The 55,821-nt window shown below is 63.6% G+C and carries 58 protein-coding genes, 1 tRNA gene and 1 pseudogene (1 of these 60 running past the window's edge); 29 read left to right on the top strand and 31 right to left on the bottom strand.

The features are described 5' to 3' along the window. The first annotated feature begins 58 nt into the window (after positions 1-58). The 4 genes from DVK03_RS01730 (at position 59) to DVK03_RS01710 (ending at position 6,440) form a co-directional block, all read left to right on the top strand. The gene (locus DVK03_RS01730) at positions 59-2,113 is read left to right on the top strand and encodes a DEAD/DEAH box helicase (RefSeq protein WP_115802090.1); all 2,055 of its coding nucleotides are present in this window, start codon (positions 59-61) and stop codon (positions 2,111-2,113) included. A gap of 71 nt (positions 2,114-2,184) precedes the next feature. After that, positions 2,185-4,041 (top strand): SLC13 family permease, encoded by a 1,857-nt coding sequence (locus DVK03_RS01725; protein WP_115802089.1) that lies wholly within the window; start codon positions 2,185-2,187, stop codon positions 4,039-4,041. 49 nt (positions 4,042-4,090) lie between these two features. Further along, positions 4,091-4,163: transfer RNA gene (locus DVK03_RS01720), tRNA-Pro, on the top strand. A 906-nt stretch (positions 4,164-5,069) separates the two neighbouring features. Next, a complete protein-coding gene (locus DVK03_RS01710; RefSeq protein WP_233521743.1) occupies positions 5,070-6,440 on the top strand; it encodes a winged helix-turn-helix domain-containing protein in 1,371 nt (456 codons plus the stop codon). Positions 6,441-6,739: 299 nt separating this feature from the next. On the opposite strand, the gene DVK03_RS01705 is transcribed toward DVK03_RS01710, so the two are convergent. From DVK03_RS01705 to DVK03_RS01665, 9 genes are all read right to left on the bottom strand, one after another. Further along, positions 6,740-8,650, bottom strand: coding sequence for an AAA family ATPase (locus DVK03_RS01705; RefSeq protein ID WP_158543180.1), 1,911 nt, complete (start codon positions 8,648-8,650; stop codon positions 6,740-6,742). Positions 8,651-8,715: 65 nt separating this feature from the next. After that, the gene (locus DVK03_RS01700; protein ID WP_115802085.1) at positions 8,716-9,096 is read right to left on the bottom strand and encodes a hypothetical protein; all 381 of its coding nucleotides are present in this window, start codon (positions 9,094-9,096) and stop codon (positions 8,716-8,718) included. A 172-nt stretch (positions 9,097-9,268) separates the two neighbouring features. Continuing rightward, entirely contained in the window at positions 9,269-10,411 is a 1,143-nt protein-coding gene (locus DVK03_RS01695) for an ATP-binding protein (RefSeq protein ID WP_115802084.1), read from the bottom strand. Then, positions 10,408-11,202: a hypothetical protein gene (locus tag DVK03_RS01690; RefSeq protein WP_115802083.1), complete on the bottom strand. Its 795-nt coding sequence runs from the start codon at positions 11,200-11,202 to the stop codon at positions 10,408-10,410. The genes DVK03_RS01695 and DVK03_RS01690 overlap by 4 nt, the downstream gene beginning before the upstream one ends. Then, entirely contained in the window at positions 11,196-11,741 is a 546-nt protein-coding gene (locus tag DVK03_RS01685) for a hypothetical protein (protein ID WP_229722526.1), read from the bottom strand. The genes DVK03_RS01690 and DVK03_RS01685 overlap by 7 nt, the downstream gene beginning before the upstream one ends. A 62-nt stretch (positions 11,742-11,803) precedes the next feature. After that, positions 11,804-13,462, bottom strand: a complete 1,659-nt coding sequence (locus DVK03_RS01680; protein ID WP_115802081.1) for a hypothetical protein — start codon at positions 13,460-13,462, stop codon at positions 11,804-11,806. Positions 13,463-13,468: 6 nt separating this feature from the next. Continuing rightward, complete coding sequence (locus DVK03_RS01675) at positions 13,469-13,999, bottom strand: hypothetical protein (RefSeq protein ID WP_115802080.1); 531 nt, start codon at positions 13,997-13,999, stop codon at positions 13,469-13,471. Beyond that, the gene (locus DVK03_RS01670; RefSeq protein WP_115802079.1) at positions 13,996-14,211 is read right to left on the bottom strand and encodes a hypothetical protein; all 216 of its coding nucleotides are present in this window, start codon (positions 14,209-14,211) and stop codon (positions 13,996-13,998) included. Before DVK03_RS01670 ends, DVK03_RS01675 begins: the two co-directional genes overlap by 4 nt. Then, positions 14,208-14,606, bottom strand: coding sequence for a hypothetical protein (locus DVK03_RS01665; protein WP_008576937.1), 399 nt, complete (start codon positions 14,604-14,606; stop codon positions 14,208-14,210). Before DVK03_RS01665 ends, DVK03_RS01670 begins: the two co-directional genes overlap by 4 nt. A gap of 117 nt (positions 14,607-14,723) precedes the next feature. On the opposite strand from DVK03_RS01665, the gene DVK03_RS01660 reads away from it, so the two are divergent. The 3 genes from DVK03_RS01660 to DVK03_RS20500 all read left to right on the top strand — a co-directional run bounded on the left by DVK03_RS01660 (position 14,724) and on the right by DVK03_RS20500 (position 15,788). Further along, complete coding sequence (locus DVK03_RS01660; RefSeq protein ID WP_042664053.1) at positions 14,724-14,927, top strand: hypothetical protein; 204 nt, start codon at positions 14,724-14,726, stop codon at positions 14,925-14,927. Between the two features lie 23 nt (positions 14,928-14,950). Next, the gene (locus DVK03_RS01655) at positions 14,951-15,265 is read left to right on the top strand and encodes a hypothetical protein (protein ID WP_115802078.1); all 315 of its coding nucleotides are present in this window, start codon (positions 14,951-14,953) and stop codon (positions 15,263-15,265) included. 262 nt (positions 15,266-15,527) lie between these two features. Next, positions 15,528-15,788, top strand: a complete 261-nt coding sequence (locus tag DVK03_RS20500) for a hypothetical protein (RefSeq protein ID WP_115802077.1) — start codon at positions 15,528-15,530, stop codon at positions 15,786-15,788. 25 nt (positions 15,789-15,813) lie between these two features. On the opposite strand, the gene DVK03_RS19645 is transcribed toward DVK03_RS20500, so the two are convergent. From DVK03_RS19645 to DVK03_RS01635, 5 genes are all read right to left on the bottom strand, one after another. Continuing rightward, a complete protein-coding gene (locus DVK03_RS19645) occupies positions 15,814-17,001 on the bottom strand; it encodes a hypothetical protein (protein WP_147301737.1) in 1,188 nt (395 codons plus the stop codon). Continuing rightward, the gene (locus tag DVK03_RS19640) at positions 16,976-17,770 is read right to left on the bottom strand and encodes a hypothetical protein (RefSeq protein ID WP_147301736.1); all 795 of its coding nucleotides are present in this window, start codon (positions 17,768-17,770) and stop codon (positions 16,976-16,978) included. Before DVK03_RS19640 ends, DVK03_RS19645 begins: the two co-directional genes overlap by 26 nt. Then, positions 17,763-18,449: a hypothetical protein gene (locus DVK03_RS19635; protein ID WP_147301735.1), complete on the bottom strand. Its 687-nt coding sequence runs from the start codon at positions 18,447-18,449 to the stop codon at positions 17,763-17,765. Before DVK03_RS19635 ends, DVK03_RS19640 begins: the two co-directional genes overlap by 8 nt. Then, the gene (locus DVK03_RS19630) at positions 18,439-18,780 is read right to left on the bottom strand and encodes a hypothetical protein (protein ID WP_147301734.1); all 342 of its coding nucleotides are present in this window, start codon (positions 18,778-18,780) and stop codon (positions 18,439-18,441) included. Before DVK03_RS19630 ends, DVK03_RS19635 begins: the two co-directional genes overlap by 11 nt. 508 nt (positions 18,781-19,288) lie before the next feature. Further along, on the bottom strand, positions 19,289-19,555 hold the full coding sequence (locus DVK03_RS01635) for a hypothetical protein (protein ID WP_004045377.1): 267 nt from the start codon (positions 19,553-19,555) through the stop codon (positions 19,289-19,291). Between the two features lie 699 nt (positions 19,556-20,254). Here DVK03_RS01635 and DVK03_RS19925 point away from each other — a divergent pair. The 3 genes from DVK03_RS19925 to DVK03_RS01620 all read left to right on the top strand — a co-directional run bounded on the left by DVK03_RS19925 (position 20,255) and on the right by DVK03_RS01620 (position 21,851). Beyond that, a complete protein-coding gene (locus DVK03_RS19925; protein ID WP_162471309.1) occupies positions 20,255-20,425 on the top strand; it encodes a hypothetical protein in 171 nt (56 codons plus the stop codon). After that, on the top strand, positions 20,422-21,453 hold the full coding sequence (locus DVK03_RS01625; RefSeq protein WP_115802075.1) for a tyrosine-type recombinase/integrase: 1,032 nt from the start codon (positions 20,422-20,424) through the stop codon (positions 21,451-21,453). Before DVK03_RS19925 ends, DVK03_RS01625 begins: the two co-directional genes overlap by 4 nt. Before the next feature lie 206 nt (positions 21,454-21,659). After that, a complete protein-coding gene (locus DVK03_RS01620) occupies positions 21,660-21,851 on the top strand; it encodes a hypothetical protein (RefSeq protein WP_115802074.1) in 192 nt (63 codons plus the stop codon). Positions 21,852-21,912: 61 nt separating this feature from the next. Here the strand turns inward: DVK03_RS01620 and DVK03_RS01615 are convergent. Further along, positions 21,913-22,197 (bottom strand): annotated as a pseudogene (locus DVK03_RS01615) (hypothetical protein). A 3-nt stretch (positions 22,198-22,200) separates the two neighbouring features. Continuing rightward, positions 22,201-23,814, bottom strand: a complete 1,614-nt coding sequence (locus tag DVK03_RS01610) for a spermidine synthase (protein WP_115802073.1) — start codon at positions 23,812-23,814, stop codon at positions 22,201-22,203. 137 nt (positions 23,815-23,951) lie between these two features. Here DVK03_RS01610 and DVK03_RS01605 point away from each other — a divergent pair, with 137 nt between their 5' ends. Further along, entirely contained in the window at positions 23,952-24,641 is a 690-nt protein-coding gene (locus DVK03_RS01605; protein WP_006600762.1) for a hypothetical protein, read from the top strand. Positions 24,642-24,707: 66 nt separating this feature from the next. Here the strand turns inward: DVK03_RS01605 and DVK03_RS01600 are convergent, their stop codons facing one another. The 3 genes from DVK03_RS01600 to DVK03_RS01590 form a co-directional block, all read right to left on the bottom strand. Beyond that, positions 24,708-25,304, bottom strand: a complete 597-nt coding sequence (locus tag DVK03_RS01600) for an L-threonylcarbamoyladenylate synthase (RefSeq protein ID WP_049921818.1) — start codon at positions 25,302-25,304, stop codon at positions 24,708-24,710. A gap of 93 nt (positions 25,305-25,397) precedes the next feature. After that, positions 25,398-25,904, bottom strand: coding sequence for a redoxin domain-containing protein (locus DVK03_RS01595; protein WP_115802072.1), 507 nt, complete (start codon positions 25,902-25,904; stop codon positions 25,398-25,400). After that, positions 25,904-26,167: a glutathione S-transferase N-terminal domain-containing protein gene (locus tag DVK03_RS01590; RefSeq protein WP_004045367.1), complete on the bottom strand. Its 264-nt coding sequence runs from the start codon at positions 26,165-26,167 to the stop codon at positions 25,904-25,906. The genes DVK03_RS01595 and DVK03_RS01590 overlap by 1 nt, the downstream gene beginning before the upstream one ends. A 260-nt stretch (positions 26,168-26,427) precedes the next feature. On the opposite strand from DVK03_RS01590, the gene DVK03_RS01585 reads away from it, so the two are divergent. After that, the gene (locus DVK03_RS01585) at positions 26,428-27,741 is read left to right on the top strand and encodes a hemolysin family protein (protein WP_006600764.1); all 1,314 of its coding nucleotides are present in this window, start codon (positions 26,428-26,430) and stop codon (positions 27,739-27,741) included. Between the two features lie 67 nt (positions 27,742-27,808). On the opposite strand, the gene DVK03_RS01580 is transcribed toward DVK03_RS01585, so the two are convergent. Genes DVK03_RS01580 through DVK03_RS19920 form a run of 3 tightly spaced genes read right to left on the bottom strand, consistent with a single transcriptional unit; the run spans position 27,809 to position 29,490 of the window. Then, a complete protein-coding gene (locus DVK03_RS01580; RefSeq protein WP_115802071.1) occupies positions 27,809-28,084 on the bottom strand; it encodes a hypothetical protein in 276 nt (91 codons plus the stop codon). Next, positions 28,081-29,280 carry an inorganic phosphate transporter gene (locus tag DVK03_RS01575; RefSeq protein ID WP_115802070.1) on the bottom strand — a complete coding sequence of 400 codons (1,200 nt, stop codon included), beginning with the start codon at positions 29,278-29,280 and terminating at the stop codon, positions 28,081-28,083. The genes DVK03_RS01580 and DVK03_RS01575 overlap by 4 nt, the downstream gene beginning before the upstream one ends. Positions 29,281-29,322: 42 nt before the next feature. Then, positions 29,323-29,490: a hypothetical protein gene (locus tag DVK03_RS19920; protein ID WP_006600765.1), complete on the bottom strand. Its 168-nt coding sequence runs from the start codon at positions 29,488-29,490 to the stop codon at positions 29,323-29,325. Positions 29,491-29,586: 96 nt separating this feature from the next. Between DVK03_RS19920 and DVK03_RS01565 the strand changes: the two genes are divergently transcribed. Then, positions 29,587-30,561, top strand: a complete 975-nt coding sequence (locus DVK03_RS01565; protein ID WP_115802069.1) for a winged helix-turn-helix domain-containing protein — start codon at positions 29,587-29,589, stop codon at positions 30,559-30,561. Between the two features lie 207 nt (positions 30,562-30,768). Here DVK03_RS01565 and DVK03_RS01560 read toward each other — a convergent pair whose 3' ends face one another. Then, a complete protein-coding gene (locus DVK03_RS01560) occupies positions 30,769-31,287 on the bottom strand; it encodes a metallophosphoesterase (RefSeq protein ID WP_004065460.1) in 519 nt (172 codons plus the stop codon). Between the two features lie 133 nt (positions 31,288-31,420). Between DVK03_RS01560 and DVK03_RS01555 the strand changes: the two genes are divergently transcribed. Further along, a complete protein-coding gene (locus DVK03_RS01555; protein ID WP_115802068.1) occupies positions 31,421-32,365 on the top strand; it encodes a cation diffusion facilitator family transporter in 945 nt (314 codons plus the stop codon). Positions 32,366-32,425: 60 nt separating this feature from the next. Here DVK03_RS01555 and DVK03_RS01550 read toward each other — a convergent pair whose 3' ends face one another. After that, complete coding sequence (locus DVK03_RS01550; RefSeq protein WP_115802067.1) at positions 32,426-33,451, bottom strand: low specificity L-threonine aldolase; 1,026 nt, start codon at positions 33,449-33,451, stop codon at positions 32,426-32,428. 116 nt (positions 33,452-33,567) lie between these two features. Between DVK03_RS01550 and DVK03_RS01545 the strand changes: the two genes are divergently transcribed. Both DVK03_RS01545 and DVK03_RS19915 read left to right on the top strand, forming a co-directional pair. Further along, positions 33,568-34,650 (top strand): aminopeptidase, encoded by a 1,083-nt coding sequence (locus DVK03_RS01545; RefSeq protein ID WP_004065470.1) that lies wholly within the window; start codon positions 33,568-33,570, stop codon positions 34,648-34,650. A 279-nt stretch (positions 34,651-34,929) separates the two neighbouring features. Then, the gene (locus DVK03_RS19915) at positions 34,930-35,082 is read left to right on the top strand and encodes a hypothetical protein (protein ID WP_004045356.1); all 153 of its coding nucleotides are present in this window, start codon (positions 34,930-34,932) and stop codon (positions 35,080-35,082) included. A gap of 5 nt (positions 35,083-35,087) precedes the next feature. Here DVK03_RS19915 and lrp read toward each other — a convergent pair whose 3' ends face one another. Next, positions 35,088-35,546: an HTH-type transcriptional regulator Lrp gene (gene lrp / locus DVK03_RS01540; protein ID WP_004045355.1), complete on the bottom strand. Its 459-nt coding sequence runs from the start codon at positions 35,544-35,546 to the stop codon at positions 35,088-35,090. 126 nt (positions 35,547-35,672) lie between these two features. Between lrp and glnA the strand changes: the two genes are divergently transcribed. Then, positions 35,673-37,043 carry a type I glutamate--ammonia ligase gene (gene glnA / locus DVK03_RS01535; protein ID WP_004045354.1) on the top strand — a complete coding sequence of 457 codons (1,371 nt, stop codon included), beginning with the start codon at positions 35,673-35,675 and terminating at the stop codon, positions 37,041-37,043. Between the two features lie 132 nt (positions 37,044-37,175). Here glnA and DVK03_RS01530 read toward each other — a convergent pair whose 3' ends face one another. From DVK03_RS01530 to DVK03_RS01520, 3 genes are all read right to left on the bottom strand, one after another. Continuing rightward, positions 37,176-38,141: a phosphatase PAP2 family protein gene (locus DVK03_RS01530; protein WP_004065476.1), complete on the bottom strand. Its 966-nt coding sequence runs from the start codon at positions 38,139-38,141 to the stop codon at positions 37,176-37,178. A 1-nt stretch (position 38,142) separates the two neighbouring features. Continuing rightward, positions 38,143-39,480: a YihY/virulence factor BrkB family protein gene (locus DVK03_RS01525; RefSeq protein ID WP_115802066.1), complete on the bottom strand. Its 1,338-nt coding sequence runs from the start codon at positions 39,478-39,480 to the stop codon at positions 38,143-38,145. Positions 39,481-39,568: 88 nt separating this feature from the next. Then, complete coding sequence (locus DVK03_RS01520; protein ID WP_115802065.1) at positions 39,569-40,699, bottom strand: tRNA (guanine(26)-N(2))-dimethyltransferase; 1,131 nt, start codon at positions 40,697-40,699, stop codon at positions 39,569-39,571. A 144-nt stretch (positions 40,700-40,843) separates the two neighbouring features. Here DVK03_RS01520 and DVK03_RS01515 point away from each other — a divergent pair, with 144 nt between their 5' ends. From DVK03_RS01515 to DVK03_RS01480, 8 genes are all read left to right on the top strand, one after another. Then, the gene (locus tag DVK03_RS01515) at positions 40,844-41,188 is read left to right on the top strand and encodes an SWIM zinc finger family protein (protein WP_004065483.1); all 345 of its coding nucleotides are present in this window, start codon (positions 40,844-40,846) and stop codon (positions 41,186-41,188) included. A 96-nt stretch (positions 41,189-41,284) separates the two neighbouring features. Continuing rightward, positions 41,285-42,112, top strand: coding sequence for a hypothetical protein (locus DVK03_RS01510; protein ID WP_004045348.1), 828 nt, complete (start codon positions 41,285-41,287; stop codon positions 42,110-42,112). Between the two features lie 60 nt (positions 42,113-42,172). After that, positions 42,173-43,024: a ribose-phosphate diphosphokinase gene (gene prs, locus DVK03_RS01505; RefSeq protein WP_004065487.1), complete on the top strand. Its 852-nt coding sequence runs from the start codon at positions 42,173-42,175 to the stop codon at positions 43,022-43,024. Between the two features lie 54 nt (positions 43,025-43,078). Continuing rightward, positions 43,079-43,309: a hypothetical protein gene (locus DVK03_RS01500; protein ID WP_004045346.1), complete on the top strand. Its 231-nt coding sequence runs from the start codon at positions 43,079-43,081 to the stop codon at positions 43,307-43,309. After that, the gene (locus tag DVK03_RS01495; RefSeq protein WP_006600772.1) at positions 43,310-43,945 is read left to right on the top strand and encodes a uracil-DNA glycosylase family protein; all 636 of its coding nucleotides are present in this window, start codon (positions 43,310-43,312) and stop codon (positions 43,943-43,945) included. It begins immediately after the preceding gene. 288 nt (positions 43,946-44,233) lie between these two features. After that, a complete protein-coding gene (locus tag DVK03_RS01490) occupies positions 44,234-44,650 on the top strand; it encodes an HIT family protein (protein WP_008610406.1) in 417 nt (138 codons plus the stop codon). Positions 44,651-44,738: 88 nt separating this feature from the next. Continuing rightward, a complete protein-coding gene (locus DVK03_RS01485) occupies positions 44,739-45,554 on the top strand; it encodes a hypothetical protein (RefSeq protein ID WP_004065504.1) in 816 nt (271 codons plus the stop codon). 68 nt (positions 45,555-45,622) lie between these two features. Next, a complete protein-coding gene (locus DVK03_RS01480) occupies positions 45,623-46,366 on the top strand; it encodes a ParA family protein (protein WP_115802064.1) in 744 nt (247 codons plus the stop codon). Positions 46,367-46,453: 87 nt separating this feature from the next. Here the strand turns inward: DVK03_RS01480 and DVK03_RS01475 are convergent, their stop codons facing one another. The 3 genes from DVK03_RS01475 to DVK03_RS01465 form a co-directional block, all read right to left on the bottom strand. Next, entirely contained in the window at positions 46,454-47,587 is a 1,134-nt protein-coding gene (locus DVK03_RS01475) for a site-specific integrase (protein ID WP_006600775.1), read from the bottom strand. A gap of 1,269 nt (positions 47,588-48,856) precedes the next feature. Then, positions 48,857-50,965 (bottom strand): minichromosome maintenance protein MCM, encoded by a 2,109-nt coding sequence (locus tag DVK03_RS01470; protein ID WP_115802063.1) that lies wholly within the window; start codon positions 50,963-50,965, stop codon positions 48,857-48,859. A gap of 53 nt (positions 50,966-51,018) precedes the next feature. Beyond that, positions 51,019-51,624 (bottom strand): hypothetical protein, encoded by a 606-nt coding sequence (locus DVK03_RS01465; protein WP_004065519.1) that lies wholly within the window; start codon positions 51,622-51,624, stop codon positions 51,019-51,021. 169 nt (positions 51,625-51,793) lie between these two features. Here DVK03_RS01465 and DVK03_RS01460 point away from each other — a divergent pair, with 169 nt between their 5' ends. From DVK03_RS01460 to DVK03_RS01445, 4 genes are all read left to right on the top strand, one after another. Further along, on the top strand, positions 51,794-52,372 hold the full coding sequence (locus tag DVK03_RS01460) for a biotin transporter BioY (protein WP_004065529.1): 579 nt from the start codon (positions 51,794-51,796) through the stop codon (positions 52,370-52,372). Beyond that, positions 52,373-53,074, top strand: a complete 702-nt coding sequence (locus DVK03_RS01455) for an energy-coupling factor ABC transporter ATP-binding protein (protein ID WP_115802062.1) — start codon at positions 52,373-52,375, stop codon at positions 53,072-53,074. Continuing rightward, on the top strand, positions 53,068-53,772 hold the full coding sequence (locus DVK03_RS01450) for an energy-coupling factor transporter transmembrane protein EcfT (RefSeq protein WP_115802061.1): 705 nt from the start codon (positions 53,068-53,070) through the stop codon (positions 53,770-53,772). Before DVK03_RS01455 ends, DVK03_RS01450 begins: the two co-directional genes overlap by 7 nt. An 80-nt stretch (positions 53,773-53,852) precedes the next feature. Next, positions 53,853-55,821, top strand: the 5' portion of a protein-coding gene (locus tag DVK03_RS01445; RefSeq protein ID WP_115802060.1) for a (Fe-S)-binding protein. Its footprint extends 146 nt past the window's final position; the window shows 1,969 of its 2,115 coding nt (coding positions 1-1,969); its start codon is at positions 53,853-53,855; its stop codon lies off the right edge, out of view.

Here is a 55,821-nt window from a genome sequence, read left to right as displayed (position 1 = left end):
TCGAATCTGAGCGGTCGCAGGCGAATCGCTGAAATACCACGTCGCCGTAGCAGGGACCGTGTCTAAACAGGTCACCCGCGTCGACACGCTGTTTCTCCACCAGACGGGCGACGACTACCTCGTCGTCGCCCGCCGGGACGGAAAGCGGGTGCTCCGCGGCAAGCTCGAACTCAAAGAGACGAACGCGGGGCCCCGCCCCCTGCGCTTTCTGGTGACGCGGAAGGGAGAGGATTCGCCGCGCGACCCGAGCCAGTTCGTCGAACTCGCCCGGTCGGCCGCCCGCATCCGCATCTCGCAGCAGACGCCGAAGGACGGCCGCGACGAGCTAAAGGAGATGCTCGACGGCTACCAGCTCGAGGCGCTGACGGTGCGGACCTGCCGCCGCTGTGCCGTCAACGGGCGCTACTCGCCTATCACCGACGACACGGCCATCAAGGCCGAACACGAGCACATCTGCCGCGACTGCGCCGTCCAAGAACTGGAGGGCGAACTCTCATTCGCGGGCGGGCTCACGCAGGCTGCCCAAGAGCGCCTGGAGGAACTGCTGTACGAGACGGGCGACCTGACCCGTATCACGAACCTACTGCAAGGCGAGTTGGACCCCGACCTGACGAAGTTCGACACCATCAGCGCGACGACGGAGGACGTGGAGTTGGTCGAGACGAGCACGCTCGACCTCCACCCGAACCTGAAATCGATGCTGACGGAGCGCTTCGACACCCTGCTCCCCGTCCAGAGCCTCGCCATCGACAACGGCCTGCTCGACGGCGACGACCAACTCGTGGTGAGCGCGACGGCGACCGGGAAGACGCTCGTCGGCGAACTCGCCGGTATCAACCGGATGCTGAACGACGACGGGAAGATGCTGTTTCTCGTCCCGCTCGTCGCGCTCGCCAACCAGAAACACGAGGACTTCAAGGAGCGCTACGGCCACCTCGGGAAGGTGACCATCCGCGTCGGCGCGAGCCGAATCAACGACGACGGCAACCGCTTCGACCCGAACGCCGACGTCATCGTCGGCACCTACGAGGGTATCGACCACGCGCTCCGGACGGGCAAAGACCTCGGCGACATCGGCACGGTCGTCATCGACGAGGTCCACACCCTGAAAGAAGAGGAACGCGGCCACCGCCTCGACGGGATGATAGCCCGCCTGAAACACTACTGCGAGTCCCGCGCGGACCGCCGCGAGGGTTACGGCGGCGCGCAGTGGATTTACCTCTCTGCGACCGTCGGCAACCCGAAGTGGCTCGCACAGAACCTCCGGGCGAACCTCGTCGAGTACGAAGACCGCCCCGTGCCCATCGAGCGCCACGTCACCTTCGCCGACGGCCAAGAGAAGCCGCGAATCGAGAACCGCCTCGTGCGGCAGGCGTTCGACTCGAAGTCCTCTAAGGGCTACCGCGGTCAGACCATCATCTTCACCAACTCCCGGCGGCGGTGTCACGAAATCGCCCGGAAGATGGACTACAACGCCGCGGCGTACCACGCCGGCCTCGACTACGGCCAAAGAAAGCGCGTGGAGCGACAGTTCGCCAATCAGGACCTCGCGGCCGTCGTGACGACCGCCGCGCTCGCCGCCGGCGTCGACTTCCCGGCGTCGCAGGTCATCTTCGACACGCTGGCGATGGGCATCGAGTGGCTCTCCGTCCAGGAGTTCAGCCAGATGCTCGGCCGCGCCGGCCGCCCCGACTACCACGACAAGGGCGTCGTCTACCTGCTCGTCGAACCCGACGCGAGCTATCACAACACGATGGAGATGACCGAAGACGAGGTGGCGTTCAAACTCCTCAAAGGCGAGATGGAGGAGGTTCGAACGGTGTACGACCAGTCGTCGGCGGTCGAGGAGACGCTGGCGAACATCGTCGTCGCCGGCACGAAGGCCAAGGCGCTCAACAACCGGATGCTCGGTGAGTTGCCGACGACCCACGCGGTCGGGAAGCTCTTGGAGTGGGGCTTCATCGACGGCCTCGACCCGACGCCGCTCGGCCTCGCCGTGACCCGGCAGTTCCTCTCGCCGAAGGAGGCGTTCGCCATCCTCGACGGCATCCGAAAGGGGTCGTCGCCGTACGAAATCGTCGCCGACCTCGAACTCGACGAGGAAGGCCGGTAGCGACGACGCGCTCGGCCGAGGGACAGTCCGAATCCCGCACGCTTTTTGGCCGCCGACGCGTCGGTGACCGCGTGGTAGCGATAACGCCGGACATCCTCGTCGTCTTCGCCGTCATCCTCGTCGCGCTGGCGTTCTTCGCGACCGAACCCGTCCCGGTCGACGTGACGGCCATCGGCGTGATGGTGTCGCTGATGCTGATTCAGCCGGCCTCCGAGGCGCTCGCCTCGGCCGGGATGCTCGGCGCGCCAATCGTCCTGTTCGAGTCCTACCCCGGCGACGCGCTCTCGGGGTTCGCCAACACGGCGACGCTGACCGTCCTCGCGATGTTCATCCTCAGCGAGGGCGTCCAGCGGACCGGCATCATCCAGCTTCTGGGCGCGAAGATATCGACGTTCACCGGCGACAGCGAACTCCGACAGCTCGGCGCGACCGTCGGCGTCGTCGGTCCCATCTCCGGCTTTATCAACAACACCGCCGCGGTCGCCATCCTGCTCCCGATGGTGACCGACCTCGCGGAGCGCGGGCGAACCTCGCCGTCGAAGCTCCTCTTGCCGCTGTCGTACGCGTCGATGTTCGGCGGCATGCTGACGCTCATCGGTACGTCGACCAACATCCTCGCCAGCGACGTCTACTCGCGCATCACGGGCGAAGCGCCCTTCTCGATGTTCGAGTTCACCGCGCTCGGCGCGGTGGTGATGGCCGTCGGCGTCGTCTACCTCATGACAATCGGCCGTCGGCTCACCCCGGAGCGAATCGAACCCCGACGCGACCTCACCGAGGAGTTCGAGATGGCGGAGTATCTGACCGAGGTCGTCGTCCGCGAGGACTCCCCGCTCGTGGGCCAGCAGGTCCAGCGGGCGCTCGTCGAGACGGAGTTCGACGTCGACCTCCTCCAACTCATCCGCGGCGAGAGCGTCTTCCTCGAACCGCTCGGCCCGAAGGAGATTCAGCCGGGCGACGTGTTCACCCTCCGAACCGACCGCAACACGCTCGTCGAACTGCTCGACGTGGAGGGCCTCGACCTCGTGCCGGCGACCGTCACCGAGGACGAACTCGAACTCGCCGACCGCGGCCAGAACCTCGTCGAAGTCGTCGTCGCGCCGGGGTCCGCGCTGGTCGGAGAGTCGCTCGCCTCGGCGAGTTTCAGACAGCGGTACGACGCGACCGTGCTCGCGCTCCGCCGGGGCGGCGAACTCATCCGCCGACGGATGGACAACCTCCCGCTCCGCGTCGGCGACACGCTGCTCGTGCAGGCGACCGTCGAGAGCATCGAGCGCCTCGACAACAACCGCAACTTCATCGTCGCCCAGGAAATCGAGCGCCACGACTACCGCGAGTCGAAGATTCCCGTCGCCGTCGGCATCGTCGCCGGCGTCGTCGCGCTCGCCGCGCTCGGCTTCCTGCCCATCGTCGTCGCCGCGCTCCTCGGCGCGCTCGCCATGGTCGCCACGAAATGTCTCCGGCCGACCGAACTGTACGACGCCGTCCAGTGGGACGTTATCTTCCTGCTCGCGGGCGTCATCCCGCTCGGCATCGCAATGGAGAACTCCGGGGCCGCCGGCCTCCTCGCGGAACTGGTCGTGATGACCGGCGACTACCTCCCCCTTATCGCCGTCCTCGGCGTGTTCTACTTCGTGACGGCGCTCCTGACGAACGTCATCTCGAACAACGCGAGCGTCGTGCTCATGATTCCGGTCGCCATCGAGGCCGCGGCGACGCTCGGCGCCGACCCGTTCTCGTTCGTCCTCGCGGTCATGTTCGCGGCGTCGACGGCCTTTATGACCCCCGTCGGCTACCAGACGAACCTGTTCGTCTACGGTCCCGGCGGCTACAAGTTCACGGACTACATCCGCGTCGGCGGCCCGCTCCAGTTGCTTCTCGGCGTGGTGACGACTATCGGCGTCGCGTACTTCTTCCCCCTGACCTGACGGGGCGGAACGAAACCCTTTACTCCGCGACGGGGAGAGTCGTATGTGCGGGACCGTGGGTTAGCCTGGTATACTTCGGGCCTTGGGTGCCCGTGACCCCGGTTCAAATCCGGGCGGTCCCATACCCATTAAGGCTGAATCGGCCGTTCTTGCCGGTTCTGACGGCCGTTTGAGGTGGTCGGCATGATGCTACTCGAGTCCCAGAGCGACGCGAGTAGCTGTCGGCACTGCGGGTCACACGTCACCCGCGATTTCCGTCGGGTCTACGGCGATTCTAACAACCACGTTCACCGCTGCCGCGAGTGTGACACGCTCATTCGTCTGCAGAGCGGGTCGGCCGCTGGTCTCTCTGTCTCGGTTCCAGACCCACAGCACGCGGGCGGTCGGCACGGCGGTTCCCCTGAAGGGTGGTCGAAGTGATGCCAACGACCTTCGTCCGTGCCTCGACGCTCTACAACGTCGAGAGTCGGGCAGTCGTTCGTCATCCCGCGTTCGATGCGACTGACGAGGACGTTCGTCGGTCGATCGGAGGTGACGCTTCGTGACTGTCGAATGTCCTGCCTGCGGTCACGAATCGAAGACGCTGTTCCGCTGTGACTACTGCGGCCACGACCTCGTGAGAGGTGACCAGCGGTGACCGAACCCGCTCACGTCGATGGAGGCCACCGATGACGGTCGCCCCGTTCATCGACCCGCAGCCGCACGAGGGCGACGTTCATCTGATTTTTGACGAGTACGGACTGAAGCCGTACTTCGCGCTCGATAGCGTCAGGAAGGATTACGACGGCTGGCAGACCACCGGGAAGCCTACTCGAAAAGTCAGTTGGCGGAACCAGACGTGGCACCTCGCCTACGACTATGACGTGCAACCCATCGACCCTCGCGACCACGAGGACTACCAGCTTCAGACGGTCCCGTTGTTCCGTATCTACTTCGTCGCGGATGATTCGCTCTACGACGACGAGCCCGCCGACCAGTCTGCCCGGACGACGGGCGGCACGATGACGATTCGCCCTCGGTGGCCGGACATGACCAAGGACGGGAAGCCCGTCCGAGGAATCCCGAATCTTGGAGGCCCCTACATAGACGTGCAGATTCAGGCGTCGAACATCGACCACCACCTCTACCACGACCTCGTTCAGACCGCGATGGAAGCCTTCGGTGTGAGTCGTCGATACTTCCAGACGCCACACGAGATGAGCAACGTTCAGGACCTCGCCGTCTACGTCCGCCTCTCGCGTGAACACTCGGGAGCTATCTACGCCCCGGATGGACCAATCGCCCGAACTCACTCGGTGATGACCAGCGGTATGTCGGGCTACCGGATGCACAAAGAGGACCACCGAAAAATCCCCGGCTACTACGTCTCGACACACATCACCGACGAACGCGCTGGCGACATTATCAGGGGCCACCGACTCGGGAAGGAGGCCAAACACTACTACCCGCTGAATCCCGAGCAGTTCGACGAGGACCACCCGCTCTACAATCCGAAAGTCGAAGTCTCACTTCAGACCAGCATCACCGACGAGACGGTCTACTGGTCTGACCTCGACGACGCGCTGCGTGAACTCGACGAGACGCTACTGAACTACCTCAGTTGGGCAGGACTCACCACTCGCGCCGACGACGAGGTGTTTGAGTCAGACGTACACTTCGACGCGGAGAGCGAGACGCGCCGCTCTCGCCGTCTCGTTGACTGTCCGCTGCCGGAAATCGAGGACGAGCAGGAACACGTCGTGATGCGAATTTGGGGCGATATGAGGACATCTGACCGGGACTTCACTCGCAGTCTCATCGAAGACGGTGGTAAACCGACGCGCAAAGAACTCGCCGAGCGAACCGGCTGGAGCTACCGCACCGTCCGGCGATACGTCAACAGGTGCGAAGACATCGTGGCCGACGCTGCGGGGAAACTCGAAATCGGGAGTAAGCACATGCAAAACATGCTTCTCTCTCGTGTCCGAGCCGCTGCGGAGAACTTCGAGACCGCGATGGAAGACGCCGTGATGACCGCCGCTGACGCGGCTGCGGGCCGTCGTCGGTCGGAGTGGTCCGAGATGAAGAACCGGTACGCTGCCCGCGTCGTCGAGCATGACCGGCGACGCGACGAGATACACGTCGAGTATCGACCGACCGACTGGGAGGACCGGACAGACATGCTCCGCGACATCAAGCGTGCGGCCCGCGACCGGTGGACATCGCTGCGCCGAGTGACCGTGACCTACCACGACCACCTCGGAGGTGAGCACACGACGATCCTTTCCGACCTTCAGCTCACCACGGGCAATATCACCAATCTCGACGTACGCTCGGTTCGGGAGAAGGTCGAGAGCGTGGATTGGGAAGCGTGGAAAGCGGGCCTTCCACAGCCCACGGGGGACCGCGACGACACGTAGCGCGTGGTCCAGCGAGAGGCATCACTACCAACGAATCTTATTTTCGACCTTTTGAGACCGGAATCAGTTGTCGACAACTGCTTTCGAGACACATTCCTTCGAAAGATTCACTCGTTGCTTCTCGACTTCGTAGCCTTCGCCGAGACTCGGCGGCCGGGGGGTGGCCGCGCATCGCTTAGCATGTGTGGCTAACGCCACCTGACCAAAATACACCGCACAGCTACGCACGCAGAACCGCGGACGCGCCGGTTCCACGAGGCGCGCGAAAAATTTGGTTTTGTATATTTGAATATTGTTCTTCAATTTGTGAAAAGAACGAAGTGTTCTTCCGCCCAATCATTCAATTCTATGAGAACTTGCGTCTTGTCGGAATCCACTACTTGTTCTCCTTGAGATGCTTTCTCAGCCAATCGCTGGCAAACATTTGTTTTAACCGGACTATCCAAACCTTGGTCGTTACACCACTGTTCAACAGCCCCAACCCGATTCATATCTGGTAGATCGCTAGAAACTAGGTCAGAGTCGGGGTTCTGCCAAGTATTAAGTTCCTCATTCACTGCTTCTGTATAGATCCCAGGGTCGATAAGATCCTCAAATACAAGCGGTTCGCCTCCAAAATCTCTGTAGGTCCTTACTTTCTCAGGATCAGCTCCTGTGTCAGTAAGCGTCTTCTTTGATTTTACTCCGGCATCATCACCATCAAGCAGGATTACTGACCGACCAGTCTCCGACAGCAATTCTGGAAGTCCCGCGCCACCTACATTTGATGCTCCAGGCGCTACCTGATATTGGAGCTCAGACTTTCCGGTGGCTTGCCGAATCAAGGTGGGAAGAAGTATCGTCTCGCTCGGACCTTCTGCTATCAATGCGTTTCGAGTCATAGAAAACGCGAGAGGACCTAATCCCATTGCCCCCATAATCGGCTTAAATCCTGGACCATCCATCCAAAATCCATTCCTAATATCACTTCTTTCTCCTTCTTGAGTGATGACTGGTCGAATTCCCCTACCTAAATCTGAAGGTAAACAACCAGCGGAGTGAGTAGTATATATCACTTTTTGAGCAATATCCTGCGTCTCGAGGACTTCAATTAATTCAGCTTGAGCATCATAGCTGAGATGGCTCTCTGCCTCATCTACTAGCAGAACTGGTTGTGTGGCCCCCTTCTGGTTCAAGAAAGAGACAAGTGCTATGAACCAGCGCAAACCCTCACTTCGCTGGTCAATTGGTGCTCGGTTCCTGTCATCAGGCGTCCGGACATTGACATGCAGTACAGTTCCATCGACGCTCAAAACTGGAACAACGTCGCTCCGAACCCAAGCCTCCGAGAATTTGCTATTAAGTGCGTCGTTAGCCGATTCAAGTAGGTCGTCTCTAAAGGCAATGTTTTCTTCGATAACCGCATCTCGAAGAGTTTCTAGATCTAAATCTGCTAACTCCGCTAAATTGTCTAGAGCTTTTGGTGGGCCTGGTACCTCCTCTTTCAAATCATAAATCGGTTTCAAATCTCGGCACTCCTCATCAAATCTGATGAAACCAGGACGGCGTTGACGCAATATTCTTCTTGCTTTCTCTGGGGAGGACTGCTCCTCATGTTCAATCAAACGCTCCATATCTTCTTTGAGATCAGACACCATTTTGACATCATATTCCTCAGTATCAGATTTCTGAGCCAAACTTTCAAGATGGGTTATTGGACCCTTCATCAAAGCGAGAATGTCTGATTCCAAGTAATCCTCATCCGAGTCTAGTATATCCACCAGACTCTGTATCTCAGACTTCATTCTCCCACCTATTTTGTCAGAGAAAATGTCAGATTCGGTGAACTCCTTCATTCTGGAGCGCACATTTTTTCGAGGCTCGAGATCGTGACTCGGTGCAGGCTCAAGATTGACAACAATTTCGCCTCTTTCCTTCTTGGATAGAGTACATTGCTCAATATCCTCAGCGCCGTCAATAGGTTGCAAGTCTGCCCAGTCATCTTCATCTAGCTCAAATCTCACTTTGACCTCAGTCTCGGTATCAATTCGACGAGTCCGGTCACGCTTCGCAACCTCATCCTGACTATTTAGCTCCTCTAAAGCTTCCAAGAATGAAGTCTTCCCTGCCTCATTTTGACCAACAATTGCAATAACACCCTCAAGAAGGCGAACATTGACCGGATCACCAAATCGACGGAATCCACGAATCTCAACTCCGATTAATTCCATGGTCACAACCCACGCACCAATCAACATTAAAGGTATCTTCGCTTTGATATTTCAACAGGCGAATTTCAGGAGAAGACGCGATGCGGATGGATTTTTACTTGTTGTGACTCTCGGTGTCCACCAGCGCCGTAGAAGTTGAGCCGTAGTTTAGACGCCTCTACTGAACGAGCGTCAACGACCTGTATTCCGCGGCCACGAGCGAGATAGGGGATGAAGACGTACAGACCATCGTGCTGCACCAGTTTCGCGTGGTAGTCCTCGAAAATCCGAAACCGTCCCTCTGTTCCATCTGCACGGTTCAGCATCGCCGCCTTCGTCTCGACGGGCCTACCGTCCGACGTGCGGGCGTCGTGCCAACTCGCGTGGTCGGCGTCGAGGTCATAGATTCGCCGCGCCGCTTCTTCGGCGAGCCGACCGTAGCGTGCTGCCTTCCGCGAGCGATTCATTTTGTTTGACCCACCGCCTCGATTCGGCACTCGACACACGACTTTCGTCGAAAATCCCGGTTCGGTCGGGACCGGACCACCACCGGGGGCAGCCAGCGGCGCATCAGTAGATAAGTAATTATACGCCGTCCGGGGGGTCGATGGTGGTGGCGACTGCTGTAAGTTACCGCCGTCACTCGAAATCACTCTCCGGACTGCTTACGATATCTCGATGATCGCCACGTTTCCACTCGCGGACGCGATTCCCAACCCATGAATCTCCGAAGCTGACGAGTTCGGCCGCGTCAGGATAGCTCATCCCGTTTTCTTCATCCCACGGCTTGCACGCTTTGATCACGGTCGCCACGGCAGACTCCCATCGGATCTGGTTCGGGTCTGGCGAGTCGTCCTGGTCGTCACCGTCGTCGTCGAGCGTCACCGAGAAGTGAGACGCTTCGTGTTCATCGTACTTCTCACGCGTATCCGTGACGCCGGTGAACTCGGCGGCTTCCTCAAACGAGTCTGCACCACCCTCGGAATCGAGAAAGACAACGCGGCCGGGATCGTTCCGAGTGGGTTTGACGAACGCGCCCGACGCGAGTCGACGAATCTCGGCGGCGGTGTCCTTTCTCGTATGTCCGATGAGCAGGACGGAGCCACGTTTCGCGTAGGTATCGCCGTCCTCCTTCTTGCGGACGTACTTCAGCGATTTCACGAACTCGTCGGTGATCGCTGCCTCAGCTCCGCGAGACGTGAGCGACTGCCCCGCCTCGTCGATGAGCTGTAGCACTTGCCCATCGGTCGAACCCATCGCGTCGAGCATCGATCCGGAAGATGTCGTCACCCGGTCTGCGCCGTCCCACGCGACGTTCGCGAGGACGGTTCCACCGGTGAGAGAACCGAAGACGCGCGCCACGTCGAGCGCGAATGCAGTCTTCCCAGCGCCCGGCGGACCGAGAACGAGGTAGATCGCACCTTCGTCGGCGAGTCGCTTCGCTGCCTCGACGATAGCCTCGGAGCCGTCCCGCTTCTGGTTGGTGAGTCCGACCATGCCCTGGAGTTGTGAGACGTTCCCCTCGCGGTACGCACGGTCAGCCATCGACGTTGCGGCCGACCGGACGACGTGCCGACCGACGTGAGTCTCGAGAAAGTTCTTGCCGCGCTCCTCGTAGATCGAGCAGTAGCGATTCAGAAAGTCGAGCACGTCAGGATCGTCGATCATCCCGGCAAACTCACGGATGTACTCGTTGCTCTTGTCGCGGAGCGCACCCCGCAGGAACTCGCGGCCCTGTGCCGCGGCATAGACAGCCGAATCACCCTGCTTGCGCCCGCTCATCGGTGACCACCGTCGTTAACGAGCGGATCGGTGGGGACGGGCTCAAGCGCATCATTGGGGAGGTCGTCGTCGAGAATCATCCCGAGACCATCGCCCCAGTCACCCTGATTGTCGTCCTGGTCGCTCGCGGCCTCGAGGAGATCACGGAGGTCACCGTTCTGCAGCCGGCCGGGACGGAGTTCTTCGGGGAGTTCGGACGTGATGATCTCGTCGACCGTCGGCTGGTCGGTGATCATCGGTGCCGATGGGTCGAGCGCAGCGTTCTGTGCCTCCATCGTATCGTGCTTCACTCTCCTCACGATAGCTGGGAGCGCCTGCCGGAGTTCCTGTCCTCTCCGCGCCGCCGGTTCGAGGTCGCCGCGAAGCTCTCCAACTACATCGAGAACGTCGTCCGTGTCGTGTCGCCCCACGAGTGACGAACCGGGGAGGGAACGCCGCCACGTTCCGACTGCGACGTTCGAGGACGGATCATACGCGTAGCACTCGTACACATCGCCGTGTGCCTGCTCGTGTGGATACAGCGGGCCCCACTCAACCTGCATCTCTGCGAACTTGTCCGGAGACAGAGACCAGCACGCCAGCGGGTCGTCGCTGTTCGCGTTCACCTGCACGAGACGCACCCGCGGTGGGTCGGGGAGGAGATCGTTGATCTTCCCCGTCGCGAACAGCGCACCGATTCCAGCGATGACGAGACCCGACGCGGCGAGTGGTGCCCACTCGGGGAATTGATACCCGCCGAAGTAGGCGAGAACAGCGCCCACACCGCCGAGCTTCACCCAGTCGTTCACCATTCCCGCTCAACCTCCAGTTGCTTCTCGTCGCGCTTCTTGCGAACCCACAGGAAGGTCCCACCGGCCGCGGCGACCGCCGTCGACGCGAGAAGTGTCTGGACTGTCCCGTACTCGACGGGCGGGTTTCCAGCCTTGATCGCGTCGGAGCGGATAGCAACGATGCCGTCTGCGTTGCTCGAAGAGACGGTGATTGCCGACGCGTCGCCGACCGATTCGGCGCGGAACTTGACGACGGTCGTTCCGGGGGTCAAGGTCATGCGTCGGACGCGGGCTTTCCCGGCAGCTGCACCGTCTCCCTCGGAAAGAATCCGAGAGAGTTCACCAGCGTCGGTGATGGCGATCCGTGTCGGGATGTCAGCCTCGACGACGAGCGAGAACGTCCCATTCGAGAACGACCACGATTTGATTCGCGTCGTCGGAGAGAGTTCGATAGTCTGAGTTGCTTCGGGCGTGCTTGGTGCGGCGGTCGCTGTCCCGTTCATGGAAGACTGCGCGGCGGCTGTGCCGACGAGTGCGGGCGATACGACTGCGATGAGCATGATGACTGTGAGGATGATTCGGCGCATTAGTGTCCGAAAGATGGGTTGGTCGGTGGTCGATGCTACTCGCGCATAATGACGATAACAGCGACAGCAACGAGGGCGATGAGGGCCTTGTTCTCGGTCGTGAGCGGCGGGATTCCGCCGCCACCACCCCCGACCGATGCCTCTCGCGCTTCGATTTCGGCACGGAGTTCCGTTAGTTGACGTTGCATCTCCAGCAACTCCGAGGTGTTCGCCGTCTGGTAGACGTACTTGGTGGTGTTCTGTGTCTGAATCTTCGTGCCGTCCTTCGAGACCATCCCGTTGATTGTGAAGTCGGTGTTGTCGTCGAAGTCGATTTTCCTCCCGTCGGAAGCGGCGAGGAACACCGGTCCAGTGATGTTGGAGGTGTTGTACGTCGTGTTCGCGGTCCACGCGCCGCCGGGGGCACTTCGAGCAAGCACGAGGCCCTGATACGTCTGGCCTTGATAGGTAACGTTCATCAGCCCCGACGAGTTGAGGTTGGGCGTGTCGAAGCCCATCAGCGCGAGCGCGGCGGTCGAAGAGTAGAGCGACGAGTTATCTCCCGTCTCTGTTCCGTACTCGAACATTGCCGTGTTCGCGCTGATAACGTCGGATGCGTTGATTTCGCCGGATGCGAAGTCGTCGTAGGTGGCATTGACGAAGTTGTCTGCCTCAGATTGGAGGTTGTCGTTGAGGGTCTGGAACCGAGGCCACGTATTGTAGTAATAATAGAAATCGGAGGCCTGAAGCTGGTCGTAGCTGGCATCTGGACCCTTGATGTAGGCCCCTGCGAGGTTGCCTGAGTAGTCGATGTTGGTTATGCCGATAGTCCCACTTGCGTCAGGACCGTTCCCATTCTCGACACGCCACAAGTGGGCCTGACGGGTAGACCCATTCACAAGCGTCAGGGTCTGACTCTCGACAGATGCAGGGAACGACCGGTCTGGGTTGGCGTCGCTAAGGTCGTTGAACGTGATGTAGCCAAGCGAACCAGTCGAGATTCCATCCTCTTGCTCCGCCTGTTGGTAGAGCGTCCAAATCTGTCCCTGTGAAACATTCCATTGCTCGATGAAGTTTATCTGTCTTGTAGCGTAGTAATCGGCTATCGCTTCTTTCGCGGCTACTCTCGCTTGTGCCTTTGAAGAACCGTTTTCATACGCTTCAGCGACAGCAACTTGGGCCTTCATCCATGCGACAGACTGCGAATCGTTGAGGTAGTTCCCATACGTAGATTTGAATACCTCCTCCTGAGCTTTCACCGAAGTACCCGCACTATAGATGTCGGTCTTCGTTTGATTCGCGTCGGACTGTTCCATCTCCTCGATGGCGCTGTTCACCTGATACCGCGTCGAACACGGGTTGTCTGCGTTCCCATCGAACGGCTGGAAGTTGAGAATATCGTAGATAAACCCGTCGAGCGTCGAACACTGGTCTCCGGTCGCGGCCCCGACAGGGGCGACGGTCGAAGTCGTGATGAGCATCCCGACGAGCGCGAGGGCGGCCGTCTGTTTGCCCATGACCTTGACCCCGCGAGGGGCGGCGTCGAGCAGGGAGACGTGCGGCCGCCAGTCCATCATCGACACTCGGAGAGCGACGAAGACGGCGGCGACCAGTCCGACCGCGAGGGCGGCCGGCGTCTCACCGTGGACCCCGGCGAGGTAGGCGGCGGCCACCGAGAGACCAACGGCGGCATAGGTCGATGCAAGTCGGAGCATCAGAAGTCAGTCCTCCTTGAGCGCGAGATAGCCGCCGATTCCGACGACTGCAATCGCACCGATTCCGATACCACCGGAGGAGCCACCGAAGAAGCCGCCGCCGGACGAGACTGCCGCGACCGTCCCCACGTCGAGGGCAGACGAGTCAATCGCCGATGCAGTCCCGAGCACTTCGACGCGGTAGGTCGAGACGTTCGTCGGGTCGAGGGCATCGAACTCGTAGAGTTCGGTTGTCCCGTCCGCTGCAGAGATCTGCACGCGGTCGACTTCGGTCTCGTTACCGTCAGCGTCGACTTCGAAGACCGCGACTTCGACGGGTTCGGAAGCAGTCGCGGTGTCGTTGTCCAACTCGACGTAGAGACTCCGCGTGTCGTTCGTCACGTCGATGGTCTGGTTTGCGAGCGAGTCGTTGCCGACGCTCGTGAAGTTCGCTGAGTCGGTCGTCACAGTCGCTGCACCGAGACCGACGAAGGCGACTGCGGCGACAGCTGCGACCAGAAGACCGACGAGCGCGAGGGTTGCGCTGCCGCGCCTCACGACTCGAACACCTCAACGAAGCCGAGCTTGTCCGCGATGACGACACCACCAGCCACGCCGACCGCGATAAGGCCAGTTTCAACGCTCCCACCGAGCAGATCCGACAGGAGCGTGATGTCAGTCGCGGCCGACAGACCAGCGTCGAGCGATCCGACGCCCGCGCCGATGATTGCGACCGTTTCGAGATCGAAGTCGTCGAGATCGAGGTTCATAGCATCCACCCGATCGCCATCTGTGCGGTGAGACTCACAGCGACGTAGCCGACGCCCCAGAGGTCCTGCGACTGCACGAACGAACTCACGTCACCGAAGAAGACCCAGCCGACCAACAGGCCAACCGAGGCGACGATGCTGTAGTAGTAGTAGTTGTCGAGCTCCTGCGCCTGCTGGTGCAGGTTGGACAGCTCGGCGTTGTCGTTCGTGAGGATGGTGACGCCGAGCGCGACCAACGTGAGGAGCGTCGCCAGCGTCACGTCGTTGCCCGCGAGTTGGAACGCCACGTCCGAGAGCGTCACGTCGAACAGCGACCACGATGCGATTCCTGCCATTGCCGTCGTCCCGATGAACGTCGCGACGAGCGCCGCGGCGTCCTCCGGGTCGAACTCCATTACGGACATGATACGGTGATGGCGGCCACCCGGCACGTCGTATCATTCAGGGTTTTGGCTACGGGAGGACCACAGCAGGAACATTTTTATCTAGGCGGGTGGCCCGCCCCGTGTACAATGTTCCGCAAACTGTGCGATAGAGAAGGAACCCCAACTGTGTCGCTCGACAAGGACGAACTACGGATGGACGGCGTCCTCGACGAGGATGGAGTAGTCCCAGATGACCAAGAGATGCACATTCAGCGGGTTGGGAAGCGCTCGTACCTCGTGCGCGCAGTCGATTCCGACGGCATCCCAGAGCTCGACGAGGTGTTTCAGTAGGCCGTTTCAGACGGGTGCTCACTATGACGACTCTACTCAACCGCTTCACAGACCGAGAAAAGATACTGACCACCCTCAGCGCCTCGACGATGTTCGTCACGGGTGTTTGGGTCGGTGTCTGGATTGTTCCGAGCGCTGCCCTCGATGTTCCGATGAACTCGCACTTCGACGGCAGACAGATGGTCAACACACCAGCGTACCAGCCCGTTCCGACGTACCTCCCGGTGCTCTCGATTCTCGTCGTTGTCTTCGCCTTGTACGCCGCGAACCACTTCTACTCGAGAGAGTCACCACCCGAACTCGCGGCAACTGATGGAGGTGAGGACCATGACGAGTAGAGACTACTCAAGACACTCCGGTAACCCCGTGCAGACCCCTTCTCAATCCCGCCCCCATGGGGTCAGGTGTGAATGTATACGGCATCCTCGATGTATGCACCTTCATCGACGTCGACGGGGGACACCGTGCATAGATTCAGACCGATTCGACCAAGTGGCCGGCGCGGTCGCGGTCATGGGTCACCCCCAGTATAAGAAGAATCGACGTTCGGTTACTCCAGATTCACGCAAACCGACCCCCGGTGCATACGGTGATTCATAAATGACCAAGCGAACTAGCCTGAAGTTGACCGACGAACGGCAGCTGCTCTTCGACAAAGCGAGCGAGATCGTGGCTCGAGACACGTCGGACGACCCGCCACGGAGCGACGTAATCGACGCGGCGCTCACCCACTTGATCGAGAGCTACGAGAACCTCGAGGGTGTTCGAGATGAATATCCACCGAAGACAGTAAAAAATTGCTGCAATACGTCGGTATTGGGGATGCGGTATCGGACGAGTTTGGAGAGCCGGTGGCGATAATTCGTTAATTCAACCATTCTAACTTTTACTCTGAATATGGTTGGAGCTCCCAGTCGAATAGGATACCCTGCAGAAATGGATATAGAATCACAGATAATACAACAACAACAAGCAGTACAGTGAGAATAGTCTGAGCAAATGCGAAAGCGTCAGATTGTATGAGATCGCCAGCACCGATGAATCCCATTGCCTTCGCTACTGGCCCAAGGTTTACAATACCTAATACCGCAACCAGAATCGCTGAGGCCTTCCCAATAGACTGTTTATTTTCTATAATTTTTCTTTTCTTGGTTATCTTCTTGACCAGTTTCTCCCTCAGGTCCGAGGGTTGTGGATACTCCCCGACTTGATGTAGTTCCGACCCTGATAAGTGGTGCATGTGGAGTGTGTTGGGTTTGTGATCACACTGGCACAGCATAAGAATCGAATTTGAGCTCTTGTCTTCCAGTGCTAGTTCAACTTTCCCAACATCTATGTACGAGCGAGCGTTTGAGCAGATTTTCTCAGGTTCATCCTCTGGTTCAAATCCAGACTTTTTGAAATATATCGACACGTCCTCAATGATTTGGTCAAGATTGTCACTTACAATAGCATTATCGGTGCTACAGATTCTCTTTGTAATTGGGTCTAATATACCAGACAGAAGGCTGTTTATATCCGAAGGAAAGTCATCTTTCAAAAACTCTGCCCAAGAGAATACACTGTCATTGTCAAGTGTATAACTTGAAGTGACAAAACCAATGGGGAAGTTCAACGAAGTTTTATTCGCCGAATATTCCTTTAGATCCTTGAGGTTGAATATCAGTCTGAATCGAATTTTTTCTGCCTGGTCGGTAGATGCGAAGACATATGTATCACCGTTCTTCTCAACTTTCTCAACATCAGTAAATACGTCTATTTTTTTTACATCTTCTAGCCATTCCTTCACCAGACGGTCTTTGTTTATATAGAACGCTGTTTGGAAGATCTCGGGAGTCGAGCACGTACACTCAGATTGTACTTGACGGCAGTTCCCACAGACACTCTTGTTTTTTGTACTAAACAGCCGTTTAAACCGCTGTATATCTTTTTTAGAAGTATTTGGACCAGAATATTCTCCGAAGTCGGGTTCCAAAAATTCAATCTTAGATATATCTGTCGACCCTGAGGCATTGGTTAAAAATCCACCAAGCAGGGTTATGTCTGCCTCAGAAATGGTATTTGTTCTCGACATAGGCGATTAGGTCAACCGGAGATTGCCAGTTTTTAGCGGTGAGTATATGATCGAGATGGGCTGAAAGAGTACCAAAGTTGTGGCCTTCGGAACCCTGTTCTAATCTCGCATAATCATTGAAGAAGTCGCCTACTTTATTTTCTTGATTCGGGAACTCAGTTACACCGGATGGGTTTGGATATTTGCTCTTTGAGAGGTCTCGAATCGTATTCAGCTCTTTACCAATATTGGCGACGATTGATTCGTAAATATGCCTCTCATCACCTTCATACTCACTAGAATCAAAGTATTCGCTCACCAAGCCTTTGAATGCTAGTTGGGTATCCTGGATATGTTCAATTCGTTCCTCAGGTAAGAATCCAAAGCTATTGTCTACGTACTTTGCCATCAATTCTGTAATTGGGACTAGGTAAATTCTGTACTCGAGAATTGAATCGACATGTGAGACGATCTCGTTGAAGAATCTCACAGGAACGGGAACAGAAGTCCTCAGGTGACCATCACCATATAATTGGATTTGTACTGACTTTTCATGTCCATTATCATCTGTAAAATGGGTGTAGAACCGGACATGACAGAGTTGGCCTGTCTGGTTTGCTTGTTGTACGATGTCAGAGTCTTGTATGTTTCCACCTTCGTTTCCTTTGAAATCAGCAGTACCCAGGTCACTAAGCCTGAAGCTATCATACTTTGCACCGTAGTTTGAGCCATCCATCAAGTATTGAAGGAACAAGAGCTCAGTACTGCGGAATTTTAGTTCTTCACTCATTTTTAACACCCCAGAGCTTAATCGCCTGGATTACACTATTTCTGAGCGTTTTGTCGCCCTTAGAATTAGAGATTGCAAGCAGATCACCACTTGGGAACACCCTTACTTCAAGCGTATAATCAACAGAAGCGCGTATGAAATTGCCTTCTAATTCATCACGTGGGATAACCTTGCTCACACGTTCGGTGTCAGCGTCAACAAATTCCAATCGGTCTGCATGAATCTCCTGGTCCTGACCCCGCACTTTGAACAAGATGTCGATGGTTTCACCATCATTTTCTAATTTGTGGTCTTCAAACCAAACAGGCTCTTCAGTTTTAAATCCCTCAATATTGTTCAGTTGGTCACCGTTCTTTTCGGCTAAGACCTCATCTAGCACGTCAACGTCAACATAATCCGACAGTTTGTATAGTTGGATGTTGAATTGATCTCCTTTTTTACCATGCTTTTCAAATATCTCCTCCAAAAAATCCCCATACGACTCTTTTGACAGAGTTCTTTTTAATAGCCCGATTGTATTATGTTTTCCTAGTTTTTGGAAATCTGACTGATCTAAACCACCAGATTCTGCATACTTTCGCAAAATGGGCTCTCCCCAGGTGAAATGGTCTTTGGATGTCCTTTTTTCCATCTCTGTCTGGGTATAGCCATCTCTAAATAAGAACTTATTATTCGCCATCGTTAGAGTCCCACTTCAGATCTGTCGCATCTTCGAAGTCAATGTACGCTTGTTTGAGTTGTGAAGACGCCCGTTTGATTAAAGCGTAAGGCTTCATCAGCCTCTGGTAGGATGACTCAACATCCCGTTCTAATACACGCTTTCTATCGTCTTCCTTAACGTCCTCTGCAGCCCCCCTCCAGATTTTTTCACTAAGGTCAAGTATTTGGTCGTGTACTAAATCAACCGCGTCTCCACCTGCTTGGAAGTCTGGCTCTGTCTCTTTGAGATACGCTCCCAATTTATCCTTGTCAATAGGAGATTCTTGATCAGATTCATCACCATTAGACATTGTGCACCGTTCCTAATTCTATCTTCATAAGTATTTACCAAGTAGTACTTTCTACATTGATAGGTGTGATACAGACACTATCCCTTCTCTCACGAGCTCAATGTTTACTTCTAGTAAACCTTTCTTGTCACCAACTGCTATTGAAGGCTGTTCTCCCGAAGGACTCGAATTCAAACAGAACCTCTCCAATAACTCGGTCGAACCTTATCCGGTGGTCTCGGCTTCGGAATCGGCCGAATCAATCCTGCATTCACCTTTCCTTCGAGATACAACTGTCCCCAGATCGTGATCTCGAACATATCGGCGCTCCGCTCGTCGATAAACGGTGACGCCAGCCCAGCGTGGCACAGTACGCGACACCGTTCTCGAATCTGGTGAAGCGTCGTCTCGCGGCCGATCTCCCAATGGATCGTCTCCGGCGAGCCCCAGCCGTGCTCGAGGAGATACTCGAGAATCCGGTCATCCCAGATGGTCATCCAGTCGCCTGACTTCCGCATCTCAGATTGAGTCACGCAGACGCAGAGCCCTCTTCACCATTCTCGCCGTTCAGTTCTTCAGCGCTGAGTTCTCCTTCGAGATAGCTTTCGCCGGTAGCCGTGATGACGTAGACACCATTCCCGAGGTGCTGGAGTAACCCTTTCTCGTTGAGCTTCGAGAGTCTCCGCGAGAGCGACGAACGAGATACCTGGAAGTACTCGGTGTCTTTCATCGCGGCGGCGCTCGCCGACTCGTGTTCCCGTGCCCACTCGAGGATTCGGTCGTCCCAGATCGTCATCCACGATGCAGACTTTCTCATTACGTGTACGTATACGCTGGTTTGGTCTATCGCCGACGAATCGTGCTTTTGCAACCCAAACATCTACTCTCAAACTAACGGTGCATTTATGCACAGTTAGTGTTATGGTAGACTCACGGAACCCTGAGAGATACCGTCGGCTGGAGATGATTTTTGTAGGCCCTGAGCGCGGTGGGTCCAGCACCGCTCTCAGGAAGGGTCCGTCAATAGCCATGACGGAAGCCAAAACCGCGGGTATTGCCACCCGCATAGCGACCGATGCAGTACAGTTTGATAAGAGCGACGAGTCCACGTGTGAAGTCTGTCTCCTCCGCCCCGCGATCGGTGTCGATGCCGAGACTCGCCTGAGTGTCTGCCGGAAGTGCGCGGCGCTGGAGGTCGAGAGATGAGCCGCCCCGCGCACAGGCGGCCTTGCCGCGCGTGCGACAGACTCCGCGATCTCGATGACGACGGTCATTGCTCTGAGTGTCGCCGCGTCGAACGTCAGCTCGTGACCGACGGCGGGCAGGCCGATTCTACTCGTCCTGCGTTCATCGATCCGCTGACCGAGTGGGTTGAGTGTCACTTCTGCGGGCGAGTTCTGGAGCCAACGGAGTGCGACGGCTTCGATCTCTCGACCGAAGACGAGTATTATCCGCGAATGGTTCCGGTCTGCCCCGAGCACGACGGAGGATGCAGATGACGTACTACCCAACGTGTGCGGTCTGTCGGATGGAAGTCGATCCGTCTGAGGACTACGTCTCTGTCGAAGCGGAGTACAGGTTCACCGCCGACCGGAACGATGTCGACGACTACTACCTGCATTGGCGATGCGCCATGTCTGTCTTCGACGGGTGGGGTGAGCCATGAACGGACCCTCAGAACTCAAGCCCCGCGAGGCCGTTCGCCGCTATCTTGACCGTCGTGGGACGGAACTCTCGGAGTCGAGCATCAAGACCTACAAGTACCGTCTGAAGTTGTGGGTCGAATGGTGTGAGGACCAGAATATCGAGCGCGTCTCTGACCTGAACGGGTGGACGTTCGAGCAGTTCGAGGCCTTTCGCGCTGGTCAGGGTATCGCCTCACCCACTCTCCATGGCGAGATGGAAACGCTACTCGGGTTCATCGAGTACCTCGAACGCATCGAGGCGGTCGAAGACGGTCTCTCGAAGAAGGTCCACGTACCGAGTGTCCCGATGTCGGAGCGGTCGCGGGACACGATGTTGGTTCCCGAGGACGCGCTTCGATTACTTCGGCACTACCGGTCACACAGCAGCGTCCGCGGGACTCGGTTCCACGCGGTTCTCGAACTCGCGTGGCACACGGGCGCTCGCCTCGGTGCCCTTCGCGGGCTCGATCTGCGCGACTACTACCCCGATGAGCAGTACGTCGAGTTCGTCCACCGGCCGGAGTCCGAGACGCCGCTGAAGAATCAGATGAATGGTGAACGTACGGTTTCGCTCTTGCCGGAGGTCGTCGAGTCGCTGAACACCTACATCGAGAAGTTCCGGCCGGATGGCCACGACGACTTTGGTCGCTCTCCGCTGTTCGTGACGCACCACGGGACTCGTATCTCGAAGAACGGCTTTCGGGGGTGGATGTATCAGGCGACCCAGCCGTGTGTCGCTGGTCCGTGCCCGCACGAGTACGAGAAGGATTCCTGTGAATTCGCGGGGTCATACACTCAGGGTAGCAAGTGTCCGTCTTCTCGATCACCGCACCACATTCGAACGGGTTCGATTACGTGGCACAGAGATCGCGGGTTCCCTGCGGAGGTGACCGCGGAGCGCGTGAATGCGTCTCAGGAGGTTATTGAACAGCATTACGACAAAGCGTCCCAGCGCGAACGGATGGAGCTGCGCCGCCGTCCTCACCTGGACAAACTCCGGATTGAATGAGCCATGAGTAGGAATATCTCAGTTCGACCGATAGAGGTAGTGGAGAGTCGGCTACTGATGGGTAAGGACAGCCCGGGCGGTCCCATTTTGACTCTGACCTGATACGTGAGTGCCGCATGTCGTGTTCGGGAGAGGGCCGCAGGAACGAGAACCACGAGACGGCGGCGGGAAGACTTTTGCAACGAGCGGGAAACGTCTCGACTGAGATGTCAATCCAGCCGCTCGATGTTCTCGGCGGGGTCATGTTCCTCGCCGGCCTCGCGGTCGTGACCGGCGTGGTCGCGTCCGCGGTCGCCGCGGGTCAGCGCCTCGGCGTCGGTGCTCTGCTCATGGTGCTCGGAACGGCCGCCGTCGCCGGGCCGCGCATGTATCAAACAGCCCTCGAAGCGACGAACTAACCGGCATCGCCCCCATCCGGCCCGTTTTTCTGGCCGTCAGGTCGAGTGTGCGGCCGCAGAGTTACCGCCGCTCGGTTCGATACCAGAATCGACAGCCGACGGGCGGCTCGCCGGCGTCGACATCGAGTCGGCGGAGAAACAGGTCGCGGACCGCGAAGGTGACGACCAGTTCGACCGAGCCGTCGCCCGCACGTTCGACCGCCTCGTCAGCCGGTCGGTCGCTGCCGGCCGGGCGCGCGCGGGCAACCTAATGGCCGTCGCGTTCGACGGTCGACTCGACGACGCCCTCGGTCCAGCGGTCGCGGTCGTGCGTCGGCTCTCTGGCGTGGATTCTGTCGTGAACCATCGCCTACGCCGCCCTCACGGCCGTGCCGGCGACCGCGCTCCGGGTAGTGGCGTTCCTGTCGGCCGCGCGCTGTTCGGTCTCGTTCGTCCGCTGGACGACGTAGCGTTGGCCGACCATCGGGTCCAAGAGGCTATCGACCGGGGCGCGGTCGTCGGTGAGGAGCGGCACGTCGTCGGTGGGTTCGTCGTTCCGGTACGATGTGAGTTCGGCCGCGAGGTCGATGCCGATATTCCGGTTCCGGTTCCGACGTTGAAGCTCCTCGGCGGTCACGAGCGTCTCGTCTTTCGTCGCCACGACCTCGATGTTCTGGACGACGACGCGCCCGGCGGTGGGGAAGCTGTACACCTGCGGGTAGACCGACTGTATCGTCTTGTACTCCGCGCGGTAGAACTGCGAGGCCGGGCCGCTGGGCGCGGAGATGACGTTGGCGAACAGGACGCCGTCGTCGTCGAGGCGGTCCGACGTGAGTTGCATGAACTCCTGTGTCGTCAGCTGGAACGGGACCTTGTCTTTCTGGTAGGCGTCGAGGACGATGAGGTCGTACGTCCGGTTCGTCTCCCGGAGATACTGCCGGCCGTCCATCGTGTGGACGTTGAGTCGCGGCGACTCCTCGACGCGGAAGTACTCCTCGGCGACGTCGACGACTTCGGGGTCGAGTTCGACCACGTCGACGGTCACGTTCGGGTACTTCTCCAAGAACACGCGCGGGCCGGTGAACCCGCCGCCGCCGACGAACAGCACGCGGTCGATATCGTCGGACAACAGGAAGGGGACGTGAAAGTACGACGTGTAGTCGAAGACGTGCCGCGTCGGGTCGTCGAGGTCCATCGCGCTGTGGGGCTGGCCGTCGAGGTAGAGCGTCCGCGTCCCGCCCGCGTCGGCGACGCGAAGCTCTTGGTAGGCAGTCTGGGTGTGGTAGACGGTGCTGCCGCGGGAGTCGAGACCGACGCCGCCGGTCGCGGACGCGAGGACGAGGATGGCGGCGATGCCGACGCTCCAGACCGCTTCCTCTCGACCGATTTCGGGTCGGACGAGCGCGAGCGCCGTCACGACCGAGACGAGGCCGAAGACGAGTCCGATGTTGGTGACGCTCAGGGACGGGATGAGAACGTACGTGGTGGCGAACGCGCCGATGATGCTCCCGACGGTGCCGACGGCGTAGACGTGCCCCGAAGCCGACCCCACGTCGGTCCGCCCGGAGAGTTCCGCCGCGTAGGGACTGATGAAGCCGAGGAAGTAGGTCGGCGGCCCGAACAGGAGCGTGATGGCGGGGAGCGACGCGAATCGGCTCGGGACGGGGAGGCCGGCGGTCGACTGGATGAACAGGTCGCCGAGGAGAATGACGCCCGCGATGTACGCCGCCGTGCCGATGAAGACACGGGCGAGCGCGCCGTTCGACGCCTGTTCGGCCTGCTGTCCGCCCCGGTGGTAGCCGAGGCTCAGCGCCGCGAGGAAGACGCCGATGATGCTCCCCCACGTGTAGATGCTGCTGCCGAACTCGGGAGCGACCATTCGCCCGGCGAGAATCTCCAGACCCATGCTCGTGACCCCGGAGACGAACACGGCGAGTTCGGGCCGCGTCATCCGGAGCCACGAGCCGGCGGCGGTCGATGCCATGTCAGTAAGCCAAGGGACACGACCGTATTAATTCACGCACGGCGGCGAATCAGACGACGCGAGTCCGGTTCGGGCCCCGCCGCCTCCGCGGCGCGCTCGCGCGAACGTTCTTGTCCGATGCCGGGTCCAGCCCTCCCGTGTCCGCTCTCGTCGCCGCCTCCGACCTCGCTCGCGCCGCGTACTGCCCGCGACAGCTCTACTACGCCCGCCGCGACGACGACCGAACGCCGCCGCCCGCGGTCCGCGAGGTTCGCGCGCTCGCCTTCGACTACCCCGACCTGCTCGACGCGACCGACGACGAACTCGCGTCGCGGCCGATTTCGGTGTCGCCCGCGGCGTACCGCGAGCGCCTCGCCCGACTCCGCGAGCGCGACGACTGGGACGCGCTCACCGACCCCGTCGCCCGCGACGAACTCCTCGCGGGCAAGGACTGCCGCGGCGTCGCGCACAAACTCGTCGGCGCGCCCGACGGCGAGGGGGACCGACCGCCAGTGCCGGTTCCCTCGCTCGTCTCGCCGGGCGAACCGCCCGAGCGCGGCGTCTGGGAGCCCCAGCGCGTCAGGGCCGTCGCGCTGGCGAAGGCGCTCGCGTGGGAGCGCGAGGCACCGGTGCCGCGGGCGCTGGTCGAGTACCCGGCGGTCGGCGTCGTCCGGACGGTCAGGCTTACGACGGGGAACAAGGCGGCCTATCGGCGGGCGCTCCGCGTCGCCCGCGACCTCGATTTCGTCCCGTCGCGGCTCCGCGACTCCGCGAAATGCGAGTCCTGTACCTATCGGGAGCGCTGCGGCGTGAAAACGTGGTCGCTGTCGTCGTTACTCGGTCGATGAGGGCGGCGTCCGCGGTGACTCCGGGTCGCCGTGGCTCAGGGTTGCCTCGTCGTCGCGCCCGTCGGGTTACGCGTCGTCGTGCTCGTCTAACCACGCCTCGATGTCGTCGGCCATCGCGCCGCGGCGGTGGACGACGCCGCGGCCGGGGTCGACGACGGTGCTCTCGGTTCCGGGTGTCGTCCCGCCGTCGAGGACGACGGCGACCGCGTCCCGAATCTCGTCGGAGAGCTGCGAGGGATGCGTGATGCTCCCGGTTCCGGAGCGGTTGGCGCTGGTCGCGGTGACCGGCGTCCCGGCCGCGCGGAAGAGGTCGACCGCGAGTTCGTGGTCGGGGATGCGGACGCCGACGCGGTCTTTCCCGGCGACGAGCGCGTCCGGCAGGCTGTCGCGTCGCTCCACGACGACCGTCACCGGACCGGGGAGGAACCGGCGCATGAAGGCCTCCTCGCGGTCGTCGACCTCGACGAACTCCAGCGCGGCGTCCACGTCGGGGAAGCCGGCGGAGAGCGGGTTGTCTCGGTCGCGGCCCTTGATGTCGAAGACGCGTTCGACCGCGTCGGCGTTCGTCGCGTCCGCGCCCATGCCGTAGACCGTCTCGGTCGGGTAGACGACCGCCTCCCCGCGGCGGATGGCGGCGGCGGCACGCTGTACGTCGTCGCTCATGTACGAACCGACGCGCAACGGGCGAAAAAGCGTGACGAAACGGCGATTCCGCGCGGGCGAATGCGGTCGACGCGGCGAGCGTCGGGAAGCGGCTTACAGGTCGTCGAGGGCGTCGGCGATGCCCTCGTAGTCCGGGAAGTCCGGCCACTCCGCGGCGACCCAACGGTACTGGACCGTCCGCTCCTCGTCGAGGAGGAACACGGCGGGGCGGTGTTCGGTGACGCCGGCCATGCCGTCGAGGTCGTGTTCGAGGTCGTAGTCGGCGGCGACGCCGGCCGCGGGGTCCGAAAACAGGCGGGCGTCCACGCCGCGCTCCGCGAGGAGCGACTTGTGCTCGTACGGCGACGAGATGGAGACGCCGACCGTCTGTACCTCGTCTGGGACGCCGCAGTCGCGGAGTTCGTTCCAGACGTACGTCGCGGGGAACGCGCCCGCCATCGTGTGAAACACGAGGAGGACGGGCCCGTCGTCGGTGAGGTCCGAGAGGGCGGCGTCCTCCCAGAACTCCGCGTTGACGAGCGGGCGGGTGAAGTCCGGGGCGGTGTCGCCCACGGACGGGGCGTCGTGGTCGGGCAGGGAGACGACGTCGAACTCCGGCATCAAGCTCCCTCCCCGTAGGTGTGTTCGAGGTAGTCGACGATGTTCGCCGACTCGGACATCGTGACGCCGGTGTTGTCGTCGACGATGGCCGGGACCGAGCGCTTGCCCGAGACGCGCTTGACGACGTTCCGGTCGGAGTGCATCGGCTCGACGAACCGCGACTGGTAGGCGAGACCCTGTTCGTCGAGCGTGCGGACGACCCGCTCGCAGAACGGGCACGCTTGCAGTCGGTACAGCGTAATCGCCGGTTGCTCGTCTGCCATGGGCGGCTGTTAGGAAGAGCGTCGCCTAAGCCCTTCGCTCGCGGGCATCCGCGCCGCAACATCGGTTCGACGGCCGGACCGGGGAGAACGAACGACGCGCCGGCCGAGGCAGTGTCGAGGGCAACTCTTAATTCCGGTCCCGCGCAAGACAGTGTAGTTACATGGGTTTGCCGCCGATACAGTTACCTCCAGCCTCGACACTCGCGGCCGCACAGGTCTCGAATATTCCGCTGGACGACACGACGATCACAGTCCTCGGCGTGGCTGCGATTATCGTTCTCGTCGGTCTCTCGGCGTTCTTCTCCTCGTCCGAGATCGCGATGTTCTCGCTCGCGAAGCACCGCGTCGACTCGATGGTCGAAGAGGGGATTCCGGGCGCGGAGCGGGTCAAGTCGCTCAAAGACGACCCGCACCGCCTGCTCGTGACCATCCTCGTCGGCAACAACATCGTCAACATCGCGATGTCGTCGCTGGCGACCGGGCTCCTCGCCGTCCTCGACTTCGGCGCGGGCGAGTCGGTCCTCATCTCGACGTTCGGTATCACCACGCTCGTCCTCCTGTTCGGTGAGAGCGCACCGAAGTCCTACGCCGTCGAGAACACGGAATCGTGGTCGCTCCGTATCGCACGCCCCCTGAAGTACGCCGAGCTACTGTTGCTCCCGCTCGTCGTCCTGTTCGACCACCTGACGCGGCTCGTCAACCGCGTCACCGGCGGGCAGACCGCCATCGAGACGACGTACGTCACCCGCGACGAGATTCAGAACCTCATCGAGACGGGCGAGCGCGAGGGCGTCATCGAGGAGGAAGAACGCGAGATGCTCGACCGCATCTTCCGCTTCAACTCGACTATCGCCAAGGAGGTCATGACGCCCCGCCTCGACATGACCGCCGTCCCGAAGGACGCGACCATCGACGAGGCCATCGAGACGTGCGTGCAGGCCGACCACGAGCGCGTCCCCGTCTACGACGGGAACCTCGACAACATCATCGGCATCGTCAACATCCGAAACCTCGTCCGCGAGAAGTACTACGGCGAACGCGGCGTCGGCATCGCCGACATCGTCTCGCCGACGCTCCACGTCCCCGAGTCGAAGAACGTCGACGAACTGATGGCCGAGATGCAGGACACCCGGATGCAGATGGTCGTCGTCATCGACGAGTTCGGGACCACCGAGGGGCTCATCACCCTCGAAGACATGGTCGAGGAAATCGTCGGCGACATCCTCGAAGGCGACGAGGAAGAGCCGTTCGAGTCGGTCGACGAGAACACCTACCTCGTCCGCGGCGAGGTCAACATCGACGAGGTCAACGAGATGCTCGACATCGAACTCCCCGAGGGCGAGGAGTTCGAGACGCTCGCCGGCTTCATCTTCAACCGCGCCGGCCGCCTCGTCGAGGAGGGCGAAGAAATCAGCTACAACGACATCGTCATCCGCATCGAGCAGGTCGACAACACGCGCATCATGAAAGCACGCATCCGGACCAACGCGGGCATCGAAGCCGCCGACGGCAACGGCGACGACGACGAGGAGAACGGCGGCGACGAGGAAGCGGAAGTCGAGCCCGACACCTGACCTGACCTGACGACGCGACGGAGTCGCCACCGCCGACACCCGGTCGAACCCGTTTTCCGACCGCGAGTTATCCGAGGAGCGTAACCGACAGCACCACGAGCACCAGCGACGCCAGCGCGAGAACCACCAGTCCGGTCGCGTCGGCGGTGCCGTCGCCGAGCCGTCGCGCCCGTCCGCGGAAGCGAATCGCCAGCGCGAACGCGCCGAGGCCGACGGTCCCGAAGGCGAACCCGCGGAGCGAGATGCCGGTCACGACCGCCATCGCGACGTGGTAGACGCCGAAGGCGGCCCAGAGCGCGGACACGAGGGTGGTAAGCGCGACGCGGAGCGCACGGACGTTCACACGCCGAGTACGCTCGACGCGAGCGTAAAGACGCCGTAGCCCAGTCCGAGCGCGAGGGCGAGCGAGCCAATCCACGCGAGAACGGTGTAGAGCATCTTCCGCCCGGAGACCCCCGAGCCGCCGGCGGCGTAGCCCGAACCGATGATGGCGCTGACGATAATCTCGTTAAAGGAGACGGGGACGCCGAGCGCGACGGCGGTCTGGGCGATGGCGAACGAGGGAATCATCGCCGCGATGGAGCGCCGCGGCCCGAGCGAGGAGTAGTCCTGCGCGAGCGCCTTAATCATGCGCGGCGCGCCGGTCCACGACCCCGCGAGGAGGCCCAGTCCGCCGCCGACGAGGAGCGCCGGGAGCGGGACCGCGACCACGTCGAGGAGGGGAACGAGCGGCCCGATGGCGAGACCGACCTGACTGCCGCCGGCAGAGAAGGCGACGAGGCCGCCGAGAACGAGCAGGAAGCGCCGCTGGCCGCGAGTCTTGTCGGTCGTCACCCAGCGGCCGACCACGGCGGCGGCGGCGAGCGCGACGAGAAGCGAGGCGGCGACGAACCAGCCCGTCTCGCCGAGGACGCCGAGACCGGTCAGTTCGACCGCGGCGGCACGGGCAATCGAGGCCGACCCCGACGCGCCGCCGAGTCCCGCGAACTCCATGTTGGCGACGAGCAGACCGACGAGGCCGGCGAGCGCGGGGACGGTCCACCGCTCGGAGACGCCGTCGGCGCGGAGGAGTCGGGCGGTCGCGTACGACGCGCCGCCGCCGACGAAGGGCGTGAGCACCCACAGCGAGACGATTTGTTGGTACTTCGACCACGCGGGGTCGCCGCCCATGGCGAGGCCGACGCCGACGACCGCGCCGGTGACGGTGAAGGCGGTCGCGATGGGGTAGCCGGCGAAGACGCCGATTGCGACGAGCACCGCCGCGGTGAGGAGCGCGACGACCGCGGCCCCCGCGGTCAGCGTGACGCCGCCGATGAGTTCCGTCCCGACCGCGTTGGTGACGTTCGCACCTTGCAGAAACGCTCCGGCGAAACCGAGCAGGCCGACGATGAAGCCCGCGCGCATCACCGAGATGGCGTTGGCTCCGACGGCGGGCGCGAACGGCGTCGACCCCGACGACCCCGCGCCGATGGCCCACGCCATGAACAGGCTGGCGAGCGCGGCGACGACGAACGTGGCGAGCGTTCCGGCGGCTACCACGGGGCGACACCTCGGCGGTCGTCGGCAGTTGTCCGGTCCATGTCAGCGGCGGCGCGCCTCGTCGTAGCCCTCACTCAGTCCGAGGAGCGTCCGCCGGACGAGGAGATAGCCGAAGAAGACGAAAAGCAACAACGCGGCGAGCAACCCGACGAACACGGGATTCCCCGCGAGAAAGTCGACGAGGCCGTCTACGACCAAAGGGTCGGTCATGTGGGTGGGTTCGGCGGGCACGAGGTATAGCAATTTCGGCGAGGCGTCGTGAAAGAATACGAACACTCATGGGAAGCGGTGAGTAACGCCGATTCGATGGCCGACCTCATCCCCTCCAGCCCGGGCGACCCGGACGACGACCGGGACGACCGAGACCCCAAGGTCATCGGCCTCGACAGCGACGAGGCGGACGACCTCCTCGGCGCAATCTCCTCGTCGACCGCCCGGACGGTCCTCGCGTCGCTCCACGAGTCGCCGGCGACGCCCTCCGACCTCGCCGCCGAAATCGACACGTCCCTCCAGAACGTCCAGTACCACCTCGGCAACCTCTCGGAAGCGGGCCTCATCGAAGTCGCGGACACGAGGTACTCCGAGAAGGGCCGCGAGATGAACGTCTACACGCCCGCTGACCGGGCGCTCGTCGTCGTCGCCGGGCGCGAAGACGAGACGAAGGGTCTGAAGGGCGCGCTCACGCGCCTCATCGGCGGCGTCGGCGTCCTCGGCATCGGCGCGGCCGTCGTGAACCGGTTCGCCCGTGTCGGGTCGGTGCTTCCGTTCGGTCTCGGAGGCTCGACCGGCGGCGCGGGCGACTCCGGTGCCGGCCAGAGCGGCGGCTCGGGAGCCGACCTCAACGCGACCCGGACAGCCGATTCGGCGAACGCCACTCCCGCGACGGCCGAGACGGCATCGACCCCGACGAGGACGGCCACAGAGACGGCGACGACCGACGGCGGCGGTGGGTTCAGCATCGCCGAGGCGACCACGACCGCGGATTCGACGACGCAGACCGCGGAAGCGACCCGAACCGCGGTCGAGTCGACGCCGACCGTGACGGAAGCCGCGCAGACCGCGACGGAGACCGTGACCGCGACGCCGACGCCGACGCCGACGCAGACGCCGGTTCCGGACACGACGGCCGCGCAGACGGCCACGGAGACCGCGGCGCGGGTCACGTCCGGGTCGGGCGGACTCGCCGAGACCATCGGGACGCTCTCGCCGGGGACGCTGTTCTTCCTCGGCGGGCTGACCGTGCTTCTCGCGTGGGTCGCGGTGGGCGTGCTGCGTGACTAAAACGGCTGTTTGAGCTTACGGTGCGTATTTGATACCCTCACCCGTAGGAGTGAGTGCGAGGTCGCGCGTGGCCCCCGACGACGACGGGGCTGCCATCCGTGCCCCCTGCCCCTCTCCCCGTCGTCTCGCGCGGCCTCGGACTGCCCCCCAACAGACCCGATCCGGTCTGTTCCCGCTGCTTCTTCCGGCCCTCCACCGGACTTCGCCCTATTCGTCGGGGACGATACGGAACGTCTCGAACGTCTCGCCGTCGACCGTGACGAGTCGCCCGCGGAGGCCGCCGTCCGGCAGTTCCTCCAGTTCCGCGTGCGCCTTGCGGTTGCCCCGCGGTTGGGCGTGGCTCCCCGGGTTGAGGAGCGGAATCGGCCCGGTGCCGTGGAAGCCCGGCCGGTGGCTGTGCCCGAAGATGACCGCGTCGGCCCCGCGCTCGCGGCCGAACATCGACAGCGCGGTGTTCCCGCCGCGGCGGGTGTGCGTCACCGCGAACTCGACGCCGCCGTAGGTGACGTTCCGCGCCGCGGGAATCCGGTCGCGAATCTCGGAGCCGTCGTTGTTGCCGTACACCGCGAGGAAGCTGTCGGCCTCGTCGACGAACGCGTCGAGGACGGACTCGCGCATGAAGTCGCCCGCGTGGACGACGAGGTCGGCCTCGCGGACCGCGTCGAGGGTTCTGTCGGTCAGGCGATGACCGTCCGTGCTGTGGGTGTCGGAGACGACGACGAGCATGCGTGGGGCTAGGAACCGGAGGGATTGAAACCTACCGACTGCGGCGTCGGTCCGCCCGTCGGCCCGTCGAGGATGGTCCGTCTCTCGATTCGCCGTCGGTAGCTCTATCCGGCCGGGGGGAGTGGCCCACGACATGGCAGGCAGTACGTCCGTCGTCGTCGCCGCGCTCTTCGCGAACGGGGCGATTGCGGTCCTCAAGTTCCTCGGCTATCTCGCGACCGGGAGTCCCTCCATGCTCTCCGAAACGTATCACTCCATCTCCGACACCGGCAACCAGGTGTTTCTCCTCATCGGCATCCGCGACAGCAAGCGCGGCGAGACGCAGTCGCACCCTTTCGGCCACGGGAAGTCGCAGTTCTTCTACTCGTTTCTCGTCTCCGTGATGCTGTTCGGTATCGCCGGCTGGGAGTCGGCCAAACACGGCTACGACGCCCTGATGCACCCCGGCCACGGCGGGGGCGGCGAGGCGCTCGTCCTGCTCGGCTTCGAAATCGAGCCCGTGTTGGTCAACGTCGCCATCCTCCTCGGGGCGATTGCCTTCGAGAGCTACGCCTTCCTGAAGGCGAACGCCGAACTCCGCCGACAGATAGAGGAGTACGAGTGGAGCGGCCTCGTCGAGGCCTTCCGGGAGACGAGCGACGTGACGACGCTCACGGCGTTCACGGAGGACACCGTCGCCCTCGTCGGCGCGGTGCTCGCGCTCGCCGGCATCGGCCTCACCGAGCTCACGGGCAACGAGCTGTTCGACGCCGGCGCGGCGCTCCTCATCGGGATACTGCTCATGGGCTTCGCCATCGCGCTCGCGTGGGAGAACAAACGCCTGCTCATCGGTGAGAGCGTCCCCGTGGACGAAGAACAGGCGCTCCGCGACATCGTCAAAAACGACCCGCGGGTCGTCCACATCGACCACTTCCGCGCGAGCTACGTCGGCCCCGAGAAGCTGCTCGTCGCCCTCGACGTGAGCTTCGACCCCGAACTCGACACCGAGGAACTGGACGACCACATCACCGAAATCGAGGACGAACTCAAGGCGGCCGACGACCGGGTGCACTTCGTCTACATCGAACCCGAGTTGTAATCCGAACGAACCGAGTGGGCCGCCACCGGCCGACCGCGACTCGCGGCGGCTTCCCTCGACCTACCGCGATTCGACCGCGTCGGCGACGAGGTCGACCGCGCGCTCCACGTCCGCACGCGAGACGTTCAGATTCGTCGTAAAGCGGGTGTGGTACCGGCCGAACGTGCCGCCGAGGACGCCAACATCGTCGCACAGTTCGACAAACTCCTCGGCCGTCAGCCCGGCACCCTCGGAGTCGACGACGACGATGTTCGTGTCGGGCGTCGGCACCGACAGTCCGGAAACGGCGTCGAGACCCTCGGCGAGGACCGTCGCGTTCGCGTGGTCGTCCGCGAGGCGGTCGACGTTGTCGAGCGCGACGAGCCCCGGCGCGGCGATGAGCCCGGCCTGCCGCATACCGCCGCCGAACTGCTTTCTGACGCGGACGGCCTCCTCGATGAACGCCTCGGGACCGGCGAGTATCGAACCGACCGGCGCGCCGAGCCCCTTCGAGAGACAGCACATCACCGTGTCGACGCGCTCGACCATCGCCGTCGGGTCCTCGTCGAGGGCGACGCAGGCGTTGAACAGGCGCGCGCCGTCGAGGTGGACGGGAATCCCGAGGTCGCGGGCGGCGTCGGCCGCGGCGTCGATATCGGCTTTCGGAACCGCGACGCCGCCGCGGGCGTTGTGGGTGTTTTCGAGACACAGGACGCCCGTGCCGGCGACGTGAAGCGACTCCTCGCGGGCGTGGTCGCGGACCTGCGCGGGCGTCGGCGCGGCGCGCTCGCCGGCGTCGTAGGCGCGGATCTGCAAGCCCGACAGTTGGGCGAAGCCGCCGACCTCCCACTTGTAGACGTGCGCCTTCTCGTCCACGAGCGCCTCTTGCCCGGGGTCGGCGTGGACGCGGGCGGCGATTTGGTTGCCCATCGTCCCCGACGGCACGAACAGCGCGGCCTCCTTGCCGACGAGTTCGGCGGCGCGCGCTTCGAGTTCGTTCACGGTCGGGTCGTCGCCGTACACGTCGTCACCGACGGCGGCGTCGCGAGCGGCCTCGCGCATCTCGTCTGACGGGAGCGTGACGGTGTCGCTTCGGAGGTCAATCATGCGCGGAGAGACCGCGCCGACGGAGAAATAATCGGTGGTCCGCGGGGCGTTCCCGGCCGCGACCGCAATATTTGCGCTTCGAAAGGTGTTTGCCCCGGGGACACACACGACGCGGTATGGACCCGCGCATCCGCGAGCACGCACAAACCATCGTCGATCACTCCACGAGCGTCGAGGCCGGCGACAACGTCGTCGTCTCCGCGCCCTCGGTGGCCGAGGACCTCGTCACGGCCATCCACGAACTGCTCGGCGACCGCGGCGCGAACGTCGTCGCGATGGACGCGAACCCGCGGTTCACCCGCGCGTTCCTCCGCGCCGGCGACGACGACTACGAGACGCCCGAGCACGTGCTGGCGCTTTACGAGGAGACCGACGTCATCATCCGCGTCCGCGGCGAGACGAACGCGACCGAACAGAGCGACGTGCCGCCGGAGACGAACGCCGCGTACAAGCGCGCCTACAAACCCGTGCAGGGCGAGATGCTCTCGAAGCGCTGGTGTCTCACCCAGTACCCCGCGAAGGGAAGCGCCCAGCTCGCGGGCATGAGCACCGAGGCCTACGAGAACTTCGTCTACGACGCCGTCACCCTCGACTGGGACGCGCAGGGCGAACTCCAACAGCAGTTGGTCGACATCCTCAACGACGGCGACGAGGTCCGCATCACGTCGGGCGACGAGACCGACGTGACGATGAGCATCGCCGGCAACACCGCCATCAACGACACGGCCGAGCACAATCTCCCCGGCGGCGAGGTGTTCACCGCGCCCGTGAAGGACTCCGTGAACGGCGAGGTCTACTTCGACCTGCCGCTGTACCGGCAGGGCCGCGAGGTCTCCGGCGTCCGCGTCCGCTTCGAGGACGGCGAGGTCGTCGACTACTCCGCCGAGGGGAACGAGGAGGTCTTAGACGGCGTGTTCGACACCGACGAGGGCGCGCGCTACCTCGGCGAACTCGGCATCGGCATGAACCGCAGCATCGACCAGTTCACCTACAACATGCTGTTCGACGAGAAGATGGGCGACACCGTCCACATGGCCGTCGGCTCGGCGTACCCCGAGACGGTCGGCGCGGACAACGAACTCAACGAGAGCGCCGAGCACGTCGACATGATCGTCGATATGTCCGAGGACTCGGTCATCGAGGTCGACGGCGAGGTCGTCCAGCGAGACGGCACGTTCGTCTTCGAAGACGGGTTCTGACCGGACCGCCGGCTCCGCCGGGCAGCGAAAACTCGCAACATTTCGTCCCCAGTTTATCCACCGAGGAATCGCGCCACGTCATCGGGGTTTCCAGTCGAAACAGTAGCCTTCGAACGGCCGCCGAAATCGACCCGGAAACGCGGGGTTCGGACGGAGCGTATCGACCGCAAACCGTAGATTCTCCAGTCGAAGCGGTTCCCGTCCGGATACAGACAATTTGATGACAACTATACGCACACGCCAGTAGATTTATTCCGCCCAGTCGACGAACACGAACCGATGCCAGCGGTTCAGTGCCGGGAGTGTGGACGCGACGTGGCGGTCCACGAGATAGAGACGACGACGAAGACGACGCCCGACGGCTTCGACACGCGATATCGGTGTCCCTACTGCAAGTCGGAGATGCGCGACGTAAAAACGCGAATCGTCTGACGGCGTTACTCTTCGAGGTCGAGGTCGAACTGCTCGTTTTCGGTGACGGCGTTGAGCACGACCGAGGTGTTGGACTCGCGGATGTCCGCGTCGGTGAGCAGTTTCTTGATCTGCGTGTTCATGCCGTCGGTGTCGCGGAACTTGCCGATGGCGATGATATCGTAGTCGCCGGTGACCTCGTACACCGAAATCATCTGCTTTTCGGCGCGGAGGCGCTCTGTAATCTCGGGGAGCGCGGAGCCCTCGACTTTGAGTTGGATGACCGCGGTCACGTCGTAGCCGAGCGCGTCGTAGTTGACGCGGGGCGTGTACCCCTCGATGACGCCTTCGTCTTCGAGATCTCGCAGGTGATTCGAGACGGTCGTGACCGACACGTCGAGTTCTTCGGCGAGGCTTCGCAGGCTCGCTCGGCCGTCGCCGAGGAGTGCGTTGATGAGCTTCGCGTCGAGGTTTTCGTACGTCATTACATCCAAAGACCGTCCGGGGGCATTAGAATTTTACGAATATCCAATTCTGTGGCGAGGTGCGGGGAATTGCATTAAGCGGAAATGTCTTTATAGTGCGGGTGTTCGAATCGCGTGTTCAGGAAAATGACGGAAGACAACGCACTCACCGACGGCGGCCTGAGCGACGAGGCACAGGCAGTCATCGACGAAATCGAAGAGAAGAACGTCGACTTCCTCCGACTCCAGTTCACCGACATTCTCGGAACGGTGAAGAACGTCTCCATCCCGGCTTCGCAGGCCGAGAAGGCGTTCACCGAGGGCATCTACTTCGACGGTTCCTCCATCGACGGCTTCGTGCGCATCCAGGAGTCCGACATGCGCCTCGAACCCGACCCGTCGACGTTCGCCGTCCTCCCGTGGCGGAAGAAGGAAAACAGCGCCGCCGGCCGTCTCATCTGTGACGTGTTCAACACGTCCACCGGCGAGCCCTTCAGCGGCGACCCGCGTGGCGTCCTCAAGCGCGCTATCGAGCGCGCCGAGGAACTCGGCTATGACGTGAACGTCGCTCCCGAACCGGAGTTCTTCCTGTTCGAAGAAGACGAAGACGGCCGCGCAACCACCGTCACGAACGACGCCGGCGGCTACTTCGACCTCGCCCCGAAGGACCTCGCGTCCGACGTGCGCCGCGACATCATCTACGGCCTCGAAAGCATGGGCTTCGACATCGAAGCCTCGCACCACGAGGTCGCCGAGGGTCAGCACGAGATTAACTTCACGTACGACGACGCCCTCTCGACGGCCGACAACGTCGCAACGTTCCGGTCCGTCGTCCGCGCCATCGCGGCCGAACACGACCTCCACGCGACGTTCATGCCCAAGCCAATCCCGCGCATCAACGGCTCCGGCATGCACACGCACATCTCGCTGTTCAAGGACGGCGAGAACGCGTTCCACGACGGCGACGACGAGTTCGACCTGAGCGACACGGCCAAGAGCTTCGTCGCGGGCATCCTCGACCACGCGCCCGCCATCACGGCGGTCGCTGACCCGACAGTCAACTCCTACAAGCGCCTCGTCCCCGGCTACGAAGCGCCGGTCTACATCGCGTGGTCCGACCGCAACCGCTCGGCGCTCATCCGCAAGCCGGCCGCCCGCACGCCGGCCGCCTCGCGCATCGAGGCCCGCTTCCCCGACCCGTCCTGTAACCCGTACCTCGCGTTCGCCGCGCTCATCCACGCCGGTCTCGACGGCGTCGAGAAGGGCCTCGACTGCCCCGACCCGGTCCGCGAGAACATCTACGAGTTCGACGAGGCAAAGCGCGAAGAGTACGGCATCGAGACGCTCCCGAAGGACCTCGGCGGCGCCGTCGACGCCCTCGAAGAGGACGAAGTCATCCAGGAGGCCCTGGGCGACCACGTCTTCGAGAAGTTCGTCGAAGCCAAGCGCTCCGAGTTCAAGGACTACCTCGTCGACGTCTCCCAGTGGGAGCTCGACCGGTACCTCGAGACGTTCTAAGCGTCGCGCACGCCCAACACCGATTTTTCTTTCGCGCCCGCTCGCCGGAGAGCGACAGCCACCGGTATCGCAGTCGGCGAGAAACCAGAGACAACACTACCTAGAACCGGAGCAACACACCGAAACAGGCTCTCAGTCGGCGCGCCGGGTCGCTCCGTTTCCGAGCCCGAGTCGGCCCTGTATCCGCGGCGCGACGAGGATGAACGCGACCACCGCCGCGGTGACGAGCACCGTCACCGGAACCGAGGCGTCGGCAACGTCGACGCCGACCCAGAGGCCGCCCGCGCCGAGGAACGCGACGAGCGCGACCGGCGGCGACAGCGTCGGGAGCGACTCGTGGCCGGCGAGTCGCGTCCAGCCGAGGAGACCGCCGAGCGACCCGCCGAGCGCCGCCGCGGCGTTTTCGGTGTGCCCGGAGAGACCCGTGGCGAACACCACCGCGAGCGCGAGGACGCTGAGGCCGGCCGCGATGGCGAACAGGCGCGCCGGGTCGAGATGGCCGGTCGCGTCGGGGTCGTCCGCGGCGGCGACCACGGACACCGCCTTCAGGAAGCCGAGGCCAAGGAGGACGCCGACGACGATGTCGACACCGTAGTGGACGCCGAGGAAGACCCGCGAGAGCGAGACGATGCCGACGACGACCGCCGCGGCGACGAGCCGGCGGCGACGGTCCCACACGTCGAGAAGCGAGACCGCGGCCCCGTAGACGACGGTCGTCCCGAGGGCGTGGCCGCTCGGGAACCCGAAGCCGTCGTCCGTCGTGAACGAGACGAACAGGTCCGAAAGCGGCGACGGCCACGCGGGCGCAGCGGCGACGGCCGCGGTCGGCGGTCGCGGCAGGGCGAAGCCGACTTTCAGCGCGGTGACGAGCGCCAGCGACCCGAGCGCGAGGCCGACGAAGGAGGCCGCGGTTCGCCGCGGGCGCGCCGTGATTCGGGGCCGACAGAGCCAGTACAGCGAGGTGAACGCGACGAAGAAGAACCACTGGTCTCCGAGTTGGGTGACGAGACCGAACAGGAAGACGAGCGCGTCCGGGGCGTCCGCGAGCACCAACTCCCCGAACCCGCGGGTCTGAAGCGAAAGCGCGGACCGGAACATCTCAGCCGCGGCGTTTGCGGACCGCGTCGATGGCGCGCCCGGGGACGCCGAGGGCGCTCAGGCCGATGCCGAAGATGACGAACAGGACGTAGAGTCCGAGCGTCGATAGGAAGATGATGAGCATGGCGACGACCGCGATGAGGTCCGACTGGAGGTAGTGAAACGCGCCGAGCGTGAGGACGACGCCGTAGCCGAGCACGAGGTAGGGACCCCACCCGCGGGCCTTGCCGCGGCGCATCCGGCGGCGGACGTAGCGCTTCAACTCGGCTTCGAGCTTGGGCTTTTCGACCGTCCGGTCGGTCACGTCGTCCTCGAACGCGTCGAGGTCGGCCCGAAGTTCCTCGACCTGCGATTCCAGCTCCTCGATGTCGGGAGCGCCGCGCGGGGAGACGGACGCGCCGGTCTCCGCGTCGTCGGCGTCCTCCGTCCGCGGCCCATCGGTGTCACCTCGGTCGTCGCTCATATCCGTACGAGCGTCATGTCGGCCTCCCGTATGTTGTACCTGCCGGTCCACTCCGGGCGGTCCCCCCGGCGGGTCACGCGGTTCTGCGGGCGACACGTCGCCCCCGACCCCCGCGAGGACCGCGTTGACGACCGCGCCGGAAAGCAGGATGAGCCCCGAGAAGTAGAACCACGTCACGAGCAACAGGAGCGTCCCGAGCGCGCCCGCGACCGACGCGCCGGCCACCGACGCGTAGATGCCGAAGCCGACCCCGAGGAGGGTCCAGCCGACGGCCGCGAAGACGGTCCCCGGCACGACCTGTCGCGGCGAGAGGTCGGCGTCGGGGAAGACGTAGTACAGCGGGAAGAACGCCGCACAGAGCGTGAGCAACAGCAAAAGCGGCGAGAGCAGTTGGAGAAACGGCACGTCGAGGAGGCCGAGCAGCGCGGTCAGCACCGCGACGCCGATGGTGCCGACGCCGATGCTGGCGAGGGCGATAGCGCCGTCGCGGAGCTGGTCGAGGAGGCCACCCGCCTCGGAGCCGTAGATGCGCGAGAAGGCGATGTCGAGGCCGCGAAAGAGCTTCAGCGCGCCCCACACCGTCAGCCCGAGGCTCACCGCCCCGACGCTTCCCTGCCCGGTTCGGTCGGAAAGCGCCTCCTCGACGAGGTCCTGTCCGGTCGGGACGAGGTACTGCTCGACGAGCGTCTGGAGTTGCGCCTGCAGTTCCGCGCCGCCGACGGCGGTGGCGACGACGACGCCGAGGACGAGAAGCGGAATCAGCGAGACGAGCGCGTAGTACGAGATGCTGGCCGCGAGAAACGAGATTTCCTTCTCCCGAATCGTGTCGACGACCGCCCGCGCGACGGGAACGGCGGTTCGGATGTTGGCGCTCACGTATCACCGAAACGACACGGGAGGCAAAGAAGCTACCCGCCGAAGCGGCGGTGTGTACCGGTTACGACGCGGTTCGCCGTCGTCCTCGTCACGCCTCGGGGTCGAGCGCGGCGGTCGACTCGCGTATCTCAGCGACCGTCGCGTCGGTCTTGAACGCGGTGCCGTGGTAGTGGGCGGGGGTGGCGTCGTAGCCGGCGTCGCGGAGGGTTTCGAGGAACGTCTCCATCTTCGAGGCCGAGCGGCCCCAGAGCTTACAGAGGCGGTGCTGGTCGAAGTGGGTCGGCGTATCGAGTTCGACCGCGAGCGTGTCGAGGAGCTTTCGGGCGCGTTTCGCGGTGCCGAAGTCCTCTGTCACCTCGTCGCGGACGGCCCCGGCGAACGCCGGTTCGGAGACGGGACCGAGCCAGATGGGGCCGGCTTCGAGAATCCGGGTCGAGTCGCAGTTGGCGCACGCCTCGGGCGGGTGGGCGATGAGCGAGCGCTCGGCCTCGCGGTGGAGGCAGTCCTCGCAGTGGTAGACGAAGCCGGTCGATTCGAGGAGTTCGTCGGCCTTCGTCGCCCGCTCGTCGAGTTCGAGATACGCCCGCGCGTAGTGACGCGTCGCGTGCGAGAGAATCGGGACGGCGGCCTTGTCGTAGCGGGCGGCGGTGCGGACCATCGCGCCGAGGAGCGTCCGAAGCCCCATCTCGGGGTGGTAGTCGGTGTTCTGCGGGAGACAGCCGTACTTCCGGATGCCGCTTTTCTGGTGTGCGCCGCACAGCGGGGCGGTGTCCGTGGCGGTGACGCAGACGAGGTCGCGGGTGTTGGCGAAGGCGGGGTCCGCGAAGGGCATCGGCGTGCCGAAGGGGTCGAGGTCGACCACGTCGAAGACCTCGTCGTACATGAGGGCGTTGGCGTTGCGGTGGACCGCCTCGCCGCCGTTGCCGGCGCGGTCGAGGTTCGACTGGGCGAGTTCGACGGCGTCGGCGTCGAGGTCGGCGCAGGTCACGTCGTAGCCCTCGGCGGCGGCGCGGACGCCCCGGATGCCCGAGGCGGCCATCGCGTCGAGGTAGCTCTCGGCGCGGGGTTCGCGCTCGCGGAAGGCGCGGAGGACGGCCGCGGTGATGTCCCGGTTCAACTCCTGTGTGGGGTTGTAGAAGACATCGTCGCCGGTCCCCGCTGACGCCCCGTCGCGGGCGTCGGGAACCTCGATTTCGACGCCTCCCTCGCTCACGTGCATACCCGCAGTCGCCCGCGCGGGCGGAAACCGGTTGCGATGCGATTGTGCGGTGCGGTTGTACGACGCGATTGCGACGCGATTGCGGCGGTCGGTCCACCCCGCGGCATCGAATGCGTTTTCACCGCCACCGACGAACTCGGGAGCGTGGATTCGGCCGACGACTGGCGAGCGGCGCTCGCGGAGACCGGGCGACTCTCGCCGCAAATCGTGCAGGCCATCGTCGACGCCCACGGCGACCGGGGCGTCACGGCCATCGAGGCCGTCTCCGAGCGGCGGGTGAAGCGCTACCGCGACTTCGACGTGGTCGTCGGCTACGACGACGAGTACGTGGTCGAAGACCGGGGCTGTACCTGCAAGGACTCCCAGTACAACCTCGACCCCGACGAGGGCGAGCGCTGTTGGCACGTCCTCGCGGTCGACGTGGCCGAGGCCCTCGACGAACTCGACCACCACGACATGTGGTACTCCGACGTGCGGGAGTTTCTGTAAGCACACGGCTCACTCGCGCGCCCGTTCGGCCCGTCGCCGCGCCGCGGGAACGACCACAATCCTTTCCGAACCCCGCCGCGAACCTCGGGCCAACGGATGGCTGATTTCGACCTCTCTATCGACGAAAAGCGGGTGTACGCGGACAAGTCCGGCAAGCAGACGGCGTACGTCGCCGCCGGCGTCGGGGTCGTGACCGTCGACGTCTCCGACGACCTCGTCGGGGGGTTCCGCATCGACCGCCGGTGTACCGCGCTGGACGCCGCCGGGTCGCCCGGGGAAGTCGTCGTCGCCACCGACGAGGACGTGCTGCTCGTGCAGGGCGACGACTACCACGAACTCGACTTCGGCCCCGCGGCGGCCGTCGGCTTCCACCGCAATCGCGTCGTCGCCGCCGACGACTCGGGTCGGGTCGCCCGCTTCGACGAGTCCGGGTGGACCGACCTCGGCGCGGTCGGGGCGGTCCGCGCCCTCGACGGGAGCCTCGTCGCGGCCGACGACGGCGTCTACCGAATCGGTGACGGCGGCCTCTCGCACGTCGGCTTGAACGACGTGACCGACGTGTCCGACCCCGCGGGCCGCCTCGGCGGCGACTCGGGAACCCCGCTCGCCGCGACCGACTCGGGACTGTACGCGCTCGGCAACGGCTGGATGGACGCGCTCGACGGGGCGTTTTCGGCGGTCGCGTCGATGCCGGACGGCCGCGCCCACGCGGTCGGCCCGGACGGCGTCGTCGCGCGCGACGAGGAGTCGGGCGCGTGGGAGGCCGCGCCGATTCCGCTGGACGAGTCGGTCGTCGCGCTCGCCCACGACGCGCGGGCCGCCTACGCCGTCACCGACGCGGGGAGCTTCTGCGTTCGGCTGACCGGGGGCGACTGGCGGACGCAGGTGCTCGGGTTAGAGACGGTCGGCGTCGCGGTTCGCTGACACGCGACGCGGCTGAACGCAACGAAAAGCGGTTTTACCCCCCACGAGAGACGAACGGGTATGCTCGTACCCGGCGCATCCTCGCAGGCACTCGCGGCCGCGCTCGCCGACGAACTCGGCGAGTCGCTCGCGGCCGTCGAGTACGACCGCTTCCCCGACGGCGAGACGCTGGCCGCGGTCCCCGGTTTCGACGCCGACGCCGCCACCATCGTCGCCAGCACCGCCAGCAACGACGCCTACGTCGAACTGCTCCAACTGCAAGACGCCGTCCGCGAGGCCGGCGCATCGGCGGTCACGACGGTCATCCCGTACATGGGCTACGCCCGACAGGACAAGGCGTTCGAGGCCGGCCACCCGATTTCGGCCCGCGCGGTCGCCCGCGCCGTCAGCACGACGACCGACCGCGTCGTGCTCGTCAACCCCCACGAGGACGCCGTCGCCGACTTCTTCGACGTGCCCGTCGACATCGTCGACGCCGCCGGGCGACTCGCGGAGCCGCTCCCCGAACTCGACGCCCCGCTGTTTCTGTCGCCCGACTCGGGAGCCATCGACATCGCGGAGACCGTCCGCGACGCCTACGGCGAGGGCGAGACCGACTACTTCGAGAAGGTGCGCCACTCCGGGACCGACGTGGACATCACGCCGAGCGACGCCGACTTCGCGGGCCGCGACGTGGTCATTACCGACGACATCATCGCCACCGGGTCGACCATGAGCGAGGCCGTGTCCGTCCTCGCCGACGGCGGCGCGAAGCGCGTCTTCTGTGCGACCGTCCACCCGCTTCTCGCCCGCAACGCCCGCACGAAACTCGCGCGCGCCGGTATCGAGCGCGTCGTCGGTACCGACACCATCGAACGCGACGTGAGCGAGGTGTCCGTCGCGCCCGTTCTCGCCGGCGAAATCGAACGATAACGTATCACACACTCTCTCGAAACGGTTTTGCCAGTCCCCGCATCTCGGGATAGTATGGGACGCTACGGAGACATCGACTACCCGCGGATGACCAAGACCGGCCTCGGACTGGGGCTCGCGCTGTTCCTGTTCGGCGCTATCGGCGCGAAAGTCGCCCTCGCCGTGAGCGGCGGTGCCATCCCCGGCTGGGAGCGAACGCTGTTTTTCGACGCCGAGTGGCTCGGCATCGCGCTGGTGCTGTTCTCGCCGATTATCTTCGGCATCGTGCTCCCGCTGACGGAGTAGATGGTCGACGCCGACCCGCGGTTCCCCGACGCCGACGAGACGCTCGTCCTCGAACCCGACTGCGCGCGCTGTCCGGCGCTCGTCGACTGCCGCAACCGCATCTCGTGGGGCGTCGGCCCCGACGACGCGACCGTGATGGTCGTCGGGGAAGCGCCGGGCGCGGGCAACCCCGACGCCGACCGCTGGCGGGGCGGCAACTGGACCGGGATGTCCTACACGGCCCGGCACTCCGGCCGCCGCATCCGCGAGACGATGGCCGCCGTCGGCTACGAATCGGGCGTCTTCTACACGAACGCCGTCAAGTGCTTCCCTTCGGACGGCGAGGGGTCGAACCGCGCGCCCACGGCCGCCGAGAAGGCGAACTGCCGCGACCACCTCGTTTCCGAACTCGAAGCCGTCGACCCCGACGTGGTGGTCCCGACCGGCCGCCACGCGACCGAAAGCGTCCTCGCGCTCGACGACGCCTCGCTGGACGGCTTCCTCGATACCGTCCTCGACCCCGTCGAGAGCGAGCGGTTCGGCTACACCGTGGTCCCGCTTTTACACCCCTCGTACCGCGACGTGTGGCTGTCGCGTCTCGGCTACGAGTTAGACGAGTATCTGGCCGACTTGGAGGCGTTGCTTCCCGAGCGGTAACCCACCGATCATTGCGCAATTCAGTAGATGTATTGCGCAATCTGAGATGGATTGCGCGCAATATCAACTAGTTCGCCGAGGGAACAGCGGGAGGTTGCGCAATCGAGGGTCGATTGCAGTTGCGATTGCGTGCAATTGGCGCAGTTGCGTCTCTCACAGACGAGACCCTCTACAATCGGCCGGGGAGGTTCGGTGGACACGCTCCACCTGTGCCGACAGCGAGACAGACGAGACGGCACGCACGAACCGGTCCGAACTTTCTTTTCCTCGCCAATCGACGTGCCACGTATGTCCGACTGCATCTTCTGCGCCATCGTCGACGGCGACATCCCGGGCCGAATCGTCCACGAGACCGACCACTCGCTTGCGTTCCTCGACGCCAACCCGCTCGCGCCCGGTCACACGCTCGTCGTCCCGAAAGAGCACCACGCCCGCCTTGACGAGGTTCCGGCCGACGCCGCGGCCGACCTGTTCGCCGCCGTGAACGACCTCGTGCCGCGCGTCGAGGCGGCGGTCGACGCCGACGCGACGAACGTCGGCATCAACAACGGCCCCGCCGCCGGCCAGGAGGTCGACCACGTCCACGTCCACATCGTCCCGCGGTTCGAGGGCGACGGCGGCAGTCCCATCCACGCCGTCGCGGGCGAGCGCCCCGACCTCTCCGACGAGGAACTGGCCGACATCGAGGCGGCCATCTCGGGCTGAGGGCACGCTGTCGCTCCAGCCGGCGCTACATCTCCCGCCGAACGTGTCGATGTAAAAACATATACGGGCGCCGTGAGTGCCGACTGTCGTGGCAGTCCTCCAATCGTTTCGAACGGCCCTCCGAATCGTCACCGAGACGCCGGTGCTCGTCGCGTTCGCCCTCGCGTTCGGCCTCATCGGCGCGTTGAACAACGCCTCCGGTCCGGCCGGGGCCGTCGGCTCGCTCCTCCAACTCCTCGCCGTACCGGCGCTCACCGGCGCGTTCTACACCGTCGCCGACGGCGCGCGCCCCGGCTCCGACACCGACCTGCGCGCGTCCACCGCGGCACAGCGCTACTACGTCAGCCTGCTCGGCGCGACGCTCCTCGCCGGATTGGTCGTGTTCGTCGTCGCGATGGTCGTCGGCGGCAGCGTCCTCGGCTACGTCGGGTTCGACCGACTCAACGCGGTGCTGAACGGCTCCGCGAGCCTCACGCCCGCCGAACTCGCCGCGTCCGGGGTGGCGCTCGTGGTCCTGATGGCCGTCGTCTACGTCTTCACCTTCTTCGACACCGCCGTCGTCCTCGACGGGCAGACCGCCGGCGGGTCGCTCAGCAGAAGCGTCGACTTCGTCCTCAGCAACCTCCGGGCCGTCGTCGGCTACGCGGTCGTCGCGACCGCAGTGACCTCGGTCGTCGACCTGCCGGTGCTCTGGTTCGTCACCCTCGACGGGGCGACCACCGTCGCCGGCGCGGTGACGGCGTTCCAAGCGCCGATGTCGACGGTCGATATCGCCGTCGTGGCCGTCGGTTCGACGGTCACGACGCTCGTCGGCCGAACGTACAAGGTCTGTTTCTACCGGGCCTGCGCGGACGCCGCGCCGGGAGCGGACCCGGAATCGGGTGACGGCGAGTGGACGGCGTAGTCGCGCGTCCGGCGACGCCGGCGGCGGGCGACCGAAGCTATTAATCTGAGCACCCGACCACTCGCGGTATGTCCATTCCCACCACCATCGCGCTCGTCGGGGCCACCGGCGGCGCGGGCACGACCCGACTGTCGCTCGAACTCGCCGCAGCGCTCGCGACCGACGGCCGCGACGTGGCCGTCCTCGACGCGGCGTTCGCCACGCAGGGCCTCTCAGACTACGTTTCGGGGACGCTCGACCCCGACGCGACGGCGCTTGTCACCGACGCCGCCGACGTGCCGCTGGAGTCGGGGCTGGTCGCGTTCGAGACCGACGCCGAGGGACGCGTCGCCGTCTGCCCGGCCGCGGCCCCCTTCGAGCGGCTCGCGCGGGCGATGACGCCCGACGCCGCGCGGGCGTTCGAAGGTCGTATCGCCGAGGCCGCAGACGGCTTCGACCACGTCCTCGTCGACGCGCCGCTCCTCGCGTCGAACCAGACGGTCGCCGCCGCCGCGGCCTGCGACCGGGTCGCGCTCGTCGCGCCCGCCACGGACCGCGGTGCCGACGCGGTCGGTCGGCTCAGTGCGCGGGCCGCCGACATCGACACCGATATCGACGCCGTCGTCTCCACGTTCGGCGCGCTCGACGACGCGGACGTGGTCGTGCCCGAGACCGAGGCGGACGGCATCGCCGACGCGCCGGCGTGCCGCGACGACGCCGAACTCGCGGCGGGCGTCGCCGCGGTCGCGGAGGTCGTCCTCGACGTCGAAATCGAACCCGCGGCCGCCACCGGCGGGGTCCTCGGCTCGGTCGGCGAGTACGTCCGTCGCTGAGCGCACGGGGCGTCGAGTACGTTGGGAGAACAGTCGTGCGTCTCGGCCGCTGGCGGTTGTTGGATTTCAATCCAGAGTTCAACCGCATCACAACGAGAATTCGGTAGAAAGACCCAGCGAGTACATATTTTCTAGATATACAGTCTCGATATCCTCATAGTATGTATGGATATAGCTGTCAATCGTCTCTCGATTCGGGTCAGCACTCTCAATTCGATCTCCACGCATATACTGAACCAACTCACGTGGGATCTCACACTCGACTTGCCAGTATGTGCTAAACCGATGCCGCCCGTAATGACTCGTCACCGCTCGATGAACATCGGTCTCGTCATACTCTGGCCTGAACACGCTCGTCCACACGCGGTTGATCGCTTCAGGGGTGATTTGCGAAGCTGTCGTGTGACTCTGGAACACCCACTGACTCCCCGTATCTGGTCGTACCAATAAGTGCTGCACGAGTGATTGGTACACCTCGTCATCTAGTGGGAGGAGTCGCGCTCGGTGTGACTTATTCCCCGGTTCCTCGTATCTCGACGGGATGTAAACCGCCTGGGAGAGGTCCTCGACGATGGGGGTTGTTCCAAGTCCAGGGTATGCTGTGTTCAGTTCCTCGTGGTCAACTGCGAGGTTCGCCAGTCGGAGATTACTCACCTCACCGGCCCGCAGACCCAGTTTGAGTTGTAAGACGACAATGAGACGGTCGCGGACATCGGTGATCGTGCGGACGATTTCACCGAGGCGCGTTGGCGAAATTCTCGGCGGGTCTTTCGAGGGGGGTTGTGACAAATCCGTTGTCGCGAACACGTACTCGAACGGATTGTAGCCAGGATCATGCGGGAACACTGAATCGGCCTGCCAGTAGCGATACACTCGATTGAGTCGGTGAAGCCGTGTCCGAATTGTCACGGGCTTCAGCTCTCGCGTTGAGAGACAGTTCTCCACGTACCGGAGGATATGGTCCTCGCTCGGACACGCCGGGTGCCGTCCTACACTGGACATATGGCGAGTCCACTCGTCGATGAGTTGCTGGTATGCTTGTGTGGTTCTAGGGGCAGGGTCGTCTGGCTCGAGGCCACATTTCAGGAAGACCTCAAATGGATCCACCGCCAGCGCTTCGAAGGTCGACTCGTACACCGACAGGGGATCACGTTCTCGTCCGAACGCGGCGCCAATTTCATCGCGAAGTGCATTGCCCGCCGAGTCATAGTCGTCGGTCATTGCGGTGCACCTCCCAACATCATTGTTCTCCTGTCTTCTTCGCCCACAGCGCTTGTGCCGTGGGATAGCTCGCCGCCGCCATCCACACGGGATGATACACGTGTGGGTATCCTGGATGCCGCTGAAGCCATGTGAAGAACTCTTCAACACGAATCCAGTATTCAGAGTAGACTGTGTTGAGCGTCCGCGTCTCCGTTAACTCTGCAAGCCACGCCTCCACGTCGACCGGTCTTGCACACGCGTGATGCCGACCCCGCGACTCTATGTACGACGTGAATGCGGAGCCTGCTTTCCGCAATGTTGCACGGTACGCGTTCGAATCGAAATTGGGGTTCCGTGAGTTGACGAATTCATCCCACACATCTCGTGTCTCAAACGTCGATGAAAACCGCTCTAGTCGTGATCGAGAGGGGACGTCATTCAGTTGTTTGTAGATGCCCATCCGCCGGTGTACGTTGTTTGATTTTTGTCGATTCATACGAATTCGACCGCTTCAGGCAGCCGACACCCCTGTCGGCTGCCAATAAAATCTCATGTTCGACTTGATGGCTGAGAGTGTACGATATCACCAGTACAGGGCACGGGTGTATCCGCAACAAGACGTTCACAAGGCGTCTTCGACATCTGTTCCGAGTGAGTTCGTATATAGTCTACATGGCCATGAATATCCGCGATAGGCCCTGAGGCCCGAATTAGTGAATTTTGGATTCCTACTCAACTCGTGTTCCGTACTGTACCGAAATTCCGTATTGCCGGTACACCTCGACGTAGGTAGGGTGTATCGGGGATATAGAAATATGCTGTCCACTCGAATAACCACCTGAGACTGACAGTGAGTCAGAGCGAATCACCAGTGGTTGAAATCGTCGTAGAGAGTATACAGCCCTGTTCGAGCTAGTATTCGACTTCACGTCGACGTCTCGAAATAGGTATCTGACGGCCGTTTCACGACAGCACCACGGGCGATAGCTGGCTACACCCCTGTTCGAGCCTTATGTTGCGGATACACCCAATCGGTGTACTCGAAGCGGGGAGAGTGAATCCGTCTCGATATGAAGTGGGGGTTGTGATGCAAAGGGAGATTTCTCTGACTGCTCTTCCGGAAGCTTCTCAAAGGATTCGGCGGCGATAGCTTGCCGGGAAGTGACTTCATAAACTTTGCAGTTTTGACTATCTCGGTACTTGTGAGAGGAAGAATTGAGACCGTCCACAGGCGCTCCCAGACCGGCTGACATCGACGCAGTCGGCCAAGACTCGGGCGATAAATGTCTACGTCGCGCGGTACACGTCGCCGCGGGGCTCGTAGATGTCGCCTTTCATCTTCAGCTTGTCAAGCTGGTCGTTGACCGTCTTTTCGTCCATGTTCAGTTCGCTGTTGGCGCGTTCGAGGACCTCCTCGTGGGGCGCGCCCTCCTCGTACTCCTCCTGCATGGTGCGGATGAGTTCGAGCAGGTTCTTGATGCGGTCGCGCTGGGTCTTCGAGCGGCCCGTCTCGACGATGTCGGCGTCGAATTCGCCGGTCTCTGGGTCCATGCCGATGTCGCGCAGGCAGGACTCGACGATGCCCGTGACGCGCTCTGCGTCCTCGCGAGTCACCTTGTCCGAGAGGCGGACGCGGGCCGAGGCCTCGCCGAGGCGGACGAGCGCTTCGAGCTTCCGGGCGGTCACGGGAACGGGCGCGTCCTCGTCGGCACCGCGGGCGCGGAAGTCGACGTAGAAGTCGCGGATGACCTCCTTCGCCTCGTCGGTCATCGTCGGGTAGCAGGTGCGCTTCGCGTAGGCGATGTACTTGCGGAGCAGGTCCGCGTCGATGGTGGGCGCGACCTCGTCGGTGACGGCGTCGACCTGCTGTTCCGTGAACTCGGAGTTGGCGACGTTCGTCCGCTGGGTGTTCAGCTCGCCCGCGTAGTTGGTCTTGAGGATGTGGTCCGCGAGCTTGGAGTCCTCGTCGGGGTCGGGGTCGTCCGTGACCGTGAAGATAAGGTCGAACCGCGAGATGAGCGCGGGTTCGAGGTCTATCTGCTCGCCGATGGGTTCGTACTGGTCGAAGCGGCCGTACTTCGGGTTCGCCGCGCCGAGGAGCGAACACCGCGACTTGAGCGTCGCGTTGATGCCGGCCTTGGAGACCGAAATCTGCTGTTGTTCGAGCCCCTCGTGCATCGCAGAGCGGTCTTCGGGCCGCATCTTGTCCAGTTCGTCGACCGCCGCGATACCCTTGTCCGCGAGGACGAGCGCGCCGGCTTCGAGCGTCCACTGCTGGCCGTCGCCGAAGTCGTCGCGGACGGCGGCGGCGGTGAGACCCGCCGAGGACGAACCCTTACCGGAGGTGTAGACCGAGCGCGGCGCGATGTGGCGGATGTACGACAACATCTGCGATTTGCCAGTTCCGGGGTCCCCTATCAACAGCATGTGCAGGTCGCCGCGAATCCGCGACCCGTCGGGCAGGTGCTTCGTGACGCCCGAGAACAGTTGGAGAATCATGGCCATCTTCTCCTGCTCGTAGCCGTAGATGGCGGGCGCGACGGACTCGACCATCTTCTCGTAGATGGCCGGGTCGTTCGAGAGTTCGACGATTTCGGCCACGTCCTCGTCGGATATCTCCATGTCCTCGAACTCCTCGTCCTCGATGGTGAGCGAGATGCCCTCCATGTAGTAGTCGAAGACGGGCGTCTTCTCGTTGCCCGATGTCTGCTGTTCGATGTGGAGGACGCCGACGACGGTGACGTGGTCGCCGGCGGTGACCTTGCCGGTCACGTCGTCGGAGAGGTTGATGTCGATGCTCTGCGGCGTCTCGCCCCCGCGCAGGCCCTCGGGGGACTCCTGGACGCGCAGTTTCTGTGAGTCGACGAAGTTCGACTGGTCGAAGTCGATGCGGAACGGCCCCTGGCGCTCGCATCCCTGACACTCGTGGGGTTCCTGAAAGCCGCCGTCGCCCTGCGGGATGTAGCTCATCGTCCCGCAGCGCTGGCACTCGAAGGCGGCTTCCGTGATTTTCGGACGCACGTCGGTCGCCTTCCGGACGATGCCCTGCACCGAGATGAGCGTCCCGATGTGGTCGTCGTTGACCCTGAGGTTCCGGATATCGACCGTCTCGGGGAGGTTTCGCATCCGGACGTGCGCCTGCCCGAGTTTCACGTCCGCGGGGAGGTCGAACAGGCGCAGCGCCTCCTCCGCGTACTCCTGGAACTGGCCGGGCTTCGTGATGTAGTCGTCCGCGAGTTCCGAATCGAACCGATAGAGGTCGTCGTAATCGATGTGCAGCGACCGCTTTTCCTTCGGGTACTGCTGTGCGAGCGTCCCGATCTCCTCTCGGTAGTAGTTTCGGTAGAACTCGATGAACCGTTCCGTCAGGTCTCGGTTCTGGGGGGCCTGCGCCATCGCACAGGGGTATGTCCCCAATCGGTTAAGAACCTTCGTCGTTCGGCCGACCGTTACAGCGACACGTCGGTCTCGATATCTTCCGTCGCCTCGCGGAGGCCGTCGCGGCGGGCGTCCTCGGCCATCCGGTTCGAGAGGTCGTCGTCGGTCAGAAGCTCCGCGAAGTCGTCGCGGAAGCGGTAGTTGGCCCGGCTCGAACGGATGTCCGCCTCGGCGACGGGGCGGCACTCGGAGACGACCTCGACGGGCACGTCGAGCGCCTCGGCGATGGCCTCGTCGTCCGCGCCGTCGACGAGCAGGGTGTCGAAGCGGTCGGCGTCGAACGGGAACTCGCGGTCGGCGTCGCGGACGAGGTGGAGGTCGAACCGGGCGGTGCGAACCGCCTCGGGCGACGCGTCGAGTTCGACCGCGAGGTCGGCGTCGGAGTCGCCGTCGAAGAAGCCGACGACGAGCGCGACGAGCGCGTCGTCGTCGAACTCGGTGTCGAACGCGTAGCGCTCGCGCATCGTCGCCACGATGTCGCGGACGCGCTCGCGGACCGCTTCGGGGTCGTCCACGTCGGCGAGCGACCCGCGCGACTCGGACTGCTGTTCGGTCACGGTGTCCGAGCCGGTCGCCTCGATGAAGATGTCGCGGAGTTCGGCGGTCTTCTCGTCCATACCCGGAACGTGGCACGCCCAGCGTCTTTAATGATGCTGACCCGACTAACCGGAGAGCCGCCCGAGCGCCGGAGAGACGCCCCGAATCGGCCGACGAGCATCGAACCGACCTCCCGCCCCGAGTCTGTAAACCGATAAGTTAAACTGGGTTTACGAGACAGCGACGAGCATGGCAACCGAACGCGAGTCAGTCGAACTCGTCGGCGACGAACTCGTCGGCAACATCGCCCGCGCGGCCCTGTTCGCGGCGCTCATGGGCGCGAGCGGGTACGTCTCGTTCCCGAACCCCATCTCGCCGATTCCGGTGACGATGCAGGTGCTCGTCGTCTTCCTCGCGGGCATCTTCCTCGGCCCCGTCTGGGGCGGCGGCTCAATCGCGCTCTACCTCGCCGCCGGCGGTCTCGGCGCGCCGGTGTTCGCCGGGGGCTCGGCAGGGCTCGCGCCGCTCGTCGGGCCGACCGCCGGCTACCTCTGGTCGTACCCCGTCGCCGCCGTCGTCGTCGGCCTCGTCGTCCACGGCGGTATCAGCGTCGGTGACTACCGCGTGAGCACTCCCCGGCTCGTCGGCGCGATGGTCGCCGGGACCGTCGTCGTCTACGCCTTCGGCACGCTCGGCTTCGCGTACGTCAATCGCGTCGGCCTCGAATCCGCCTTCTGGACGGCCTCCGCCGCGTTCATCCCCGCCGAGGCGTTCAAAATCGCCGCCGCGGTCGGCATCGTCCGCTCCGACGCCATCGCCGCCCAGTAGATGATTCGCGTCGAGGGACTCGTCCACCGGTACGGCGACACGGTCGCGGTCGACGGGGTCGACCTCGCCATCGACGACGGCGAGTGCGTCGTCGTCGCGGGCGCGAACGGCTCCGGCAAGACCACGCTCGTCCGCCACTTCAACGGCCTGCTCGACCCCGACGAGGGAACGGTGTCGGTCAACGGCCGGACCGTCTCGGACCACCTCGTCGCCGCCCGGACCGCGGTGGCGATGGTGTTCCAGCACCCCGAAGACCAACTCGTCGCCGCGACCGTCGGCGCTGACGTGGCGTTCGGCCCGGAGAACCTCGGCCTCGACCGCGGCGACATCGACCGCCGCGTCCGCGAGTCGCTCGCCGCGGTCAACCTCGACGGCCGGGAAGACGAGCGCGTCGACTCCCTCTCCGGCGGCGAGGTCGAGCGACTCGCCATCGCCGGCGCGCTGGCGATGCGCCCCGACCACCTCGTCTTGGACGAACCGTTCACCGGCCTCGACGAACCCGCCCGGCGCTCCGTGCTCGCCCGCCTCCGCGACCTCCGCGCCGAGGGGACGAGCCTCGTCGTCGTCACCCACGACCTGCGCGACGTGGCCGAACTGGCCGACCGCGTGGTCGTCCTCGCCGACGGCGACGTCGCCCTCGACGCCGCGCCCGACGAGGCCGCAGACCGCCTCCCCGACCTCGACGTTCGCCCGCCGTGCTGACCTACGAACCGGGCGACACTCTCGCCCACCGACTCGACCCGCGGACCAAGCTTGCGGTGCAGGTCGCCTTCGCGGCGGCCGGCTTCGCGCACACGACGCCCGCCGGACTCGTCGCGCTCGGCGTCGTCGCCGCGGGCTGTCTCCGCGCCGCCGACACGTCCCCCGTTTCGGCCCTCCGCGACCTCCGCTACGCGATTCCGTTCCTCGCGCTCGGCCCGGTCGTCGAGGCCGCCCGCCTCGGCGCGCCGTGGTTCGACCCCGAGGCGGCCGTCGAACCCGCGCTCGCCAGCGTCCGCGTGCTACTCGTCTTCTTCGTCGCGGCGGCGTACGTCAGGACGACGCCCGTACGCGAGTCCCGCGCGGCGATTCAGCGGCTCGTGCCGGGTCGGTTCGGCGTCGCCCTCGGCGTCGGCGTCGCCCTCGTCTTCCGGTTTCTCCCCTTGGTCCGCCGCGACCTGCGCCGCGTCCGCGAGGCGCAGGCGGCCCGCCTCGGGAGCGAAAGACGGCTGGACGAACGGCTCTCGCTCGTCGCCGCCGGCGGCCTCCGACGGTCGTTCGCGCGGGCCGACGCCCTCGCGCTCGCGCTCCGCGCGCGGTGTTTCGCGTGGAACCCGACGCTCCCGGAGATTCGGTTCGGCCGGCGCGACGCGCCCGGACTCGTCCTCGCCGCCGCGCTCCTCGCCAGCCTCGCGTTCTGAGGTCGCCGGGGCGCTCGTAATCCGCCGACCGACACGCATCGGGTGGCAAGATTTAACCCTCCGTTCTCCGGTGATTGATTATGGACTTTGCGGCACAGGCGGATGTTACGCGGGAGACGTTCTGGACGATTAGTCCGGTCGGCGAGGCGCTCTTCTACGGTCTCGCCGCCATCGCGTCGCTCGTGTTCCTCTACGGGGTGTACGAGCGGTTCGCGCGATACGCGAAAGGTGGTGAAGACCCGTTCGACCGGCTGTCCGACCTGCCGGGACGGACGGTTCGGGCGGCGAAAGTGGTGTTCTCCAACGAGAAGCAGTTCAAGCGCGACCGGTTCGCCGGCGTGATGCACGCCTTTATCATGTGGGGCTTCCTGACGCTCCTCATCGGGACGACCATCCTCGCCATCGACATCGACGTGTGGCGGCGGGTGACGGGCAGTTCCTTCTTCGTCGGCGACTTCTACCTCTCGTACTCGTTCGTCATGGACCTCATGGGCCTGTTGTTCGTCGTCGGCGTCGGGATGGCGCTGTGGCGGCGCTACGGCGTCCGACACCCGCGGCTGTGGGGCAAACACACCGGCTTCGAGGACGCCGCGTTCGTCTGGACGCTCTTTTTCCTCGGCGTCGGCGGCTACGTCCTCGAAGGCATCCGCATCGTCGGCACTGACTTCCCCGACTTCGAGACGGTGAGCTTCGTCGGCTACTTCGTCGCCCTCGTGTTCGACGCCGCGGGCATGGGACAGGGCCTCGCGCAGACGCTCTACTGGTTCGGCTGGTGGTCCCACGCGCTCCTCGCCTTGGCGTTCGTCGCGGCCGTCCCCTACGCCAAACCCTTGCACATGCTCACGTCCTTCGCCAACATCGTCACCGCCGACGAGAAGGCGGGCACGCGCCTCCCGAAGGTGCCCGCGGACACGCCGCCGGACGAAATCGGCTACGTCTCCGAGGACGACTTCTCGTGGAAGGCGATGCTCGACATGGACGCCTGCACGAAGTGCGGCCGCTGTACCGACGCCTGCCCGGCGAAGGCCTCCGGCCGCAACCTCGACCCGCGGGACGTGATTCTCGACCTGAAGGCCTACCGCGAGTCGGTCGACGCCGGCGGCGACTCCGTCGACATCGTCGCGGACGGCGGCACCTCCGTCGTCGACGCCGAGTCGATGGAGTCCTGCATGGCCTGCATGGCCTGCATGGACGCCTGCCCGGTCGATATCGAACACCTCACGCACTTCACCGAGATGAACCGCCGGCTCACCGAGACGGGCCAACAGCAAGAGCCGGTGCAGGAGGCGATGATGAACATCTTCCAGAACGGTAACGCCTTCGGGGACCCCCAGCGCAAGCGCCCCGATTGGACCGACAACCTCGACTTCGAGGTGCCCGACGCCCGCGACGAATCGGTCGAGTTCCTCTGGTACGTCGGTGACTACCCCTCCTACGACGAGCGCAACCGCGCCGTCGCCCGCTCTTTGGCCCGCATCTTCGAGGAAGCCGGCGTCTCCTACGGCATCCTCTACGAGGACGAAGGGCACGACGGCAACGACGTGCGCCGCGTCGGCGAGGAGGGCCTCTACGAGATGCTCGTCGAGGACAACGTCGCCGCGATGGCCGACTGCGAGTTCGACAAAATCGTCTGCACCGACCCGCACTCGTACAACACGTTCAAAAACGAGTACCCGGAGATGGACGACTCGTTCGACTACCCGGTGTACCACTACACCCAACTGGTCGAGCGTCTCGTCGGCGACGACCGCCTCGGCCTCGCGGGCGACGAACTCGCCGCCCAGACGGTGACGTACCACGACCCGTGTCACCTCGGCCGGTACAACGGCGAGTACGAAGCGCCCCGCGAGGTCATCCGCGCGACCGGCGTCGAACTCGCCGAGATGCCGCGCAACCGCGACCAGTCGTTCTGTTGCGGCGGCGGCGGCGGCGGCCTCTGGATGGACCACGATGAGGAGTCGAAGCCGTCCGAGGAACGCCTGCGCGAGGCGCTCGACGACACGACCGGCGGCGTCGAGCGCTTCGTCGTCGCCTGCCCGATGTGCGCGA

The organism is Haloferax sp. Atlit-109R (assembly GCF_003665865.1).
Classification (GTDB): Archaea; Halobacteriota; Halobacteria; order Halobacteriales; family Haloferacaceae; genus Haloferax; species Haloferax volcanii.
This window is presented reverse-complemented; position numbering and strand designations above follow the sequence as displayed.

Coding starts and splice junctions, on each gene's coding strand:
- DVK03_RS01710 (WP_233521743.1), top strand. CDS start 5,070: ATGACCAAGGACGGGAAGCCCGTCCGAGGAATCCCGAATCTTGGAGGC.
- DVK03_RS01705 (WP_158543180.1), bottom strand. CDS start 8,650: ATGGAATTAATCGGAGTTGAGATTCGTGGATTCCGTCGATTTGGTGAT.
- DVK03_RS01700 (WP_115802085.1), bottom strand. CDS start 9,096: ATGAATCGCTCGCGGAAGGCAGCACGCTACGGTCGGCTCGCCGAAGAA.
- DVK03_RS01695 (WP_115802084.1), bottom strand. CDS start 10,411: ATGAGCGGGCGCAAGCAGGGTGATTCGGCTGTCTATGCCGCGGCACAG.
- DVK03_RS01690 (WP_115802083.1), bottom strand. CDS start 11,202: ATGGTGAACGACTGGGTGAAGCTCGGCGGTGTGGGCGCTGTTCTCGCC.
- DVK03_RS01685 (WP_229722526.1), bottom strand. CDS start 11,741: ATGCTCATCGCAGTCGTATCGCCCGCACTCGTCGGCACAGCCGCCGCG.
- DVK03_RS01680 (WP_115802081.1), bottom strand. CDS start 13,462: ATGCTCCGACTTGCATCGACCTATGCCGCCGTTGGTCTCTCGGTGGCC.
- DVK03_RS01670 (WP_115802079.1), bottom strand. CDS start 14,211: ATGAACCTCGATCTCGACGACTTCGATCTCGAAACGGTCGCAATCATC.
- DVK03_RS01665 (WP_008576937.1), bottom strand. CDS start 14,606: ATGGAGTTCGACCCGGAGGACGCCGCGGCGCTCGTCGCGACGTTCATC.
- DVK03_RS01660 (WP_042664053.1), top strand. CDS start 14,724: ATGTTCCGCAAACTGTGCGATAGAGAAGGAACCCCAACTGTGTCGCTC.
- DVK03_RS01655 (WP_115802078.1), top strand. CDS start 14,951: ATGACGACTCTACTCAACCGCTTCACAGACCGAGAAAAGATACTGACC.
- DVK03_RS20500 (WP_115802077.1), top strand. CDS start 15,528: ATGACCAAGCGAACTAGCCTGAAGTTGACCGACGAACGGCAGCTGCTC.
- DVK03_RS19645 (WP_147301737.1), bottom strand. CDS start 17,001: ATGTCGAGAACAAATACCATTTCTGAGGCAGACATAACCCTGCTTGGT.
- DVK03_RS19640 (WP_147301736.1), bottom strand. CDS start 17,770: ATGAGTGAAGAACTAAAATTCCGCAGTACTGAGCTCTTGTTCCTTCAA.
- DVK03_RS19635 (WP_147301735.1), bottom strand. CDS start 18,449: ATGGCGAATAATAAGTTCTTATTTAGAGATGGCTATACCCAGACAGAG.
- DVK03_RS19630 (WP_147301734.1), bottom strand. CDS start 18,780: ATGTCTAATGGTGATGAATCTGATCAAGAATCTCCTATTGACAAGGAT.
- DVK03_RS01635 (WP_004045377.1), bottom strand. CDS start 19,555: ATGACGATCTGGGACGACCGAATCCTCGAGTGGGCACGGGAACACGAG.
- DVK03_RS19925 (WP_162471309.1), top strand. CDS start 20,255: ATGACGTACTACCCAACGTGTGCGGTCTGTCGGATGGAAGTCGATCCG.
- DVK03_RS01625 (WP_115802075.1), top strand. CDS start 20,422: ATGAACGGACCCTCAGAACTCAAGCCCCGCGAGGCCGTTCGCCGCTAT.
- DVK03_RS01620 (WP_115802074.1), top strand. CDS start 21,660: ATGTCAATCCAGCCGCTCGATGTTCTCGGCGGGGTCATGTTCCTCGCC.
- DVK03_RS01610 (WP_115802073.1), bottom strand. CDS start 23,814: ATGGCATCGACCGCCGCCGGCTCGTGGCTCCGGATGACGCGGCCCGAA.
- DVK03_RS01600 (WP_049921818.1), bottom strand. CDS start 25,304: ATGAGCGACGACGTACAGCGTGCCGCCGCCGCCATCCGCCGCGGGGAG.
- DVK03_RS01595 (WP_115802072.1), bottom strand. CDS start 25,904: ATGCCGGAGTTCGACGTCGTCTCCCTGCCCGACCACGACGCCCCGTCC.
- DVK03_RS01590 (WP_004045367.1), bottom strand. CDS start 26,167: ATGGCAGACGAGCAACCGGCGATTACGCTGTACCGACTGCAAGCGTGC.
- DVK03_RS19920 (WP_006600765.1), bottom strand. CDS start 29,490: ATGACCGACCCTTTGGTCGTAGACGGCCTCGTCGACTTTCTCGCGGGG.
- DVK03_RS01565 (WP_115802069.1), top strand. CDS start 29,587: ATGGCCGACCTCATCCCCTCCAGCCCGGGCGACCCGGACGACGACCGG.
- DVK03_RS01560 (WP_004065460.1), bottom strand. CDS start 31,287: ATGCTCGTCGTCGTCTCCGACACCCACAGCACGGACGGTCATCGCCTG.
- DVK03_RS01555 (WP_115802068.1), top strand. CDS start 31,421: ATGGCAGGCAGTACGTCCGTCGTCGTCGCCGCGCTCTTCGCGAACGGG.
- DVK03_RS01550 (WP_115802067.1), bottom strand. CDS start 33,451: ATGATTGACCTCCGAAGCGACACCGTCACGCTCCCGTCAGACGAGATG.
- DVK03_RS01545 (WP_004065470.1), top strand. CDS start 33,568: ATGGACCCGCGCATCCGCGAGCACGCACAAACCATCGTCGATCACTCC.
- DVK03_RS19915 (WP_004045356.1), top strand. CDS start 34,930: ATGCCAGCGGTTCAGTGCCGGGAGTGTGGACGCGACGTGGCGGTCCAC.
- lrp (WP_004045355.1), bottom strand. CDS start 35,546: ATGACGTACGAAAACCTCGACGCGAAGCTCATCAACGCACTCCTCGGC.
- glnA (WP_004045354.1), top strand. CDS start 35,673: ATGACGGAAGACAACGCACTCACCGACGGCGGCCTGAGCGACGAGGCA.
- DVK03_RS01530 (WP_004065476.1), bottom strand. CDS start 38,141: ATGTTCCGGTCCGCGCTTTCGCTTCAGACCCGCGGGTTCGGGGAGTTG.
- DVK03_RS01520 (WP_115802065.1), bottom strand. CDS start 40,699: ATGCACGTGAGCGAGGGAGGCGTCGAAATCGAGGTTCCCGACGCCCGC.
- DVK03_RS01510 (WP_004045348.1), top strand. CDS start 41,285: ATGGCTGATTTCGACCTCTCTATCGACGAAAAGCGGGTGTACGCGGAC.
- prs (WP_004065487.1), top strand. CDS start 42,173: ATGCTCGTACCCGGCGCATCCTCGCAGGCACTCGCGGCCGCGCTCGCC.
- DVK03_RS01500 (WP_004045346.1), top strand. CDS start 43,079: ATGGGACGCTACGGAGACATCGACTACCCGCGGATGACCAAGACCGGC.
- DVK03_RS01495 (WP_006600772.1), top strand. CDS start 43,310: ATGGTCGACGCCGACCCGCGGTTCCCCGACGCCGACGAGACGCTCGTC.
- DVK03_RS01490 (WP_008610406.1), top strand. CDS start 44,234: ATGTCCGACTGCATCTTCTGCGCCATCGTCGACGGCGACATCCCGGGC.
- DVK03_RS01480 (WP_115802064.1), top strand. CDS start 45,623: ATGTCCATTCCCACCACCATCGCGCTCGTCGGGGCCACCGGCGGCGCG.
- DVK03_RS01475 (WP_006600775.1), bottom strand. CDS start 47,587: ATGACCGACGACTATGACTCGGCGGGCAATGCACTTCGCGATGAAATT.
- DVK03_RS01470 (WP_115802063.1), bottom strand. CDS start 50,965: ATGGCGCAGGCCCCCCAGAACCGAGACCTGACGGAACGGTTCATCGAG.
- DVK03_RS01465 (WP_004065519.1), bottom strand. CDS start 51,624: ATGGACGAGAAGACCGCCGAACTCCGCGACATCTTCATCGAGGCGACC.
- DVK03_RS01460 (WP_004065529.1), top strand. CDS start 51,794: ATGGCAACCGAACGCGAGTCAGTCGAACTCGTCGGCGACGAACTCGTC.
- DVK03_RS01455 (WP_115802062.1), top strand. CDS start 52,373: ATGATTCGCGTCGAGGGACTCGTCCACCGGTACGGCGACACGGTCGCG.